The 54,948-nt window shown below is 71.9% G+C and carries 54 protein-coding genes (1 of these 54 cut by a window edge); 46 read left to right on the top strand and 8 right to left on the bottom strand.

Annotated elements, in window-relative coordinates:
* The 16 genes from JAV76_RS11155 to whiG form a co-directional block, all read left to right on the top strand.
* Positions 1 to 1,756 (top strand): [protein-PII] uridylyltransferase (locus JAV76_RS11155; protein ID WP_198734125.1); only part of this gene is annotated, 1,756 nt, incomplete at its 5' end.
* Positions 1,757 to 1,795: 39 nt separating this feature from the next.
* A complete protein-coding gene (gene ffh, locus JAV76_RS11150) occupies positions 1,796 to 3,358 on the top strand; it encodes a signal recognition particle protein (RefSeq protein ID WP_198734124.1) in 1,563 nt (520 codons plus the stop codon).
* Between the two features lie 16 nt (positions 3,359 to 3,374).
* The gene (locus JAV76_RS11145; protein ID WP_307844167.1) at positions 3,375 to 4,481 is read left to right on the top strand and encodes an amidohydrolase family protein; all 1,107 of its coding nucleotides are present in this window, start codon (positions 3,375 to 3,377) and stop codon (positions 4,479 to 4,481) included.
* Between the two features lie 190 nt (positions 4,482 to 4,671).
* Positions 4,672 to 5,106: a 30S ribosomal protein S16 gene (gene rpsP / locus JAV76_RS11140; RefSeq protein ID WP_198734123.1), complete on the top strand. Its 435-nt coding sequence runs from the start codon at positions 4,672 to 4,674 to the stop codon at positions 5,104 to 5,106.
* A complete protein-coding gene (locus JAV76_RS11135) occupies positions 5,106 to 5,345 on the top strand; it encodes an RNA-binding protein (protein WP_198734122.1) in 240 nt (79 codons plus the stop codon). The genes rpsP and JAV76_RS11135 overlap by 1 nt, the downstream gene beginning before the upstream one ends.
* A gap of 91 nt (positions 5,346 to 5,436) precedes the next feature.
* Entirely contained in the window at positions 5,437 to 6,000 is a 564-nt protein-coding gene (rimM, locus tag JAV76_RS11130) for a ribosome maturation factor RimM (RefSeq protein WP_198734139.1), read from the top strand.
* Position 6,001: 1 nt separating this feature from the next.
* Positions 6,002 to 6,775, top strand: a complete 774-nt coding sequence (trmD, locus tag JAV76_RS11125) for a tRNA (guanosine(37)-N1)-methyltransferase TrmD (protein ID WP_198734121.1) — start codon at positions 6,002 to 6,004, stop codon at positions 6,773 to 6,775.
* Between the two features lie 184 nt (positions 6,776 to 6,959).
* Positions 6,960 to 7,319 carry a 50S ribosomal protein L19 gene (gene rplS, locus JAV76_RS11120; protein ID WP_198734120.1) on the top strand — a complete coding sequence of 120 codons (360 nt, stop codon included), beginning with the start codon at positions 6,960 to 6,962 and terminating at the stop codon, positions 7,317 to 7,319.
* Between the two features lie 181 nt (positions 7,320 to 7,500).
* Complete coding sequence (lepB, locus tag JAV76_RS11115) at positions 7,501 to 8,220, top strand: signal peptidase I (protein ID WP_198734119.1); 720 nt, start codon at positions 7,501 to 7,503, stop codon at positions 8,218 to 8,220.
* Positions 8,221 to 8,228: 8 nt separating this feature from the next.
* On the top strand, positions 8,229 to 8,966 hold the full coding sequence (gene rnhB / locus JAV76_RS11110; protein WP_307844166.1) for a ribonuclease HII: 738 nt from the start codon (positions 8,229 to 8,231) through the stop codon (positions 8,964 to 8,966).
* A gap of 7 nt (positions 8,967 to 8,973) precedes the next feature.
* Positions 8,974 to 9,273 carry a DUF2469 domain-containing protein gene (locus JAV76_RS11105; protein WP_198734117.1) on the top strand — a complete coding sequence of 100 codons (300 nt, stop codon included), beginning with the start codon at positions 8,974 to 8,976 and terminating at the stop codon, positions 9,271 to 9,273.
* 130 nt (positions 9,274 to 9,403) lie between these two features.
* The gene (locus JAV76_RS11100) at positions 9,404 to 9,766 is read left to right on the top strand and encodes a YraN family protein (protein WP_198734116.1); all 363 of its coding nucleotides are present in this window, start codon (positions 9,404 to 9,406) and stop codon (positions 9,764 to 9,766) included.
* Positions 9,766 to 11,304, top strand: coding sequence for a YifB family Mg chelatase-like AAA ATPase (locus JAV76_RS11095; protein ID WP_198734115.1), 1,539 nt, complete (start codon positions 9,766 to 9,768; stop codon positions 11,302 to 11,304). The genes JAV76_RS11100 and JAV76_RS11095 overlap by 1 nt, the downstream gene beginning before the upstream one ends.
* Positions 11,301 to 12,512 carry a DNA-processing protein DprA gene (gene dprA, locus JAV76_RS11090; protein WP_198734114.1) on the top strand — a complete coding sequence of 404 codons (1,212 nt, stop codon included), beginning with the start codon at positions 11,301 to 11,303 and terminating at the stop codon, positions 12,510 to 12,512. The genes JAV76_RS11095 and dprA overlap by 4 nt, the downstream gene beginning before the upstream one ends.
* Before the next feature lie 160 nt (positions 12,513 to 12,672).
* Positions 12,673 to 13,605: a tyrosine recombinase XerC gene (locus tag JAV76_RS11085; RefSeq protein WP_198734113.1), complete on the top strand. Its 933-nt coding sequence runs from the start codon at positions 12,673 to 12,675 to the stop codon at positions 13,603 to 13,605.
* The gene (gene whiG, locus JAV76_RS11080) at positions 13,602 to 14,540 is read left to right on the top strand and encodes an RNA polymerase sigma factor WhiG (protein ID WP_198734112.1); all 939 of its coding nucleotides are present in this window, start codon (positions 13,602 to 13,604) and stop codon (positions 14,538 to 14,540) included. Before JAV76_RS11085 ends, whiG begins: the two co-directional genes overlap by 4 nt.
* A gap of 3 nt (positions 14,541 to 14,543) precedes the next feature.
* On the opposite strand, the gene JAV76_RS11075 is transcribed toward whiG, so the two are convergent.
* Positions 14,544 to 15,146 carry a M23 family metallopeptidase gene (locus JAV76_RS11075; protein ID WP_230402170.1) on the bottom strand — a complete coding sequence of 201 codons (603 nt, stop codon included), beginning with the start codon at positions 15,144 to 15,146 and terminating at the stop codon, positions 14,544 to 14,546.
* Positions 15,147 to 15,543: 397 nt separating this feature from the next.
* On the opposite strand from JAV76_RS11075, the gene rpsB reads away from it, so the two are divergent.
* From rpsB to JAV76_RS11015, 12 genes are all read left to right on the top strand, one after another.
* Positions 15,544 to 16,497, top strand: coding sequence for a 30S ribosomal protein S2 (gene rpsB / locus JAV76_RS11070; RefSeq protein ID WP_198734111.1), 954 nt, complete (start codon positions 15,544 to 15,546; stop codon positions 16,495 to 16,497).
* Positions 16,498 to 16,640: 143 nt separating this feature from the next.
* Entirely contained in the window at positions 16,641 to 17,480 is an 840-nt protein-coding gene (gene tsf, locus JAV76_RS11065) for a translation elongation factor Ts (RefSeq protein WP_198734110.1), read from the top strand.
* Between the two features lie 133 nt (positions 17,481 to 17,613).
* Positions 17,614 to 18,345 (top strand): UMP kinase, encoded by a 732-nt coding sequence (gene pyrH, locus JAV76_RS11060; RefSeq protein ID WP_307844165.1) that lies wholly within the window; start codon positions 17,614 to 17,616, stop codon positions 18,343 to 18,345.
* A 78-nt stretch (positions 18,346 to 18,423) separates the two neighbouring features.
* Positions 18,424 to 18,981 (top strand): ribosome recycling factor, encoded by a 558-nt coding sequence (frr, locus tag JAV76_RS11055; RefSeq protein ID WP_198734109.1) that lies wholly within the window; start codon positions 18,424 to 18,426, stop codon positions 18,979 to 18,981.
* Positions 18,981 to 19,835 carry a phosphatidate cytidylyltransferase gene (locus tag JAV76_RS11050; RefSeq protein ID WP_198734108.1) on the top strand — a complete coding sequence of 285 codons (855 nt, stop codon included), beginning with the start codon at positions 18,981 to 18,983 and terminating at the stop codon, positions 19,833 to 19,835. The genes frr and JAV76_RS11050 overlap by 1 nt, the downstream gene beginning before the upstream one ends.
* Positions 19,836 to 19,868: 33 nt before the next feature.
* Positions 19,869 to 20,993, top strand: a complete 1,125-nt coding sequence (gene rlmN / locus JAV76_RS11045) for a dual-specificity RNA methyltransferase RlmN (protein WP_198734107.1) — start codon at positions 19,869 to 19,871, stop codon at positions 20,991 to 20,993.
* Positions 20,990 to 21,541, top strand: coding sequence for a DivIVA domain-containing protein (locus JAV76_RS11040; protein ID WP_198734106.1), 552 nt, complete (start codon positions 20,990 to 20,992; stop codon positions 21,539 to 21,541). The genes rlmN and JAV76_RS11040 overlap by 4 nt, the downstream gene beginning before the upstream one ends.
* The gene (dxr, locus tag JAV76_RS11035; RefSeq protein ID WP_198734105.1) at positions 21,531 to 22,724 is read left to right on the top strand and encodes a 1-deoxy-D-xylulose-5-phosphate reductoisomerase; all 1,194 of its coding nucleotides are present in this window, start codon (positions 21,531 to 21,533) and stop codon (positions 22,722 to 22,724) included. The genes JAV76_RS11040 and dxr overlap by 11 nt, the downstream gene beginning before the upstream one ends.
* Before the next feature lie 33 nt (positions 22,725 to 22,757).
* Positions 22,758 to 24,074 (top strand): M50 family metallopeptidase, encoded by a 1,317-nt coding sequence (locus JAV76_RS11030; protein WP_198734104.1) that lies wholly within the window; start codon positions 22,758 to 22,760, stop codon positions 24,072 to 24,074.
* Positions 24,075 to 24,176: 102 nt separating this feature from the next.
* Positions 24,177 to 25,313: a flavodoxin-dependent (E)-4-hydroxy-3-methylbut-2-enyl-diphosphate synthase gene (gene ispG / locus JAV76_RS11025; RefSeq protein WP_198734136.1), complete on the top strand. Its 1,137-nt coding sequence runs from the start codon at positions 24,177 to 24,179 to the stop codon at positions 25,311 to 25,313.
* A gap of 47 nt (positions 25,314 to 25,360) precedes the next feature.
* On the top strand, positions 25,361 to 26,248 hold the full coding sequence (locus JAV76_RS11020; RefSeq protein ID WP_198734103.1) for a GNAT family N-acetyltransferase: 888 nt from the start codon (positions 25,361 to 25,363) through the stop codon (positions 26,246 to 26,248).
* A 62-nt stretch (positions 26,249 to 26,310) separates the two neighbouring features.
* Positions 26,311 to 28,086 (top strand): proline--tRNA ligase, encoded by a 1,776-nt coding sequence (locus tag JAV76_RS11015; protein WP_198734102.1) that lies wholly within the window; start codon positions 26,311 to 26,313, stop codon positions 28,084 to 28,086.
* 68 nt (positions 28,087 to 28,154) lie between these two features.
* Here JAV76_RS11015 and JAV76_RS11010 read toward each other — a convergent pair whose 3' ends face one another.
* Complete coding sequence (locus JAV76_RS11010; protein ID WP_198734101.1) at positions 28,155 to 29,276, bottom strand: DUF4439 domain-containing protein; 1,122 nt, start codon at positions 29,274 to 29,276, stop codon at positions 28,155 to 28,157.
* A gap of 163 nt (positions 29,277 to 29,439) precedes the next feature.
* On the opposite strand from JAV76_RS11010, the gene rimP reads away from it, so the two are divergent.
* The 16 genes from rimP (at position 29,440) to JAV76_RS10930 (ending at position 47,983) form a co-directional block, all read left to right on the top strand.
* Positions 29,440 to 29,973, top strand: coding sequence for a ribosome maturation factor RimP (rimP, locus tag JAV76_RS11005; protein ID WP_198734100.1), 534 nt, complete (start codon positions 29,440 to 29,442; stop codon positions 29,971 to 29,973).
* Between the two features lies 1 nt (position 29,974).
* The gene (gene nusA, locus JAV76_RS11000; protein ID WP_198734099.1) at positions 29,975 to 31,039 is read left to right on the top strand and encodes a transcription termination factor NusA; all 1,065 of its coding nucleotides are present in this window, start codon (positions 29,975 to 29,977) and stop codon (positions 31,037 to 31,039) included.
* 8 nt (positions 31,040 to 31,047) lie between these two features.
* Positions 31,048 to 31,503 carry a YlxR family protein gene (locus JAV76_RS15135; protein WP_198734098.1) on the top strand — a complete coding sequence of 152 codons (456 nt, stop codon included), beginning with the start codon at positions 31,048 to 31,050 and terminating at the stop codon, positions 31,501 to 31,503.
* A 56-nt stretch (positions 31,504 to 31,559) separates the two neighbouring features.
* The gene (gene infB / locus JAV76_RS10990) at positions 31,560 to 34,406 is read left to right on the top strand and encodes a translation initiation factor IF-2 (protein ID WP_198734097.1); all 2,847 of its coding nucleotides are present in this window, start codon (positions 31,560 to 31,562) and stop codon (positions 34,404 to 34,406) included.
* 42 nt (positions 34,407 to 34,448) lie between these two features.
* Positions 34,449 to 34,898, top strand: a complete 450-nt coding sequence (rbfA, locus tag JAV76_RS10985) for a 30S ribosome-binding factor RbfA (RefSeq protein ID WP_198734096.1) — start codon at positions 34,449 to 34,451, stop codon at positions 34,896 to 34,898.
* Positions 34,895 to 35,842: a tRNA pseudouridine(55) synthase TruB gene (gene truB, locus JAV76_RS10980; protein WP_198734095.1), complete on the top strand. Its 948-nt coding sequence runs from the start codon at positions 34,895 to 34,897 to the stop codon at positions 35,840 to 35,842. The genes rbfA and truB overlap by 4 nt, the downstream gene beginning before the upstream one ends.
* Before the next feature lie 76 nt (positions 35,843 to 35,918).
* Positions 35,919 to 36,884, top strand: coding sequence for a bifunctional riboflavin kinase/FAD synthetase (locus JAV76_RS10975; RefSeq protein WP_198734094.1), 966 nt, complete (start codon positions 35,919 to 35,921; stop codon positions 36,882 to 36,884).
* Between the two features lie 3 nt (positions 36,885 to 36,887).
* Positions 36,888 to 37,565: an ABC transporter ATP-binding protein gene (locus JAV76_RS10970; protein WP_198734093.1), complete on the top strand. Its 678-nt coding sequence runs from the start codon at positions 36,888 to 36,890 to the stop codon at positions 37,563 to 37,565.
* A complete protein-coding gene (locus tag JAV76_RS10965) occupies positions 37,562 to 39,073 on the top strand; it encodes a DUF6297 family protein (protein WP_198734092.1) in 1,512 nt (503 codons plus the stop codon). Before JAV76_RS10970 ends, JAV76_RS10965 begins: the two co-directional genes overlap by 4 nt.
* Positions 39,074 to 39,145: 72 nt before the next feature.
* A complete protein-coding gene (locus JAV76_RS10960) occupies positions 39,146 to 41,989 on the top strand; it encodes a putative bifunctional diguanylate cyclase/phosphodiesterase (RefSeq protein WP_198734091.1) in 2,844 nt (947 codons plus the stop codon).
* Between the two features lie 109 nt (positions 41,990 to 42,098).
* Positions 42,099 to 42,368 carry a 30S ribosomal protein S15 gene (gene rpsO, locus JAV76_RS10955; RefSeq protein ID WP_198734090.1) on the top strand — a complete coding sequence of 90 codons (270 nt, stop codon included), beginning with the start codon at positions 42,099 to 42,101 and terminating at the stop codon, positions 42,366 to 42,368.
* A 227-nt stretch (positions 42,369 to 42,595) separates the two neighbouring features.
* Positions 42,596 to 44,815 carry a polyribonucleotide nucleotidyltransferase gene (locus JAV76_RS10950; protein WP_198734089.1) on the top strand — a complete coding sequence of 740 codons (2,220 nt, stop codon included), beginning with the start codon at positions 42,596 to 42,598 and terminating at the stop codon, positions 44,813 to 44,815.
* Position 44,816: 1 nt separating this feature from the next.
* Entirely contained in the window at positions 44,817 to 46,142 is a 1,326-nt protein-coding gene (locus tag JAV76_RS10945) for a M16 family metallopeptidase (protein WP_198734088.1), read from the top strand.
* 7 nt (positions 46,143 to 46,149) lie between these two features.
* Entirely contained in the window at positions 46,150 to 46,758 is a 609-nt protein-coding gene (locus JAV76_RS10940; RefSeq protein WP_198734087.1) for a DUF4126 domain-containing protein, read from the top strand.
* On the top strand, positions 46,755 to 47,522 hold the full coding sequence (gene dapB / locus JAV76_RS10935; protein ID WP_307844164.1) for a 4-hydroxy-tetrahydrodipicolinate reductase: 768 nt from the start codon (positions 46,755 to 46,757) through the stop codon (positions 47,520 to 47,522). The genes JAV76_RS10940 and dapB overlap by 4 nt, the downstream gene beginning before the upstream one ends.
* Before the next feature lie 2 nt (positions 47,523 to 47,524).
* Positions 47,525 to 47,983 carry a hypothetical protein gene (locus JAV76_RS10930; RefSeq protein ID WP_372403501.1) on the top strand — a complete coding sequence of 153 codons (459 nt, stop codon included), beginning with the start codon at positions 47,525 to 47,527 and terminating at the stop codon, positions 47,981 to 47,983.
* On the opposite strand, the gene JAV76_RS10925 is transcribed toward JAV76_RS10930, so the two are convergent.
* Positions 47,980 to 48,489, bottom strand: coding sequence for a GNAT family N-acetyltransferase (locus JAV76_RS10925; RefSeq protein WP_198734086.1), 510 nt, complete (start codon positions 48,487 to 48,489; stop codon positions 47,980 to 47,982). The two genes, JAV76_RS10930 and JAV76_RS10925, sit on opposite strands and share 4 nt — an antisense overlap.
* Positions 48,490 to 48,536: 47 nt before the next feature.
* The gene (locus tag JAV76_RS10920; protein ID WP_198734085.1) at positions 48,537 to 50,012 is read right to left on the bottom strand and encodes an NAD-dependent succinate-semialdehyde dehydrogenase; all 1,476 of its coding nucleotides are present in this window, start codon (positions 50,010 to 50,012) and stop codon (positions 48,537 to 48,539) included.
* Positions 50,013 to 50,078: 66 nt separating this feature from the next.
* On the opposite strand from JAV76_RS10920, the gene JAV76_RS10915 reads away from it, so the two are divergent.
* Positions 50,079 to 50,915 carry a thymidylate synthase gene (locus tag JAV76_RS10915; protein ID WP_198734084.1) on the top strand — a complete coding sequence of 279 codons (837 nt, stop codon included), beginning with the start codon at positions 50,079 to 50,081 and terminating at the stop codon, positions 50,913 to 50,915.
* Positions 50,912 to 51,484 (top strand): dihydrofolate reductase, encoded by a 573-nt coding sequence (locus tag JAV76_RS10910; RefSeq protein WP_198734083.1) that lies wholly within the window; start codon positions 50,912 to 50,914, stop codon positions 51,482 to 51,484. Before JAV76_RS10915 ends, JAV76_RS10910 begins: the two co-directional genes overlap by 4 nt.
* Here JAV76_RS10910 and JAV76_RS10905 read toward each other — a convergent pair.
* From JAV76_RS10905 to JAV76_RS10890, 4 genes are all read right to left on the bottom strand, one after another.
* Entirely contained in the window at positions 51,451 to 52,842 is a 1,392-nt protein-coding gene (locus JAV76_RS10905) for an ABC transporter substrate-binding protein (RefSeq protein ID WP_198734082.1), read from the bottom strand. The two genes, JAV76_RS10910 and JAV76_RS10905, sit on opposite strands and share 34 nt — an antisense overlap.
* 76 nt (positions 52,843 to 52,918) lie before the next feature.
* Entirely contained in the window at positions 52,919 to 53,767 is an 849-nt protein-coding gene (locus JAV76_RS10900; RefSeq protein ID WP_198734081.1) for a carbohydrate ABC transporter permease, read from the bottom strand.
* Positions 53,764 to 54,759, bottom strand: a complete 996-nt coding sequence (locus JAV76_RS10895) for a carbohydrate ABC transporter permease (RefSeq protein ID WP_198734080.1) — start codon at positions 54,757 to 54,759, stop codon at positions 53,764 to 53,766. Before JAV76_RS10895 ends, JAV76_RS10900 begins: the two co-directional genes overlap by 4 nt.
* A protein-coding gene (locus tag JAV76_RS10890) for a glycerophosphodiester phosphodiesterase (RefSeq protein ID WP_198734079.1) crosses the window boundary here: on the bottom strand, positions 54,756 to 54,948 show its final stretch. The gene runs 521 nt beyond the window's last position; only the last 193 of its 714 coding nucleotides appear in the window; its start codon lies beyond the right edge, outside the window — the gene reads right to left on this strand; its stop codon occupies positions 54,756 to 54,758. The genes JAV76_RS10895 and JAV76_RS10890 overlap by 4 nt, the downstream gene beginning before the upstream one ends.

The following is a 54,948-nucleotide window of genomic DNA, read 5'->3' as shown; positions in this document are numbered from 1 at the left end:
CGCGGCGATGCTCGACACCGCGGCACGGCTCAGCGGGCCCGACCCGCAAGGCCACGTCGCCCGCGGCCTCGGCACGACGCGTCGCGCCGCGCTCGTCGACCTCGTCGTCGCGAGGCTGCAGGACCTCTGGGCCACCGCCACCGCCGACGTCGACCCCGCAGGGATAGCCCTCGCCGCCGTCGGCAGCCTCGGGCGAGGGGACATCGGTCCCACGAGCGACCTCGACCTCCTCGTCGTCCACGACGGACGGTCCCACACCGCCGCCGAGCTCGCCGGCGTCGCCGAGCGCCTCTGGTACCCCATCTGGGACTCCGGCCTCGACCTCGACCACGCCGTCCGGTCGCTCGCCCAGTGCCGCCAGGTCGCGTCGAAGGACCTCCCGGCCGCCGTGGGCATGCTCGACGTCCGACCCGTCGCCGGGGACACCGTCGTCGTCCACCGGGCCACCTCCGCCGTCCTCACGGACTGGCGCTCCGCCGCCCGCCGCAGGCTCCCCGAGCTGCTCGCCTCCACCAGGGCGCGCGCCGAGCGCCACGGCGAGCTCGCGTACCTCATCGAGCCAGACCTCAAGGAGGCCCGTGGCGGCATCCGCGACGCCGTCGTGCTCACGGCGCTCGCGGCCACGTGGCTCACGGACCGTCCCCACGGCGCCGTGGACCGCGCGTACGACCACCTGCTCGACGCGCGCGACGCCGTGCAGCTGATCACCCGCCGGCACACGAACAGGCTCGTGCTCGCCGACCACGACGAGGTGGCCGAGCTGTGCGGCTATCCGGACGCCGACGACTTCCTCGCGAGCCTCGCCGAGGCGGGCCGCGAGATCTCCTACGGGCTCGACACGACGGTGCGGCGCGCCCGTCAGGCGCTCCAGCGACCGCTCGACGTCGCACGACCCTTCATGATCCGCGGTCGACGCGCCGCGCCACGGCTGAGGTCCGTGGGCGACGGGCTCGTCGAGCACGACGGTGAGCTCGTCCTCGCGGTCGCGGCCAACCCCGCCACGGACCCGATGCTCGCGCTCCGGGCGGCGGCGACCGCAGCGAGGACGGGGCTGACCATCTCGCCGGTGTCCGTCGCCAGCCTCGCCCAGTGCGCCCCCCTTCCCGAACCGTGGCCCAGGGCCGCGCGCAGCGCCCTGCTCACGCTCCTCGGGTCCGGGTCCGCGCAGATCCCGGTGTGGGAGGCGCTGGACCTCGCCGGCGTCGTCACGACGTGGATCCCCGAGTGGGCGGGAGTCCGGAACCGCCCGCAGCGTGCCGCGGTGCACCGTCACACGGTCGACCGGCACCTCGTCGAGACGGTTGCACGCGCACGGACCTGGCGCCGCAGCGTCCGGAACCTCGACGTCCTGCTCCTGTCCGCGCTGCTCCACGACATCGGCAAGCGGGCCGGGGCCGAGGACCACTCCACCGCGGGGGCGGCGCTCGTCCCTGCCATCCTCGGACGCATGGGCTTCCCCGCGGACGTCGTCGACGACGTGCGGAGGATGGTCGCCCACCACCTCACGCTGTCGCGTCTCGCGGTGAGCCACGACCCGGAGGACCCGGCGACCGTCGCCGAGCTCGCGGAGGCCGTCGACCACAGACCGGACCTCCTCGAGGTGCTCCGCGCGCTCACGGAGGCCGACGCCTCCTCGCTCGGTCCCACGGCCTGGACGTCCTGGCGAGCGAGGCTGGTGGACGACCTCGTGGCACGCACCACGGAGGCGCTCCCGACCGGGCGGGAGACGGCCGGCACCGGCGACCCGGTAGGCTGACCCCTCAGCCACTTCCAGCGAACGGTGAGGATTGCAACGGTGTTCGCCACCCTGTCGGATCGTCTGACATCCACCTTCAAGAACCTGCGGACCAAGGGCCGTCTCTCCGAGGCGGACATCGACGCGACCGTCCGCGAGATCCGCCGTGCCCTGCTGGACGCCGACGTCGCCGTGCCCGTGGTGCGGGAGTTCACCGGGACGGTCCGTGAGCGGGCCCTGTCCGCCGAGGTCTCCGGGGCGCTCAACCCTGCCCAGCAGGTCGTGAAGATCGTCAACGAGGAGCTCGTCTCGATCCTCGGTGGTGAGAGCCGGCCGCTGACCTTCGCGAAGACGGCGCCCACGGTGATCATGCTCGCGGGTCTCCAGGGGGCGGGGAAGACGACCCTCGCCGGCAAGCTCGCGCTCAGCCTCAAGGAGCAGGGCCACACGCCGCTCCTCGTGGCCGCCGACCTCCAGCGGCCCAACGCCGTGACCCAGCTCAAGGTCGTGGGCGAGCGCGCCGGCGCGCCGGTCTACGCGCCGCACCCCGGCGTCGCGGGCGAGGACGAGGTCCCCACGGGCGACCCGGTCGCCGTCGCGCGGGCCGGCGTCGAGACCGCGCGGTCCCGTCAGCACGACGTCGTCATCATCGACACCGCCGGTCGCCTCGGTGTCGACGCGGAGCTCATGCAGCAGGCCGCCGACATCCGCGACGCGACCTCGCCCGACGAGATCCTCTTCGTCATCGACGCGATGATCGGGCAGGACGCCGTCGCCACGGCCCAGGCCTTCGCCGACGGCGTCGCCTTCACCGGCGTCGTCCTCTCCAAGCTCGACGGTGACGCCCGCGGTGGTGCCGCGCTGTCGGTGGCCCGGGTCACCGGCCGCCCCATCCTCTTCGCGTCGACCGGTGAGAAGCTCACGGACTTCGAGCCGTTCCACCCGGACCGCATGGCGTCCCGCATCCTCGACATGGGTGACGTCCTCACGCTCATCGAGCAGGCCGAGAAGGCGTTCGACGCCGATCAGACCGAGGCCATGGCCGCCAAGATGGCGTCCGGCACCGACTTCACGCTGAGCGACTTCCTCGTCCAGATGCAGCAGATGCGCAGCATGGGCTCCATGAAGAAGATGCTCGGCATGCTCCCGGGCATGGGGCAGATGCGCGAGGCGCTCGAGAACTTCGACGAGCGCGAGGTGGACCGCGTCGAGGCGATCATCCGGTCGATGACCCCGGCCGAGCGCGACAACCCCAAGATCATCAACGGGTCGCGTCGCGCGCGGATCGCCCGTGGGTCCGGGGTGACGACCACGGACGTCAACCAGCTCCTCGAGCGGTTCGCCGGGGCGCAGAAGATGATGCGGCAGATGGCGCGCGGTGGCGGCATGGCCGTCCCGGGCATGGGGAACCTGCCCGGCATGGGCGGCAAGAAGGCTCGCGGGCGTCAGCAGGCCCCGGTGCGGCGCAAGAAGGGTCGTTCCGGGAACCCGGCCAAGCGCGCGGCCGAGCAGAAGGGGGTCGACGGGTCACCGGCGGGCTCGGCGTTCGGCGTCGCCCCGACCGGCGAGAAGGACGGCCCGCTCGAGATCCCCGCAGGCCTGGAGAAGTTCCTCGGCCGCTGAGTCAGGAGGCGCACGCGTGGCACAGGCTCCGGTGATCCACGTCCACGGGACGGTCGTCCTCGGCGACGGCCGGGAGGTCGGCGACGTCTGGGTCGAGGACGGTCGGCTCAGCCTCACCCGCCCGTCGGGGCTCACCGCGGACATGCTGCGCATCGACGGGGTCGCGCTCCCCGGTCTCGTCGACGTCCACTGTCACGTCGGTCTCGGCGCCGACGGGGCAGTCCCGCCGGAGGTGGCCGAGGCGCAGGCGATCGCGGACAGGGACAGCGGGGTGCTGCTCGTCCGGGACGCGGGCTCGCCCGCGGACACCCGGTGGGTGGACGACCGCCCCGACCTGCCACGCCTGCTGCGTGCGGGACGGCACCTGGCACGTCCCAAGCGGTACATCCGCGGCTACGGCGACGAGCTCTCGTCGCCCGCGGACCTGCCGGACGCCGTGGCGCGCGAGGCCGCGCGGGGAGACGGGTGGGTCAAGCTCGTCGGGGACTGGATCGACCGTGAGGCCGGGGATCTCGCCCCGCTGTGGCCGGGGGACGTCCTGGCGGCGGCCGTCGCCCGCGCGCACGACGAGGCCGCGCGCGTGACGGTCCACACGTTCTCCACCGAGGCGGTCGACGACCTCCTCGCGGCGGGGGTCGACTGCATCGAGCACGGGACGGGCCTCACGGCGGACCAGGTCCGGGTCGTCGCCGAGCGAGGGATCCCGGTGACACCCACCCTGCTGCAGGTCGGGCAGTTCGAGGCCATCGCGGCACAGGCGGACGCCCGGTACCCGAGGTTCGCCGCACGGATGCGGTTCCTGCACGCACGCCGGTACGCGCAGGTCGCCGCGTTCCACGAGGCCGGTGTGCGGATCCTCGTCGGCACGGACGCCGGCGGAACCATCGCGCACGGGAGGATCGCGGACGAGTGCGCCGAGCTCGTCGCGGCGGGGGTGCCTGCGCCCGCGGTGGTCGCGGCGGCCTCGTGGGACGCGCGGTCGTACCTGGGGCACGGTGAGCTCGTCGAGGGGGCGTCGGCCGACCTGGTCGTGTACGACGCGGACCCGCGATCCGACATCGACGTCCTCCGGAGCCCTCGGGCCGTCCTCCTCCGGGGAGTGCTCCGCGAGCCCGGACGGTGAGCGCGGTCCCGCTCGCGATGCCTCGTCCGCCCTGTTGGAGGACGTCGCGGCGTCTGGCATAATGGCGTGCTGTACTCGGCGTGCCCGGCCCCTCTCTCCGTGCGCAGTCGTGTCCCGAACCACCCACCCCCCGCGCCCCGCCGGGACGGTGCACGGTTCACCACCTTGAGAACCAGGAGAGACCACCACTGTGGCCACCAAGATTCGTCTGAAGCGTCTCGGCAAGATCCGGGCGCCGTACTACCGTGTCGTCGTCGCCGACTCCCGCACCAAGCGCGACGGTCGCGTGATCGAGGAGATCGGCAAGTACCACCCCACCGAGGAGCCCTCGCTCATCGAGATCACCTCGGAGCGTGCGCAGTACTGGCTCAGCGTCGGCGCGCAGCCGACCGAGCAGGTCCTCGCCCTCCTCAAGGTCACGGGTGACTGGCAGAAGTTCAAGGGCCTCCCCGGTGCTGAGGGAACCCTCCGCACCAAGGAGAACCCCACGGCCGAGTCCGTCGCAGCCGCGGTCGCCGCTGCTGCCGCTGACGCCGAGAAGGTCAAGGCGAAGGCCGCCGAGGCGAAGGCCTCCGCTCCCGCCGAGGCGTCTGAGGCCGAGGCCGCTCCGGAGGAGCAGGCCTGATGTTGGCCGACGCTCTCGAGCACCTGGTGCGCGGCATCGTGGACAACCCCGATGACGTGCAGGTGAACGCCAAGGCCGTGCGCCGTGGCGAGCTCCTCGAGGTCCGGGTGCATCCCGAGGACCTCGGACGGGTGATCGGCCGAGGCGGCCGCACCGCTCGCGCGTTGCGGACCGTCGTCGGCGCGCTCGCCGGGAACGACTCGGTGCGCGTGGACGTGGTCGACGTCGACCGTCGGTGATCCGACGAGCACGACTTGCGAGACCGGGGCCCGGCCGCCGACAGGCGGACCGGGCCCCGGCCCGTTCCGGCACACACCAGGAGGGATGAGCATGGAGCTCGTCGTCGCACGCATCGGACGCGCCCACGGTCTGCGAGGTGAGGTCGGCCTCGAGGTGCGGACCGACGACCCGGAGACCCGGTTCGCACCAGGGGCCACCCTGCGCACCAGGCCGGAGGAGCGCGGCCCGCTCACCGTGAGCCGGGTCCGCGTGCAGAACGGACGATGGGTCGTCGCGTTCGAGGAGATCGAGGACCGCACCGGGGCAGAGGCGGCCCGTGGTCTGGAGCTCGTCGTCGACGCCGACGCCTCGGACGAGGACGACGCCTGGTACCCGCACGAGCTCGAGGGCCTCCGGGCGGAGCTCGAGGACGGGACGACCGTCGGCGAGGTGATCGGCCTCGAGCACCTGCCGGCTCACGACGTGCTCGTCGTCCGGGAGACGGACGGGACGCGGACCCTGGTGCCGTTCGTCCGGGCCATCGTCCCCGTGGTGGACGTCCCGGGCGGCCGCGTCGTCCTCGACCCGCCGGGTGGACTCCTCGCCCGCGACGCGGAGAACATCGAGGTCGTCCTCCCGGAACCGGTCGACGGGACACCGGGCGAGGAGGCCTGACGTGCGCATCGACGTCGTCTCGATCTTCCCCGACTACCTCGGCCCCCTCCAGCTCTCGCTCGTGGGCAAGGCCGTGGCTTCCGGGCAGCTCGACCTCAGGGTCCACGACCTCCGAGGGTGGGCGCACGACAAGCACCGGACCGTCGACGACACGCCGTTCGGTGGTGGCGCGGGCATGGTCATGCGTCCCGACGTCTGGGGTGCCGCTCTCGACGACGTCCTCGTGCCCGGAGGCACGCTCGTCGTCCCCACCCCGTCCGGGGAGAGCTTCACCCAGCGGGTCGCGGAGTCGCTCACCGACTCCACCCAGCTCGTCTTCGCCTGCGGCCGGTACGAGGGCATCGACGCCCGGGTCGCAGAGGTGTACCGCGAGCGCGGAACGGTGGTCCGAGAGCTGTCCATCGGCGACTACGTCCTCAACGGGGGAGAGGTCGCCGCTCTCGTCATGGTGGAGGCCGTCGCCCGGCTCCTGCCGGGCGTCATCGGGAACCCGGAGTCCCTCGTCGAGGAGTCCCACGGCGCCGCGGGTCTCCTCGAGTACCCCGTGTACACGAAGCCCGCCAGCTGGGCGGGTGCCGACGTCCCCGAGATCCTGCTCAGCGGTCACCACGCGCGGATCGCGAGATGGCGCCGTGACCGTGCGCTCGAGCGGACCCTCGATCGGCGACCCGACCTCCTCGCAGCCCTCGAGGACGGGCGGCTCGACCGCGAGGACCGTGCCGTCCTCGACGCGCACCGGATCGTGACGGCGGACGAGACCGTGGGGCAGGCCTAGCGCGCTCTGTGGCACAATGGTCGACTGGTGTGTGCTGGACCGGACGCTGCCACAGGGGTGTCCAACACGGCATCCCCGCCCGTCGGGCGGGACACCGATCATCTGACACTGGAACTGGTGGAGGGCGCTCGCGCGCTTCCCGCCACGAGACGAGCCTGACCTGTGGCAGGCCGGGGAGAAAGACATGCACACGCTCGACAGCGTCGACGCAGCCTCGCTGCGGACCGACATCCCGGAGTTCCGCCCGGGCGACACCATCAAGGTCAACGTCAAGGTCGTCGAGGGCACGCGCTCGCGTGTCCAGGCGTTCCAGGGTGTCGTCATCGCCCGCGTCGGCGGCGGGATCCGCGAGACGTTCACGGTCCGCAAGATCAGCTTCGGTGTCGGTGTGGAGCGCACCTTCCCGCTCCACGTCCCGTCCATCGAGTCCGTCGAGGTCCTGACGCGTGGTGACGTGCGCCGCGCGAAGCTCTACTACCTGCGCAAGCTGCGCGGCAAGAAGGCGAAGATCAAGGAGAAGCGCGAGGCTGTCCCCGCCAAGTGATCTTTCCCCGGCCCGGGTTCTCCTGGTGCCGGGGGTCGATCGCTGCTCCACGAAGGGGGCGACCACCACGGGTGGTCGCCCCCTTCGTCGTCCTCCGCACCGACCTGGTGCGCGCCCGGCGCGACGAGCAGCGCACCCACGCGCGGACACGTTCGATTCGTGGGCCCGGAGGTGGCACAGTATGCGGGTGACCCGTGACGAACCGCCCCAGGCTGCCGCGCCGTCGCGACAGCCGCGCAAGAGCTCCTTCCTCAAGGAGGCGGTGATCATCCTCGTGAGCGCCCTCGTGCTCTCCTGGGTCATCAAGTCGTTCTTCGTGCAGGCGTTCTTCATCCCCAGCGCCTCCATGGAGGACACCCTGGTCGAGGGCGACCGGGTGCTCGTCTCGAAGATGGTCCCCGGGCTGTTCGACGTCCACCGTGGTGACGTCGTGGTCTTCAAGGACCCCGGCACCTGGCTCCGGGGGACGCAGCAGCCCGAGCGCACCGCCCTCCAGCAGGGTGTGTCCGACGTCATGACGTTCGTCGGGCTGCTTCCTCAGGACTCCGGCGAGCACCTCATCAAGCGGGTCGTCGCCGTGGGCGGTGACGAGGTCGCGTGCTGCGACGCCGAGGGTCGTGTCACCGTGAACGGGCAGTCCGTCGACGAGCCGTACCTCAAGCCCGGCGTCGAGCCGTCCGTCCTCGAGTTCGAGCAGATCGTGCCCGACGGTTCGCTGTGGGTGATGGGGGACAACCGGTCGAACTCGACGGACTCGCGGTACAACGCCGCGAGCCCTGGTGGTGGCTTCGTCCCCCTCGACAACGTCGTCGGGACGGCCTTCGTCAAGGTCTGGCCGCTGGACAGGGCCGGATGGCTCAGGAACCCGGGGGAGACGTTCGAGGACGTCCCGGCACCGTGAGCAGGAGGGTGAGCGTCCCTCCCGTGTTCCCCGACCTCACGGAGGAGCGTGTGCTCCTCCAGGGAGGGGCCCGGTTCGTCGCAGGCGTGGACGAGGTCGGGCGTGGTGCCCTGGCCGGTCCGGTGAGCGTCGGCGTGTGCGTGGTCGACGCGTCGACAGGACCGCCACCGGTGGGGCTCACGGACTCCAAGGTGCTCACAGCGCGCGCACGGACGGACCTCGTCCCGCTCGTCCACGGGTGGGCGGTCGCGGTCGCTGTCGGTTCGGCGTCGTCCGAGGAGATCGACGCCTTCGGGATCGTCCGTGCGCTGAGGCTTGCCGGGCAGCGCGCGCTCGTCCGCGTGGCCCACGAGGTCGGACCGGTCGGGACGGTGCTGCTCGACGGGTCGCACGACTGGTTGACGGAGCCGCAGCCCGACCTCCTCGACCTCCTCGACGCAGGGCCGGCCGCCCCGGCCCCCGTCCCCGAGGGCTACTCCGCACCGGCGGTCCGCACCCGGGTCAAGGCGGACCTGTCCTGCGCGTCGGTGGCCGCCGCGAGCGTCGTCGCGAAGTGCACGCGCGACGCGGAGATGACGGACCTCGCGCGTCGTCACCCCGAGTACGGGTGGGTGGGCAACAAGGGGTACGGGTCCCCGCAGCACGTCGCGGCGCTGCGCCAGCACGGACCGAGCCGCCTGCACAGGCTCTCCTGGAACCTGCCGGGATCGGACCGTGCGGCCGTCTCCGTCCCGGATGGTCCATGATGGTGCAGTGAGTGCTGAGGACCTGGAGAACTACGAGACCGACATGGAGCTCGCGCTCTACCGCGAGTACCGGGACGTGGTCGGGCTGTTCGCCTACGTCGTGGAGACCGAGAGGCGCTTCTACCTGGCGAACAAGGTCGACCTGCAGGTGCGCTCCGCCGCCGGCGAGGTCTACTTCGAGGTGAGCCTCGCGGACGCATGGGTGTGGGACGTCTACCGGTCGAAGAGATTCGTGAAGTCCGTCCGGGTGGTGACCTTCAAGGACGTGAACGTCGAGGAGCTCGTCCAGCCAGAGCTGGCGATCTGACACCTGCTCGGCCCTGCCCGGCCCTCGGAGGTCGCCCACAGGTCGAGCTCCGGGGCCCTTGGTCCCCAGTTGCTTCGCGCTCCCGGTCCGGCACCCCGCCCCCGCCCCATGGTTGCGGAGGAGGTGGGACATGTCGAACGACGCCCGGGCCCAGGTGGGCCGGTACGGAGAGAAGATCGCAGCGAGGTTCCTCGCCGACGCGGGATACCTCGTGGTCGACCGCAACTGGCGGGGCACGCGGGGGGAGATCGACCTCGTCGCGCTCGACGGGGACGAGGTCGTCGTCGTCGAGGTCAAGACGCGCAGGGGGCTCGGCTACGGCCATCCCGCGGAAGCGGTGACGCCCGCGAAGCTCGCGAGGCTCCGCCGGCTCGCGGGACAGTGGCTCAGCGAGAGCCGGACGACCGCCGCGTCCGTCCGCATCGACGTCGTCGCCGTGGTGCTCCCGCGGGCCGGTGCCGCGACGGTCGAGCACCTGCGAGGAGTGAGCTGATGGCGCTCGGACGCACGCTGTCCGTGTGCCTCGTCGGGCTGCGGGGCCACGTCGTCGAGGTCGAGGCCCACCTCGCGGCCTCCGTGCCCGGCTTCACCCTCGTCGGTCTTCCGGACGCCTCGCTCGCCGAAGCGCGCGACCGGGTCCGGGCGGCGATCTCGTCGTCGGGCCTCGTGCTCCCGCAGCGCAAGGTCACCGTGAACCTCTCGCCCGCGTCCCTGCCCAAGGCGGGCTCCGGGTTCGATCTCGCGATCGCCGTCGCGATGCTCGCCGGTGCGGGCCTCGTGGACGGCTCCGCACCAGGACGGACGGTGCACCTCGGCGAGCTCGGGCTCGACGGACGCGTGCACCCCGTCAGGGGTGTGCTCCCCGCCGTCGTCGCGGCCGTCCGGGCCGGCGTCGAGACCGTGGTCGTCCCCGAGGCGGACGTCGCGGAAGCGCGTCTGGTGCCCGGTGTCAGCGTCCGCGGGGTGGCGTCGCTCGCGGCGCTCGCCGCGGACTACGGGGCGGACCTCCGCGTCCCGGACCTCCCGAGGGTCGACGTCCGGCGCGTCGACCCGGTGCGCGACCGCGGGGCCGACCCGGACCTGCGTGACGTCGTGGGCCAGATGGCCGCTCGTGCCGCGCTCGAGGTCGCCGCGGCCGGCGGGCACCACCTGCTCATGGTCGGGCCGCCTGGGACGGGGAAGACGATGCTCGCGTCCCGCCTCCCCGGTCTCCTGCCCGACCTCACAAACGAGGAGGCCGTCGAGGTGACCTCGGTCCACTCGGTCGCCGGCACCTTCGACCCGTCGGCAGGCCTCCTCGTGCGCCCGCCCTTCGAGGACCCGCACCACACGTCGACGCCCGCCGCCGTCGTCGGAGGCGGGTCCGGGAGCCCACGCCCTGGTGCGGCCTCCCGCGCCCACCGAGGGGTCCTCTTCATGGACGAGGCCCCGGAGTTCTCGCCCCGGGTCCTGCAGACGCTGCGGCAGCCGCTGGAGCACGGGGAGCTCGTCATCCAGCGTGCAGCCGGGAGCGCGCGGTACCCGGCGCGCTTCCAGCTCGTCATGGCGGCCAACCCGTGTCCGTGCGGTCTCGCCATCGGCAAGGGGCTCGAGTGCACCTGTTCCGCGCTCGCCCGGAGACGGTACTTCGCGCGCCTGTCCGGTCCTCTGCTCGACCGGGTGGACCTCCAGGTCGAGGTGCACCCGGTGACGAGGCTCGACGTGGCGAGCGACGACCGGGGGGAGGGGACGGCGACCGTCGCCCGCCGGGTGGGGGTCGCGCGAGCCGCGGCACGGGAACGGCTCGCAGGGACTCCCTGGTCCACGAACAGCGAGGTCCCCGGAACCTGGCTGCGCGAGCGCCTGGGACCGGACCGGTCCCTCCTCGGGGACGTCGACCGTGCCCTCGACCGCGGAGCTCTCACGCTGCGCGGAGCCGACCGCGTCCTGCGTGTGGCATGGACGCTCGCCGACCTGGAGGGACGAGCCGCGCCCGCCCCCGAGGACGTCGGGCGCGCGCTCCTCCTGCGGACGCGCGGGGCCGGCGCATGAGCGGGCGCGCACGAGCCGCGGGGTCCGAGGTGCTCGCGCGTGCTGCGTGGAGCCGTCTCGCAGAGCCCGCTGATGTGACGGCCGGCGCGCTCGTCGCCATCCTGGGGGCCGTCGAGGCCCTGGCGTGGCTCACGACGGCTGCGGACGGTGATCTCGACCACCACGTCGCCGCCCTCGCCGCCGAGCGCTCGCTCGACGCGACCACCGCCCGTCGTGTGCGGCGGGGCGTGGACCGGTGGCGTCCGCGTCTCGACGGGCTGGAACCGGCTCGGGACCTCGACGCCCTCGACCGCATGGGAGGTGTCCTCGTCGTCCCCGGGGACGATGGCTGGCCGACGTCCCTCGACGTCCTCGGGGCGGGTGCACCGTTCTGCCTGTGGGTGCGAGGCGCACCGTCTCCCGCGGACGTCCTCGCGCGCTCGGTGTCGCTCGTCGGGGCCCGGGCGAGCACGGGGTACGGCGACCGGGTGGCCGGGGAGCTCGCCGCCGGTCTCGCCGCGCACGGCTTCACCACCGTCTCGGGCGGTGCGTACGGGATCGATGCCGCAGCCCACCGTGGGGCGGTCACGGTCGGCGGGGCCACGGTGGCCTTCCTGGCGGGCGGCGTGGACCGGCTCTACCCCGCGGGCAACAGCGATCTCCTCCTTGCGATGGTGGAGAGAGGCGGGCTGGTCCTCAGCGAGGTCCCTCCGGGGTCCGTCCCGAGCCGTGTCCGGTTCCTGCGGCGCAACCGGCTCATCGCTGCCGCGGGGGCTGCGACCGTCGTCGTCGAGGCCGCGTGGCGCTCGGGGTCGTTGTCGACGGCTGCTGTCGCCGTGGATCTGCTCCGGCCCGTCGGTGCGGTGCCTGGTCCCGTGACGTCGATGGCCTCGGCAGGCTGTCATCGCCTACTCCGGGAGGGGAGGGCCGTGTGCGTGACGGACGCGGAGGAGGTGCGTGAGCTCGCCGGAGGGCTGGCCGACGATGGAGCGGGGGTGCGCGCGGCGGAGGACGCCCGGGACGCCGTCCACCGTGGGCCGCTCGACAGCCTCGACGGGCCCGCCAGGCAGGTCTTCGACGCACTCCCGCTCTCCGGGGGCAGCCGGCCCGAGGACCTCGTCCGCGGTGCCGGCGTCGACGAAGGGCTCGTCCTGTCCGCGCTCGGGAGGCTCGAGCTGCTCGGGCTCGCCGCCCGGACGCCGGGCGGGTGGGTGAAGCGCCGGGCATGAAATCGATTATCATGGCGTGCGGCGCGGGGTGAAGTTTGTTCGGGCGCCTTTCTATTCCCTAGGGCAATGCGTGTCAACGATGCAGTTAACAGACATTCCGACCGACTGCCGGTATGTGAACCGTCTTGAATCCTCCGACGGGAAGCGCCACCGTATTGGCATGCACCCGTACGCGCAGACCCCGGCACGAGGGGACCAGCCCGAGGTCCTCGCGGACTTCACGACGCACCTCAGTGCGCAACGAGGGCTGTCGGCGCACACGGTGCGCGCCTACAGGTCGGACCTCGAGCAGCTCCTGACGTTCGCCCGGGAGCGTGGTGTGGACTCGTACGCCGACATCGATCTCGAGCTGCTCCGTGGCTGGCTCGCCCAGATGGCAGCACGTCAGCTGTCCCGGTCGACCGTCGCGCGCAGAGGCGCAGCCGTGCGGACGTTCTTCGACTGGGCGTCCCGGACCGGCCGGATGACCGAGGACCCCTCCGCGCGTCTCGCCAGCCCCCGGATGCACCGCACCCTGCCGACCGTCCTGGCCGTCAACAGCGCTGCAGCCCTCATGGACGCGGCACGTGACATCGCCGAGGCAGGCGCCCCGGGCGACCTGCGGACCTGGGCGTGCGTGGAGCTGCTCTACGCCACGGGAGCACGTGTCGGCGAGATCGTCGAGCTCGACATCGCGGACGTCGATCTCGACGAGCGCACCGTCCGTGTCATCGGGAAGGGCGACAAAGAACGCGTCGTACCGTTCGGTGTGCCTGCGGCGCGCGCGGTCGAGCGCTGGCTCGCCGACGGGCGCCCCGCGCTCGCGGGCCAGAGCCGGACCGAGGCGCTCCTCGTGGGCCAGCGCGGGCAGCGCTGGGGTCAGCGGCAGGTCCGGGACGCGGTGCACCGCCTCTCGGCGATCGCCGGGGTCGACGACGTCGCTCCGCACGACCTCAGGCACAGCGCCGCCACCCACCTCCTCCAGGGCGGCTCGGACCTGCGCACCGTCCAGGAGGTCCTGGGCCACGCCACGCTCGCCACGACCCAGCGGTACACCCACGTGTCCGCCGAACGCCTGCGGTCGTCCTACCAGCTCGCCCACCCACGCGCATGAGGGACCCCGAGGCCATCCTGCCGATGGAACGCTCCCCGGTGCCCGTCGGTACCGCGCACGGGCCTACGAGCGCGCGGCCTGCTGCACGGTCGGGTCTCCTCCACGCACGGCTGGACTCCGTCGCCCGTCCGGCGTCGCCGCCGCCCGGGAGCCCGTCCGGCCGTGTCGAGCCAGAGGTCTGCATCGCGGACGTCTGGGAGCATTACAAGCGCACCGGCGCACCGGCGCTGCGGGAGCAGCTGATCCTCCACTACGCGCCGCTCGTCGCGATGGTGGCCTCTCGTGTCGGGATGCGCCTGCCGAGCTCGGTCGAGCACGCGGACCTCGTCTCGTACGGCATGTTCGGTCTCATCGACGCCATCGAGAAGTTCGAGACGGGGCGCGACGTCAAGTTCGAGACGTACGCGGGATCGCGGGTGCGGGGCGCGATCCTCGACGAGCTCCGTGCGGTCGACTGGATCCCCCGGTCCGTCCGGAGCAAGGCCCGGTCGGTCGACCGCGCCTACGCAGAGCTCGAGGCGGAGCTCCACCGCGCTCCGAGCGACGACGAGCTCGCCTCTCGCATGGAGATCTCGGTCGCCGAGCTCCGGGGGATCCAGAACCAGGTGTCGAACGTCAACCTCGTCGCGCTCGACGAGGTGATCGGCGAGGGCGACCGGGTCGACCAGGTGAGCGCCCAGGAGAGCGTCCAGCGGGAGAAGGGACACGACCCGGCGCGGACCTTCGAGGCGAAGGAGACGAAGTTCCTCCTCTCGCAGGCGATGGACCAGCTCGGGGAGCGGGAGAAGGTCATGCTCGTCCTCTACTACTACGAGGGGATGACACTGGCCGAGATCGGCCGGGTCCTCGGGGTGACGGAGTCGCGGATCTCCCAGATGCACACCGCTGCGATGGGTCGCCTGCGGGCGCGGCTCACGTCGAGCGAGCACGCCTGAGCCTCATCGGTCGGGGAGCAGCACGACAGGCTCGACGAGGCCGAGGAGAGTCAGCGGGTCGACGTACTCGTCCCCGCGCCGCACCCCCCAGTGGACGCAGGTCCTCGGGGGGCAGTGGGCGATCCCGGGGGACGTCGTCCCCACGACGTCGCCCTGGACGACGGTGCTGCCCGGTGTCAGCCGGGTCTCCACCGGCTCGAGCGTCGAGCGCAGCCCGTCCGGGTGCGTGATGACCAGCAGCGGTCTGTCGACGACGAAGCCCACATAGGACACCACCCCGTCCTGCGGGGCCAGGACGTCCGCCCCGGAGGGGTGGGCCAGGTCGACGCCTCGATGGCCCGGTGACCACCGTTCGGCCGGAGCCTCGAACGGTGCGACGAGGAGGCCGGACGCGCGGAGGTCCGACATGGAGCGGATGCCTGCACCGGTGGGCAGGGGGAGCGAGTACCCGGAGGACGGACCGGCGGACCGGCCCGCGGGCGGTTCCGCGCGTGCCGTCACCTGTGACACGAGGAGGGCCGTGGCGAGCAGGAGGGTCGCGAGCAGCGAGCTGCGCCGCACGCCGTGACCTGCGTCGCGTGTGGGCGACGTGCCGTGAGGTGTCATGGTGGGACCCTGGCCTCCCGAACTGGAGCGAGCTCGGGGACACGTGGCGAGCTGTGGACGAGCGACGAGGTCCACAGGCCGTGGCGCGCGTCCTGGTGAGGCCGAGGGTGGACGTCGGGTAGACTGATGGACGCGATCGACGTCTTTGTGCTGCCCGCCCGCTCTCGTCGCGGAGGGGAAATGCTGCACAGGGGTGTCGACCGACTTCACGCACCAGGAGACCGGCTCGCCGGTCCGGTGCCTCGACAACGGTCCGGGTTCGCCCGGCGTCGAGGCCCGTGGTGCTAGGGACGCGCTCCGCCCGGCGCGCGTCGGCAAAACCGGAATGCGGTCGACAGGCCGCCGAACGAGCGTGCGTGCACCGACGAGCGTCGGGTGCGCACCGGAAGGATGTGCCATGGCCGTCGTGACCATGCGCCAGCTCCTCGAGAGCGGTGTCCACTTCGGACACCAGACCCGTCGTTGGAACCCGAAGATGAAGCGGTTCATCTTCACGGAGCGCAACGGCATCTACATCGTCGACCTCCAGCAGTCGCTGTCCTACATCGACCGCGCCTACGAGTTCGTCCGCGAGACCGTGGCCCACGGTGGGTCGATCCTCTTCGTCGGCACCAAGAAGCAGGCGCAGGAGCCCGTGGCGGAGCAGGCGGCCCGCGTCGGCATGCCGTACGTCAACCACCGCTGGCTCGGTGGCATGCTCACCAACTTCCAGACGGTGAACAAGCGGCTCCAGCGCCTCAAGGAGCTCGAGCAGGTCGACTTCGACGACGTCGCAGGCAGCGCCTTCACCAAGAAGGAGCTCCTCATCATGCGTCGCGAGCGCGACAAGCTCGCCCGCACGCTCGGCGGTATCCGCGACATGTCGAAGGTCCCCTCGGCCGTGTGGATCGTCGACACGAACAAGGAGCACCTCGCGGTCGACGAGGCGCGCAAGCTGCGGATCCCGATCGTCGCGATCCTCGACACCAACTGCGACCCCGACGTCGTGGACTACAAGATCCCGGGCAACGACGACGCCATCCGCGCCGTCGCGCTCCTCACGCGTGTGATCGCCGACGCGGTCGCCGAGGGCCTCATCCAGCGTCACGCGGGCAAGTCCGGCTCGGAGGCTCCTGCCGACGCCGAGCCCCTCGCCGAGTGGGAGCGCGAGCTGCTCGCCGGGTCCGAGACGCCCGCCACCGACGCGGCCGCACCCGCGACGACCCAGGCCGCCCCGGCCGACGCGACGCCCGCGGCCGAGGAGGCCGTGCCCGCGGACGCTGCCCCCGCCGACGCTGCTCCCGTCGAGGACGGCACGCCCGTGGCCGAGGCCGCGACCGAGACGCCTGCCCCCGAGGCCGAGTCCAAGTAATCGACGAGCCGGGGGGGCGGCCCGCGGGCCCCCCGCGCCCCCCGCCCCCCCCCGCGGCCCTTCCCCACTCAGGCGGGGGGGGGGGGGCCCCCCCCGCCCCCCCCCGGCTCCTCGTCCCGCCACCTCACCCAAAGGACACACACATGGCGAACTACACAGCTGCGGACATCAAGGCTCTGCGTGAGCGCACCGGCGCGGGCATGCTCGACGTCAAGAAGGCTCTCGACGAGGCGGACGGCGACGCCGAGAAGGCGCTCGAGATCATCCGCGTCAAGGGCCTCAAGGGCGTCAGCAAGCGCGAGGGGCGCTCCACCTCCGAGGGCCTCGTCGCCCTCGCCGTCACCGACGGTGACGCGGGCGAGGTCGGCACGCTCATCGAGCTCAACTCCGAGACCGACTTCGTGGCCAAGAGCGAGAACTTCGTCTCCCTCGCGGAGCGCGTGCTCGCCGCCGTCGTCGCCAGCGGGCTCACGGACGTCGACGAGGCGCTCGCCGCCGAGGTCGACGGGGAGTCGCTCAAGACGCTCATCGACAACACGGCGGCCACGCTCGGCGAGAAGATCGTCCTGCGTCGTGTCGCCCGCGTCACCGGTGCCAAGGTCACGAGCTACCTCCACCGCACCAGCAAGGACCTGCCGCCGTCGATCGGTGTGCTCGTGGCGACCGACGAGGCCGGCGCAGCCGTCGCCAAGGACGTCGCGCAGCACATCGCCGCGCTGTCGCCGTCCTACCTCACCCGGGATGACGTCCCGGCAGAGACGGTCGCCAGCGAGCGTCGTATCGCCGAGGAGACCTCGCGGAACGAGGGCAAGCCCGAGGCTGCGCTCCCGAAGATCATCGAGGGACGCCTCAACGGCTTCTTCAAGGACGTCGTGCTCCTCGACCAGCCGCTGGCCAAGGACCCGAAGAAGACGGTCTCGCAGGTCGTCACGGAGGCCGGTGGCTCCATCGCGGAGTTCGTGCGCTTCCGCGTCGGCGCCTGACCGGAGCCGACTACGCCCGGTCCGCAGCTCGCTGCGGACCGGGCTCTGCGTACACGGAGGCGGCACCACAGAGGGCTGCCCAGGCGGGGATGGTGGACTGGTGAGTGACTTCAGGACTGTGGAGGACGGGCGCGTGAGACCCGTGGGCCAGGGGGGCGACGCCCGACGTGTGCTTCTCAAGCTCTCGGGCGAGGCCTTCGGCGGCGGGCAGATCGGGCTCGCGTCGGACGTGGTCCGACGGGTCGCGGCCGAGATCGCCGACGCCGTGGCAGCAGGGGTCCAGGTCGCGATCGTCGTCGGCGGGGGCAACTTCTTCCGCGGCGCCGAGCTGTCCCAGCAGGGGCTGGACCGTGCGCGTGCCGACTACATGGGCATGCTCGGAACGGTGATGAACTGCCTCGCGCTGCAGGACTTCCTCGAGCAGGCCGGGGTGAGCACGAGGGTCCAGACCGCGATCGCCATGGGCCAGGTCGCCGAGCCCTACATCCCGCTGCGCGCCATCCGGCACCTCGAGAAGGGGCGAGTCGTGATCTTCGGTGCCGGTGCGGGGCTGCCGTACTTCTCCACCGACACGGTCGCCGCCCAGCGGGCGCTCGAGACGCACTGCGACGAGGTGCTCATGGGCAAGAACGGCGTCGACGGTGTCTACACGGCCGATCCACGGACCGATCCCGGAGCCGTCCGGCTCGACTCGCTCACCTACACCGACGCCCTCGTCAAGGACCTCGCCGTCATGGACGCCACCGCGCTGAGCCTCTGCCGGGACAACGACGTGCACATGCGCGTCTTCGGCATGGACGTGCCGGGGAATGTCACGCGGGTGCTCCTGGGTGAGAAGATCGGCACGCTGGTCACCGCAGGCTGAGTGACCGCAGGGCGCAGCCCGCCAGAGCCACCGCCCCGCGCTGATCGTGCGGCGGCCAACCGTACGAAGGAGAACACGGTGATCGACGAGACGCTCCTCGAGGCCGAGGACAAGATGGACAAGGCGATCGAGGTCGCCAAGGACGACTTCGCGACGATCCGGACCGGGCGGGCGAACCCCGCCATGTTCTCCAAGATCGTCGTGGAGTACTACGGGGCGCCCACGCCGCTCCAGCAGCTCGCGTCCTTCAACACCCCCGAGGCGCGGACCATCCTCGTCTCGCCGTTCGACAAGAGCGCCCTCCCCGCCATCGAGCGTGCCCTGCGGGACTCGGACCTCGGGGTGAACCCGTCCAACGACGGCAACGTCATCCGGATCGTGCTGCCCGTGCTCACCGAGGACCGTCGCAAGGAGTACGTCAAGCTCGCCCGCACCAAGGCCGAGGACGCCCGCGTCTCCATCCGTGGGGTGCGTCGTAAGGCGAAGGAGGCCCTCGACCGGCTCGTCAAGGACGGCGAGTCCGGCGAGGACGAGGGGGCACGTGCGGAGAAGGAGCTCGAGGCGATCACCAAGCGCCACGTCGACGCCGTCGACGTGCTCCTGTCGCACAAGGAAGCAGAGCTGCTCGAGGTCTGATGACGGACTCAGCCCTGGCCGGGCAGGCCCCAGGCGAGCCGCGTGCTGGTCGCAACCTTCCGGTCGCGATCCTCGTCGGTCTCGCTCTCCTCGCGGCGGTCGGCGGATCGTTGTACTTCCGCAAGGAGGTCTTCATCGGCTTCGCCGTGCTCGCCATCGGCGCGGCGCTCTGGGAGCTGTCGAGGGCGCTGCGCCGGCGCGACGTGCACCTCCCGCTCCTCCCGTTGTGGGTCGGCACCGCCGGGATGCTCATCTCGACCTACACGGCCGGCGCCGAGGCGCTCATGGTGTCGTTCGTGCTCACCGTCGCAGGGATGGTGGTCTGGCGCGTCGTCGACGGCGGCGGGATCGCAGCCGTCCGGGACGCGTCGGCGGGAGTGTTCGCCGCCTCGTACCTGCCGCTCATGGCCGGTTTCGTGATGCTCATGCTCCGTGAGGACAACGGCCGGGAGCAGGTGCTCATCTTCATCCTCCTCGCGGTCGCGAGCGACGTCGGCGGGTACTTCGCGGGCGTCCTCTTCGGAAGGCATCCGCTCGCCCCGTCGGTGAGTCCCAAGAAGAGCTGGGAGGGCCTCGGCGGGTCCTTCGTGCTCGCTCTGGCCGTCGGCGTCGTCGTCTCGGTCCTCGTGCTGGAGATCAACCCGGTCATCGGGATCACCCTGGGTTTCCTCTCGCCCCTGACCGCGACCCTCGGGGACCTCGCGGAGTCGCTGGTGAAGCGGGACCTAGAATTGAAGGACATGGGCTCCCTGCTCCCCGGCCACGGGGGTGTGCTCGACCGGCTGGACTCGATGCTCCTCACGGCACCGTTCGTCTACCTCCTCCTGTCGGTCGCCCCCGACATCCCGGCATGACGCCCTGACACCGCAACTGACTGGACTGTGACCATGGCTGGACGATCGACGCCGTTGACCCTCACGATGACGGCCCCCCGACGGGGCAAGCCGCCCCGTCACTTCGCCGACATGGCACCCGACGAACGGCTCCAGGCGGTCGCCGACCTCGGAGAGAAGCCCTTCCGGGCGAAGCAGCTGGCGACGCACTACTACACGCACCTCACGAGCGACGCCGACGCGATGACGGACCTTCCCCGGGCGACGCGTGAGGGTCTCGTCGCAGAGCTGTTCCCCGAGCTCCTCGTGCCCGCCCGTGTCATGCAGGCCGACGGCGGCACGACGGTCAAGACCCTGTGGAAGCTCTTCGACGGCGCCAAGGTCGAGTCCGTCCTCATGCGGTACCCCAACAGGTCGACGCTGTGCGTCTCCAGCCAGGCGGGCTGCGGCATGGCCTGCCCGTTCTGCGCCACCGGGCAGCTCGGGCTCACACGGAACCTGTCCACCGCCGAGATCGTGGAGCAGGTCCGCTCGGCCGCACGGTCGCTCGCCGACGGGGACGTGCCCGGGGGACCGACCCGTCTCAACAACCTCGTGTTCATGGGCATGGGGGAGCCGCTCGCCAACTACAAGGCCGTCATGGCGACGGTCCGGCAGGTCGTCGCCGCGACGCCGGACGGCCTCGGCATGTCCGCGCGCAACGTCACGGTCTCCACGGTGGGGCTGGTGCCTGCGATGGACAAGCTCGCCAAGGAGGACCTCCCTCTCACCCTCGCGCTGTCGCTCCACGCCCCCGACGACGAGCTCCGCAGCGAGCTCGTCCCCGTGAACACCCGGTGGTCGGTCGACGAGGTCCTCGACTCCGCCCGGCGCTACTTCGAGGTCACCGGGCGGCGCGTGAGCATCGAGTACGCGCTGATCCGTGACATGAACGACCACGCGTGGCGCGCCGACCTCCTCGGGGAGAAGCTCACGGCGCGCGGCCAGGGCTGGGTGCACGTGAACCCCATCCCCCTGAACCCCACCCCGGGGTCCATCTGGACGGCGAGCGACCCGGCCGTCGAGGACGAGTTCGTGGCCCGCCTGCGCGGGCACGGCATCCCGACCACGATCCGGGACACGAGGGGCAGCGACATCGACGGCGCGTGCGGACAGCTCGCCGCCGAGGAGGAGGAGTGACGAAGGTGTTCGAGTCGGTCTCCCGTTTCCGGCTGGGTTACGACAAGGACGAGGTGGACGACTTCTTCCACCATGCCCGCGAGGTGTACGAGGGGACGACGACCGAGCCCTTGACGAGCCGCGACATCCAGGCGTGCTCGTTCGACCTGCGGCGCGGCGGGTACGTCACCCACGAGGTGGACGCTGCCCTCGACCGGCTCGAGGGAGCGTTCGTGGCACGCCAGCGCCACGAGTGCGTGCTCACACGTGGTCAGGCGGCGTGGATGGAGGAGCTCGCCGAGAAGGCCCGTTCCCTCTACGGGCGCCTCGGGCGGCCGGACGGAGAGCGTTTCGACAGCGCAGCGCGCGGGCAGCAGGGTTACGACAAGGACGACGTCGACGACCTGTGCGACCGCCTCGTGGCGTACTTCGACCGGACCGAGGCGCTGTCCGCCGCCGAGGTCCGCGGCGCGGTGTTCCGGGCCCGCAAGGGGCGCGACGGGTACGCGGAGGCGCCGGTCGACGCGTTCTTCGCCCGCGCCGTGGAGGTCCTCCTCGGTGTCGAGTGAACGACGTGACCTCGTCCTCCTCGGCTCGACCGGGTCCATCGGCACGCAGGCGATCGACGTCGTGCGTCGCCATCCTGACCGGTTCCGGGTCCGTGCCCTGAGCGCGGGCGGATCGGACGTGGGTCTCCTCGCCGCGCAGGCCGTGGAGCTCGGCGTCGAGGTCGTGGCCGTCGCGGACGAGGCGCGAGCGGAGGAGCTCCGGGCGCGCCTGGACGACGCCCCTGCGGGCTCGCGGTCGACATCGAGACACATCGAGGTCCTCACCGGTCCCGAGGCCGCGACCGAGGTCGCGGGACTCGGCGCGGACGTCGTCCTCAACGGGATCACCGGGTCCGTCGGGCTCGGCCCGACGCTCGCCGCTCTCGCTGCCGGGTCCACCCTCGCCCTCGCGAACAAGGAGTCCCTCGTCGTCGGCGGGCCTGTCGTGAAGGCCGCCGTCCGCCGTCCGGACCAGATCGTCCCGGTGGACTCGGAGCACTCGGCGATGGCCCAGTGCTTGCGGTCCGGGGCGCGCCCCGAGGTGCGGCGATTGATCCTCACCGCGTCGGGCGGGCCGTTCCGAGGCTGGGCCAGGGATGACGTGAAGACGGTCGGTCCGGAGCAGGCCCTGGCGCACCCGACATGGTCGATGGGCCCGGTGGTGACCATCAACTCGGCGTCCCTCATGAACAAGGGGCTCGAGCTCATCGAGGCACACCTGCTGTTCGACGTCCCCGTCGACGACATCACGGTGGTGGTGCATCCGCAGTCGGTCGTCCACTCCATGGTGGAGTTCGTCGACGGGTCGACGATCGCGCAGGCCTCGCCCCCCGACATGCGCCTGCCGATCGCGCTGGGCCTGGGGTGGCCGGACCGCCTCGAGGGTGTCGCTGCACCGTGCGCGTGGGACGGCCCGACGGCCTGGACGTTCGAGCCCCTCGACGAGGAGCTCTTCGGTGCCGTGCGGCTCGCGAGGCAGGTCGCACGGTCGGGTGCGACCTACCCGGCGGTCCTCAACGCCGCGAACGAGGAGTGCGTCGAGGCCTTCCTCGCCGGCCGGATCGGTTTCCTCGACATCGTCGAGACGGTCGAGCGCGTCCTCGGCGAGCACTCGGCGACGACGGGTACGCTGACGCTCCCGGCCGTGATCTCCGCGGAGGAGTGGGCGCGCGCGCGTACCCGCGACATCCTCGCCCGTCGTTGACCGGGTCCGTCCCGCACAGCCAGGAGAACTCTCATGTCGTACCTCGTCGGCGTCCTCGTCATGGTCGTCGGTGTGCTCGTGTCCATCGGCCTGCACGAGCTGGGGCACATGGTCCCCGCGAAGCGGTTCGGGGTCCGGGTCAGCCAGTACATGGTCGGGTTCGGCCCGACGCTGTGGTCCCGGACCCGCGGTGAGACGGAGTACGGGATCAAGGCGATCCCGCTCGGCGGGTACGTCAGGCTCGTGGGGATGTACCCACCCGGCGACCCTCGGAAGGAGCGCAGGGCCGGTCGCGTCGCCGAGCTCGTGCAGTCCGCGCGGGACGCGAGCGCGGAGGAGATCCACCCGGGGGAGGAGCACCGTGCCTTCTACAACCTCTCCGCACCCAAGAAGCTCGTCGTCATGCTCGGCGGACCGCTGGTCAACCTCGTCATCGCGGTGGTCCTCGTGTCCGTCGTCGTCGTCGGCTTCGGGACGCTCGGGCCCACGACGACGCTCGGGACCGTCGCGCAGTGCGTGCTCCCGCTCGACGCGCCCGAGGGTGCCACCTGCACCGACTCGGACGAGGCGGCACCCGCCGCTGCCGCCGGGCTGCTGCCCGGTGACACGATCGTCGAGTTCGACGGTGAGCGTGTCGGCTCGTGGGACGAGCTCGCGACGCTCATCAGCCTGTCGGGTGGTCGACCGACGGATGTCGTCGTGGACCGCGGTGGCGATGCTGTCGAGAGCGTCGTGACCCCTGTCGTCACCGACCGTCCGGTGCTCGACGGCACCGGCGTCGTGGTCGTCGGGCCCGACGGCGAGCCCCGGACCCGACAGATCGGCTACCTCGGGATCGGACCGACCCAGGAGCTCCAGCCGCAGTCGATCACGGTGGTCCCCGGCATGATCGGGGAACGTCTCGAGGCGACCGCCGTGGCGATCGCGACCCTCCCGCAGCGGATGGCCGACGTCGCCGAGGCGGCCTTCGGTGACGCAGAGCGCGACGAGACGTCGATCGTCGGCGTCGTCGGTGTCGGCAGGTTCGCGGGGGAGATCACCTCCGCGGAGATCGACGGGTACGGCACGGACCTCATGGCGGCCGACCTCCTCATGCTGCTGGCCGGCCTCAACGTGGCGCTCTTCGGGTTCAACATGATCCCGCTCCTCCCGCTCGACGGCGGTCACGTCGTCGGTGCCCTCTACGAAGGTTCGCGCCGGTCCATCGCGCGGGCGCGCGGTCTCCCACGCCCGTCGCCGGCCGACACGGCTCGCATGATGCCGTTGGCCTACGGGGTCTTCGTGGTGCTCGCAGCGATGGGGGCGCTCCTCATCTACGCGGACATCGTCAAGCCGGTGCGGCTGATGTGAGCCGTGAAGGTGTGAAGACCTCGCGCGGGTGCCGTCACGGGGGATGAGGACGAGTCCCGGAGGGGGGATACTTGGACGGTGAGCGCTCCTATCAGTCTCGGTATGCCCGAAGCCCCCGCGCCCGTGCTGGCGCCCCGTCGCAAGACCCGCAAGATCAAGGTCGGCAAGGTCGACGTCGGCGGTGACGCGCCCGTGAGCGTCCAGTCGATGACGACGACGCCCACCACCGACATCAACGCGACGCTGCAGCAGATCGCGGAGCTGACCGCGTCAGGGTGCGACATCGTGCGTGTCGCGGTGCCCAGCCAGGACGACGCCCTCGCCCTGCCGGCGATCGCCCAGAAGTCCCAGATCCCTGTGATCGCCGACATCCACTTCCAGCCCAAGTACGTCTTCGCGGCCATCGACGCGGGCTGTGCGGCCGTCCGGGTGAACCCCGGCAACATCCGCAAGTTCGACGACCAGGTCAAGGAGATCGCCCGGGCGGCGAGCGACGCCGGGGTGTCCATCCGGATCGGCGTCAACGCAGGCTCGCTCGATCCCCGGCTGCTGGCCAAGTACGGCAAGGCGACCCCCGAGGCTCTCGTGGAGTCCGCCGTCTGGGAGGCGTCCCTCTTCGAGGAGCACGGATTCCACGACTTCAAGATCTCGGTCAAGCACAACGACCCCGTGGTCATGGTGCGCGCGTACGAGATGCTCTCGGAACGGGGCGACTGGCCGCTGCACCTCGGGGTGACCGAGGCCGGACCGGCGTTCCAGGGAACCATCAAGTCGGCGACGGCGTTCGGTGCGCTGCTCTCCAAGGGCATCGGTGACACGATCCGCGTCTCGCTCTCGGCGCCGCCCGTCGAGGAGGTCAAGGTCGGGATCCAGATCCTCCAGTCGCTCAACCTCCGCCCGCGCAAGCTCGAGATCGTCTCGTGCCCGTCGTGCGGCCGGGCCCAGGTGGACGTGTACACGCTCGCCGAGCGCGTCACCGCGGGCCTCGAGGGTATGGAGGTGCCGCTGCGCGTCGCTGTCATGGGGTGCGTCGTCAACGGACCGGGGGAGGCCCGTGAGGCCGACCTCGGCGTCGCCTCGGGCAACGGCAAGGGGCAGATCTTCGTCAAGGGTGAGGTCGTGAAGACCGTTCCGGAGGCGCTCATCGTGGAGACCCTCATCGAGGAGGCCATGCGGATCGCGGAGACGATGGAGCGGCCGGCCGACGGCGAGGGCTCGCCGGTGGTCACGGTGAGCTGACCTCCCGTGGCGTCAGTCGTGGGACCGCGTGCTGCCGGAGTCCTGTCATGACCTTCGGAGCATCCCGTCTGCCGGCACCCGCACCTGACCGGGTGCGGGTCCTCGGCGACGCCGACCTCCCGGAGGCCCTCGCCGTCTGCGGGCGCGACCCCGTCGGATCGGTCCTCGCGACCGCGCGCCTCGAGGACGCGGTGGTCCAGGGCCTGGCCCGCAGCGGCGGGTCTGCGTGGGGCTTCCCCGGGCATGGGCCGCTCGAGGCGGTGTGCTGGTCCGGGGCCAACCTCGTGCCGGTGGTGGCCGACGGAGACCCCGAGGCCGTGGCTGCCTTCGCGGCGATGGCACGGTCCAACGGTCGACGCTGCTCGTCGATCGTCGGCCCCGCGTCCGCGGTGCTGGGGCTGTGGCGGTCTCTGGAGGACGAGTGGTCGCCCGCCCGGGAGGTGCGCGCCGAGCAGCCGTCGATGACGATCGACGGGCCGCCCTCCGTCGAACCGGACCCCGAGGTCCGGTACTCCACGCAGGACGACTTCCCCTCGCTGCTGCCCGCGTGCGTGAAGATGTTCGTCGAGGAGGTCGGGTACTCGCCCATCACGTTGTCGGCCGCCGCGTACTCCGAGCGCATCAGGACCCTCATCACGGAGCGTCGCTCCTTCGTCCGGACCGCACCGCCCGCCGGCCCCGGGGAGATCGTCTTCAAGGCCGAGCTCGGTGCTGTCTCGGGCGCGGTCGCGCAGGTCCAGGGGGTCTGGGTCGATCCTGCCAGCCGCGGTCGCGGGTACTCCGAGGCCGGGATGGCCGCGGTCGTCGCGGCGACCCGGTCGGACGTGGCGCCCGTCGTCTCGCTCTACGTGAACAGCTACAACCTGCCCGCTCTGGCGACCTACCGCCGGGTGGGCTTCCAGCAGGTCGGGACCTTCGCGACGGTCCTCTTCTGACGCACCCGGCGCGCGCGTGCTCCGGGACCTAGGAACGGGCCGGTAACGACTACGCTCAGTCCATGCTGCTTCGTCTTTCCACGCTCTTCGTGCGCACCCTCCGGGAGAACCCGGCCGACGCCGAGGTCGCCAGCCATCGTCTTCTCCTGCGCGCCGGGTACATCCGCCGCGCCGCCCCCGGGATCTACACGTGGCTCCCGCTGGGGCTCCGGGTGCTGGCCAAGGTCGAGGCCGTCGTCCGCGAGGAGATGCAGTCCGCGGGCGCCCAGGAGGTGCACTTCCCGGCGCTCCTGCCCCGCGAGCCGTACGAGGCGACCCACCGGTGGACGGAGTACGGGCCCAACCTCTTCCGCCTCAAGGACCGCAAGGACGCGGACTACCTCCTCGCCCCCACCCACGAGGAGATGTTCACGCTCCTCGTCAAGGACCTCTACGGGTCGTACAAGGACCTGCCGGTGACGCTGTTCCAGGTCCAGACCAAGTACCGCGACGAGGCCCGGCCCCGGGCGGGACTGATCCGAGGGCGCGAGTTCGTCATGAAGGACGCCTACTCGTTCGACGTCGACGAGGACGGTCTCGAGCTGTCCTACCAGCGGCAGAGGGACGCCTACGAGCGGATCTTCCAGCGGCTCGGCCTCGACTACGTCATCGTGGCCGCCACGTCCGGGGCTATGGGTGGGTCGCGGAGCGAGGAGTTCCTCAGCCCGGCCTCGATCGGCGAGGACACGTTCGTCCGGTCCCCGGGCGGCTACGCCGCGAACGTCGAGGCCGTCGTGACACCCGTCCCGGACGTCGTCGACCACGCCGACGCGCCTGCCGCGCACGTCGAGGACACGCCCGACACGCCGACCATCGACACGCTCGTCGCCTTCGCCAACGAGACGCACCCGCGCGCGGACGGCGTCCCGTGGACCGCGGCCGACACGCTGAAGAACGTCGTCCTCGCGGTGACGCACCCGGACGGGGAGCGGGAGATCGTCGCGGTAGGGCTGCCGGGGGACCGGGAGGTCGACCTCAAGCGGCTCGAGGCGGCGCTGACGCCCTCCGTGGCGGAGCCGGCGACCGAGGCGGACCTCAGGACGCGGCCGGAGCTCGTCAAGGGGTACATCGGTCCCGGTGTCCTGGGGCGTGCCAACACGGGTGACGAGAAGGCGGTCCGCTACCTGCTCGACCCCAGGGTGGTCGAGGGAACCCGGTGGATCACCGGAGCGGACGTCGCCGGTCGGCACGTGTTCGACCTCGTCGCCGGCCGCGACTTCGTCGGCGACGGGACCATCGAGGCCGCCGAGGTGCGCGCCGGGGACCCCGCGCCCGACGGTTCCGGTCCTCTCGAGCTCGCACGCGGCATCGAGATCGGGCACATCTTCCAGCTGGGGCGCAAGTACGCGGAGGCCCTCGGCCTGAAGGTCCTCGACGTCAACGGCAAGCAGGTGACCGTGACCATGGGGTCCTACGGCATCGGTGTCACCCGCGCCCTCGCGGCCATCGCCGAGGCGAACCACGACGACAAGGGTCTCGCCTGGCCGGTGCAGGTCGCCCCGGCGCACGTGCACGTGGTCGCGACGGGCAAGGACCCGGCCGTCTTCGAGGCCGCCGAGTCGCTGGCCTCCGCCCTGTCGCTGCGTGGCATGGAGGTGCTCTTCGACGACCGACCCAAGGTCGCCCCCGGAGCGAAGTTCGCCGACGCCGAGCTCCTCGGTGTCCCGCTCGTCGTGGTCGTCGGTCGCGGTGTGGTCGACGGTCTCGTCGAGGTACGTCCGCGGGCCGGGGGCGAGACGGCCGAGGTCGCGATCGTCGACGCGGTCGACCACATCAGCGAGCTCGTCGAGCAGCTCTGACGCTCTCAGCACCCGCCGGGGCGCCGCCGTCCGCGATGCCCCGGCGGGTGCGCAGTGCTCTCGCGACGTCAGAGCTGCTCGGGCATCCCCGGGAAGGCCACGAGGGGGGCGCCCCACGCGCGCGCGCTGCGGTGGGCGTCCGCGAGCAGGTCCAGCATCGGAGCCCGGCTCTCGGGTTCGACGGTCCCGGTGAACGTCGCGTACGTCACCGCGAGCGTGGCCTCGAGGTCGGACGCTCCGGTGATCATGGCAGCGGAGTCCGAGAGGGGCGGGTCGCCGCCGAGGGAGCCGAGGTCGTAGGCGACGGCCCGCGGGTCGGTCGGCGTCCCGTCGAACCCCGCGAGCTCGGCCCAGGCCTGGGCGTGCTCGCGGTGGACGGCTGCCCGTTCGGCCGTCCCTGCCCGGGCCTCGGCGGGCAGCTTCGCGGTGATGACCTCCAAGGCGTACCCGGCGGCGTCCTCGCTGCGGACGGTGGTGGTGAGGTCCGCCGTCGAGAGGTTCCCCGGCAGGGAGGCCGGCGCCGAGGTCGTGAAGCTCTCCGGCACGGAGAACTCCGTGCCGGAGGCACCTGCCAGGTCGCGTGCGCTCTCGAGCTGTGACACCGCGATCGACGCGTAGAGCCGGGCGAGACGCCCGTCGACGGGCGTCGACAACGACCCGCGTGCTCGAGCCGACGACTGCGCGAGCAGGTCGACGACGGTCGCGGCCGTCGCCGGTTCGTCGGGCTCCTCCTCCGCCTCGGGGCCCTCCGTCGGGCTCGCGTCGAGCTCGAGGGCGTCGTTCGCCGCGTCCGGGTCGAGGGGCGTGCCGCTGTCCGGGGCGAGGGTCGCGGTCGTCGTCCCGTCGACGCTCTCCTCGAGACCCGAGACGTACACGCCTCCGAGCGCCTCGATGTGCAGCTCCGCGAACTGGACGACCTGGTCGAGCGAAACGGCGGACGCGGAACCCGCCTCGACCCCCTCGAGGGCCTCCTCGGCCGCCTCCTGCACGGCGACGACGTCGGCGACCGTGGCCTGGCGCGAGATCTCGTCGGCGTCGGGGACGAGCGCGAGCGGCGCCGGGCTGTCCAGACGGATCCCGCAGCCGGTGACGACCATGGCGGTGAGCGCCAGGGCGAGGGTCCGGCGGAGGCGGTCGCGGGGGCCGGGTCGCGGAGCGGTCGTGGGGCTCTGTGCGCGGGCGGTGTTCATCGCCCCTGATGATGCCACGCGCCTGCGACGCCGTGGCGCCGTGGCCGCCGTGACGTGCCCCGGTACTGCAGCACCTGATCCACTCGGTACGCTTGGGCGAGAACAACAGAACACCGGCCTGATCCATGCCCGGTGGGCTGTGGACCGGGACGGGAGCGTAAGGATGGCGGCAACGACCGCGGAGCAGGTGGCGGACGCGGTCCGCCCGTGCGTCGAGCGAGCAGGGCTTGTTCTCGACGACGTGAAGGTGGCCCGAGCGGGCGCCAGGTCGGTGGTCCGCGTCGTCGTGGACCTCAACGAGGACGCGACGGGTGCGGTGGGTCTGGAGCAGGTCGCGGAGGTCTCGCGGCTCGTGTCGGACACCCTGGACGAGCAGGGGACCGTCGCTGGGGCGTACACCCTGGAGGTGTCGTCGCCCGGGACCGGTCGACCGTTGACGGAGCTGCGGCACTTCAAGCGAGCTCGCACCAGGATGGTGGTCGTCGAGCTCCGCGAAGGCGGGACGTACACCGGACGGCTCACCGGGGTCGTGGGCGACGACCTCGTCTTCGACGAGGGCGGCCGGACGCTCGCTCTCGGTGACGTGGTCCGCGGGACCGTCGAGGTCGAGCTCAAGCGTGCGGCGTCCCTCGACGACGACGCCTTCGTGGACGTGGACGAGCCGGGCACGTCCGGCCGGACGGATGGTGAGGGCTGAGATGGACATCGACATGAGCGCGCTGAGGCTTCTCGAGCGGGAGAAGGACATCAGCCTCGACGTCCTCGTCTCCGCGATCGAGCAGGCGCTGGCGCTGGCATACCAGCGGACCCCGGACGCGCACAGGACGGCCCGCGTCGAGGTGGACCGCAAGTCTGGTCACGTGACGGTCTGGGCGAGGGAGGACATCGACGACGAGATGGTGGTGCCGGCCGAGGACGGTGCGGACGACGATACCCCCACGGTCACCCGGACCCGGACGCTCGGGCCGGAGTTCGACGACACCCCCAGCAACTTCGGGCGGATCGCGACGTCCACCGCGCGGCAGGTGATCCTCCAGCGGCTGCGTGACGCGGAGGACGACCAGGTCCTCGGGCAGTTCCGCGACAAGGAGGGCGAGGTGATCGCGGGAGTCATCCAGCAGGGCCACGACCCGCGGGTCGTCCTCGTCGACGTCGGTGGCACGGAGGCCGTCCTGGGGGCGCACGAGCAGGTCCCCACGGAGCGGTACGTGCACGGCGAGAGGCTCCGCGCGTACGTCCTGGACGTGTCGCGGGGGATGAAGGGCCCGTCGATCTCGCTCAGCCGCACCCACCCCAACCTCGTGCGGAAGCTCTTCGAGCTCGAGGTCCCCGAGGTCGCGGACGGGTCCGTGGAGATCATGGCCATCGCCCGTGAGGCCGGTCACCGGAGCAAGATGGCGGTGCGCGCGCGGGTCTCGGGACTCAACGCCAAGGGAGCGTGCATCGGTCCCATGGGGCAGCGTGTGAGGGCTGTCATGGCCGAGCTCCACGGCGAGAAGATCGACATCGTCGACTACAGCGACGACCCGGCCCGTCTCGTGGCCAGCGCGCTCTCCCCGGCGAACGTCACCTCGGTGACCGTGGTCGACGAGGAGGCGCGTGCGGCGCGTGTGGTGGTGCCGGACTTCCAGCTCTCGTTGGCGATCGGCAAGGAGGGGCAGAACGCCCGTCTCGCCGCGAAGCTCACGGGCTGGCGGATCGACATCCGGTCGGACGGCGGGGGCGAGCCGGACGGTTCGCAGGGCGGGTCCACCGAGGATTGAGGTCACGGATGGGCGAGGAGCGCGCTAGACTGGCTGAGCCTGGGTCCCGAACCCGTGAATCTTCTGTGCCGCCGCGCTCATCCGCGACGGACGGCGAGCCCCTCGACACCGGTCGAGGGGGCGCGGGTCCGACGCGGACCTGCGTAGGGTGCAGAGCTCGGGACGCACAGGCGAAGATGATCCGGTTCGTCCTCTCGGGGGACGGCGTGGTCGACGGGGTTCCCGTCGTCGTCGCCGATCCTCGTCGGACGTCCCCGGGCCGTGGAGCGTGGCTGCACCCCAACGTGCGGTGCGGTGAGATCGCTCTCCGGCGCAAGGCCTTCGCGAGAGCGCTCCGCGTCCAGGGGAGCGTGGCGACCGGGGGGATCATCGACATGCTGGGGTCCGAGCCCCGCATGGGCACGACACGTCGACAAGGAAGCGGGTCAGACGCCGATGGGCACCCGATGAGTACTCACCGATGAGTTCCCGGTACTAACGACGGTCCTCCCTGCCTTGGGTGGACCAAGACAGGAGAGTTGTGGCAAAGGTCCGCGTCTACGAGCTGGCAAAAGAGCTCGGGGTGGAGAGCAAGACCATCATGACGAAGCTCACCGAGCTCGGTGAGTTCGTCCGTTCAGCATCATCGACCATCGAACCCCCGGTGGTCCGCAAGCTCCGGGACACCTTCCCGGCCCAGCAGCCCGAGGCGGCGGCGCCCGCGCCCGCTCCCCGGAAGCCCGCAGCACCTCGCCCCGCGCAGCCTGCTGCTCCTGCCGAGCAGGCCCCGGCCGACACGACGCCGGCACCGGCTCCTGCGAAGCCCGCTGCGGCACCCGCCGCGCCGGCTCCGGCCGCGCCGGCTGCTACGCCCGAGGCGCCCAGCACGGAGAAGGCTGCCGAGAAGCCTGCTGCTCCGGCGACGCCCGGCCCCAAGCCCGCTGCGGAACGTCCTGCTGCGGAGTCGGCACGGCCCGGCCGCAGCCAGGGAGGCCCAGCGCCCCGTCCTGGCAACAACCCCTTCGCGACGAGCCAGGGGATGCCCCGCCCGGGCGCCCCTCGCCCGGGCAACAACCCGTTCGCGACGAGCCAGGGCATGCCCCGTCCGGGGCAGCGGCCCGAGCGCGCGGAGCGGACGGAGCGCGACAACGCGAACCCGGCCGCCTCTGCCGCGACCAGCGGCGAGCGCACCGGTGGCCCTCGTCCAGGAGCCCCTCGTCCAGGAGCCCCGCGCCCCAACCCCGGCATGATGCCCGGGAAGTCGTCGGTGGGCCGACCGGGCGAGCGCCCGGCACCCGGGGGAGGCCGACCTGGTGGTGGTGCTGCCGGCGGTCGTGGTGGCTACCAGGGTCGCCCTGGTGGTGGCCCCGGCGGTCCCGGTGGCGCCCCTGCAGGAGGCGGCTTCGCCGGGCGTCCCGGCGGTGGCGGCCGTGGAGGCGCCGGTCGCGGCAGCACCCAGGGTGCGTTCGGTCGCGCCGGTGGCCGACCCGTCCGTGGGCGGAAGTCGAAGCGCGCGAAGCGCCAGGAGTTCGAGCAGATGCAGGCTCCCTCGCTGGGTGGCGTGCAGGTGCCCCGCGGGAACGGCAAGACCGTCGTGCGCCTGCGTCACGGCTCGTCCCTCAACGACTTCGCCGACAAGATCGACGCGAACCCCGCGAGCCTCGTCACGGTCCTCTTCCACCTCGGTGAGATGGCGACCGCGACGCAGTCGCTCGACGAGGACACCTTCGGGACCCTCGCCGTCGAGCTGGGCTACGTCATCGAGATGGTCTCGGCCGAGGAGGAGGACCGCGAGCTGCTCGGGGGCTTCGACATCGACCTCGAGGCCGAGCTCGCCGACGAGGGCGACGAGGAGCTCGCTGCTCGTCCTCCCGTCGTCACCGTCATGGGTCACGTCGACCACGGAAAGACCAAGCTCCTCGACGCCATCCGCTCGGCGGACGTCGTCGCGGGCGAGGCCGGCGGGATCACGCAGCACATCGGTGCCTACCAGGTGCACCACGAGCACGAGGGCGTCGACCGTGCGCTGACGTTCATCGACACCCCCGGTCACGAGGCGTTCACCGCCATGCGTGCCCGTGGTGCGCAGGTCACCGACATCGCGATCCTCGTGGTGGCGGCGGACGACGGCGTGATGCCCCAGACGATCGAGGCGCTCAACCACGCCCAGGCGGCCAACGTGCCGATCGTGGTCGCGGTGAACAAGGTCGACAAGGAAGGCGCCAACCCGGACAAGATCAAGCAGCAGCTCACCGAGTACAACCTCGTCGCCGAGGAGTACGGGGGCGAGACGATGTTCGTGAACATCTCCGCGCTCCGCCGTACCGGCATCGACGACCTCATCGAGGCCGTGCTCCTCACAGCGGACGCTGCTCTGGACCTCCGGGCGAACCCCGACAAGGACGCCCGTGGTGTCGCCATCGAGGCGAACCTCGACAAGGGCCGCGGCGCCGTCGCGACCATCCTCGTCCAGTCGGGAACCCTCCAGGTCGGCGACTCGATCGTCGCCGGAACGGCCTACGGGCGAGTCCGTGCGATGTTCGACGAGCACGGCGAGCCCGTCGAGGAGGCCACCCCGGCGCGGCCCGTCATGGTCCTCGGTCTCACCTCCGTCCCGCGGGCAGGCGACACGTTCCTCGTCGCTCCCGACGACCGGACCGCACGGCAGATCGCCGAGAAGCGCGAGGCGGCGGAGCGTGCAGCGCTCCTCGCGAAGCGTCGCAAGCGCATCAGCCTCGAGGACTTCACCCAGGCTCTCCAGCAGGGCAAGGTCGAGACCCTCAACCTCGTCCTCAAGGGCGACGTCTCCGGTGCGGTCGAGGCCCTCGAGGACGCGCTGCTCAAGATCGACGTGGGCGACGAGGTCGACCTGCGCGTCATCCACCGCGGTGTGGGTGCGATCACCCAGAACGACGTCAACCTCGCCACGGTCGACAACGCCGTGATCATCGGGTTCAACGTCAAGACGGGGGAGCGTGTCGCGGAGCTCGCGGACCGCGAGGGCGTCGACATCAAGTTCTACTCGGTCATCTACCAGGCGATCGACGACGTCGAGGCTGCTCTCAAGGGCATGCTCAAGCCCGAGTACGAGGAAGCCCAGCTCGGCACCGCGGAGGTCCGCGAGGTCTTCCGTTCCTCGAAGTTCGGGAACATCGCCGGTTGCCTCGTGCGCTCCGGCACGATCCGCCGCAACACGAAGGCCCGCGTCCTGCGCAACGGGACCGTCATCGAGGACAACCTCTCGGTCGAGTCCCTCAAGCGGTTCAAGGACGACGCCACCGAGGTCCGCGAGGGCTACGAGTGCGGCATCGGCCTGGGGTCGTTCAACGATCTCCGCGTCGACGACGTCATCGAGACGTTCGAGATGCGCGAGAAGCCGCGCAGCTGAGGTAGTACCGCGGCACGGCCCACCAGACAGAGAGGCACCGCCATGGTCGACCACCCGAGGGCGCGCAAGCTCGCCGAGCGCATCCAGGTCATCGTCGCGTCGATGATCGACACCCGTATCAAGGACCCGCGTCTCGGCTTCGTCACCGTCACCGACGTCCGGGTCACCGGTGACCTCCAGAACGCCTCCGTGTTCTACACGGTCCTCGGCGACGAGGAGGCGCGGGCCGGCTCCGCCGCAGCGCTCGAGAGCGCCAAGGGGCTCATCCGTTCCGAGGTGGGCAAGCAGACGGGGATCCGTCTCACCCCGACCCTCGAGTTCCACCTCGACTCCGTCCCCGAGAACGCCGCGCAGTTCGACGCAGCGCTCCTCGAGGCGGCACGCCGCGACAAGGAGCTCGCCGAGCTCCGCGCCACCGCGCGGTACGCGGGCGACGAGGACCCGTACAGGAAGCCCGGCGCACAGGACGAGGCCGGCGCCTCCGACGCATGACAGGCCCCACCACCGACGCGCCGAGACGCCCGGCGGCCCCGGACGGGCTCGTGATCGTCGACAAGCCCGAGGGGTGGACCAGCCACGACGTCGTCGGCAGGATGCGTCGGCTCGCCGCCACCCGCAAGGTCGGTCACGCGGGCACGCTCGACCCGATGGCGACGGGCGTGCTGGTGGTGGGCGTCGGGCGTGCCACCAAGCTGCTCACCTACCTGGTGGGCGTCGACAAGGAGTACGTCACCACGATCCGCCTGGGTCTCTCGACGACCACGGACGACGCCCAGGGCGACGTCCTCGAGAGCCTCGGCGCGGATCGCGTCACGGACGTCCTGCTCGACGAGGGCGTTCGGCGGCTCACCGGCGACATCCTTCAGGTCCCGAGCTCCGTGAGCGCCATCAAGGTGGACGGCAAGCGGTCGTACGCACGGGTCCGGGCCGGCGAGGACGTCGCGCTCGAGGCGCGACCCGTGCGCGTCCCGCGATTCGACGTGACGTCGGTGCGGCGGACCGTCGTCGACGGGCTCGCGGTGATCGACGTCGACGCCACCGTCGTGTGCTCCTCCGGGACCTACGTCCGCGCGCTCGCGAGAGACCTCGGTGCGGGGCTCGGGTGCGGAGGCCACCTGACCATGCTGCGACGGACCCGGGTCGGCAACCACACGCTCGGGAGGGCGTCGACCCTCGAGGAGCTCGCAGCGCAGGTGGACAGCGACGGCAGCATCACCGTCCTCCCGCTCGCGGACGCGGCCCGCGCGACCTTCGACACCCGGGACCTCACGGACGACGAGGTGCGTGACCTCGGCCACGGCAGACGACTCACGGGGGCGCGCGAGCCAGGCTCGGGGACCGTCGCCGGAATCTCTCCCGACGGCAGGCTCATCGCCCTCCTCGAGGACGACGGACGGCACGCCCGACCGGTGCTCGTGTTCGCACCCGCGGGCTGAGCGTCCCCCGGTGCCCTTCCGTGGCACCCTAGGACCCGAGGCGGTGTCACCGCCCCATTCAACGGCAGGAGCAGGTGTGCAGCGCTGGAGACGCCTCGACGAGGTCCCGGACGGTTACGGCCCGACGGTCGTCACGATCGGCAGCTTCGACGGCGTGCACCGCGGTCACGCGGAGGTCCTCGCGCGCATCGTCGGCCGTGCCCGCGGCACGGGCGCCCGAGCGGTCGCGGTGACGTTCGACCCGCACCCGGCGCAGGTGCACAGGCCCGACGAGGCCCCACCGCTGATCTGCGGCACCGAGCAGCGCCTCGATCTCCTGGCCCGGCACGGCGTCGACGCCGTGCTCCTCCTCGAGTACACGCTCGGCTTCGCCCGGCAGACACCCGAGGAGTTCGTCGTCTCCTGCCTCGTCGAGGGTCTCCACGCCACCACGGTCGTCGTGGGACGGGACGTCCGCTTCGGGCGGGACAACGCAGGGGACCTCGACGCGATGGTCGCGCTGGGCGAGGTGCACGGGTTCGACGTCGACGTCGTCGACGACGTCGGCGAGACCCAGGGGGCCCGCTGGTCGTCGACGGTCGTCCGTGAGCTCCTCCTCGAGGGGGACGTGGCCGGGGCTGCCGCGGTCCTGGGCCGTTCCCACACGCTGCGGGGGGAGGTCGTGCACGGCGATGCGCGCGGCCGGGAGCTCGGTTTCCCCACGGCCAACCTCTCCCAGGACGCCGAGGGTCTCGTCCCTGCCGACGGCGTGTACGCAGGCTGGTTGCGTCGCCCCGACCTCCTCACGACCCGTCCGGACACCCCGGACGGCGTCCTGCCCGCCGCGATCTCCATCGGGACCAACCCGACGTTCGACGGGGTCCAGCGTCGTGTCGAGGCCTACGTCCTCGACCGCACCGACCTCGACCTCTACGGGGAGACCGTCGTCCTCGAGCTCGTCGAGCACCTCCGACCCACGGTGCGCTTCGACGGGCTCGACCCCCTGATTGTGCAGATGGACGCCGACGTCGCCCGGGCCAGGGCCATCCTCCTCGGACGCTGACGGATGGTCCTGCGGACGCATGGCCTCGTCGTCGGTCACGACCGTTCTCCGGCGTGCGGCCCGGTCGACGTCGCGCTCGAGCGGGGTGACGTCCTGAGCGTCGTCGGCGACAACGGTGCGGGCAAGTCGACGCTCCTGCGGACCGTCCTCGGTCTCCTCGAACCGGTGGGAGGTCGCGTCGAGGTGCTGGGTCGCGCCGTCGACGAGCGTGAGGCGTGGTTCCGTGCCGCCGTCGCCTCCGTCCTGGACACCGAGGCGTTCATCCCCGGGGTGACGGCGCGCGAACATCTCCTCCTCGTCGCCCGCGGCCACGCGACGCCCGGCCCCGAGGGCGTCGTCGACGACCTCCTCGACCGGTTCGGGATCCTCGACGCCGGGTCGAGGTACCCGGCGTCGCTGTCGTCCGGGCAGCGACGCAGGCTCCTGCTCGCCGCGGCGTTCGCGCGTCCCCGCGAGCTCATGGTGCTCGACGAGCCGGAGCAGCGCCTCGACGGCGACATGCGCCGCGCGCTCGCGACGATGATCCGCGACGAGCAGGCCCGAGGGACGGCCGTGCTCCTCGCCACGCACGACCCCGTCCTCCTGCGCGAGGTCGGGGCGCCGGTGCTCGTCGTCGGCGACCGGTGCGTCGTCGTCCACGCGCAGGACGCCGCCGACCGGCTCGCAGGGGACCGAGGGTGACCGGCGCCGTGGACGTCCGGTCGCTCCGCCGGGAGCTGCGCGCCGGAGCAGCCGGGCCCCGACGTACGGTCGGCGAGATCCTCACGGACGTGACCTACGCCGCGGTCTGCGTCGCCCTCGCGGCGGTGCTCCTGCTCGGTGTCGCGGGTGCGGTGCGCGACGCTCTCCTCACCGCCGCGACCGAGGGGCAGCCTTTCGCCTCCGGGCTCGTGCGCACCGTCCTGGTCGCGTCCCTCGCCACGCTCACCGGGTGGGCCGCTCTCCGGCTCGGTCCCGTGAGCGTCCCGCCGCACGTCGCGCAGTGGTGGCTGCCCCTGCCGGTCCGTCGTCGCGGTGTCCTCGTGCCGGCGTGCCTGCGTGCGGCTCTCGTCGCGACGGTGGTCTGCGCTGTGGCGACGGTGGTGGTCGTGGCCACGACGCTCGACGTGGTGACCACAACGAGCGTCCTGGTCGCGCTGGTGACCGGTGCCGAGGTCGGGTCGGTCACCGTGTCCCTCGCGGGGCTCCTCCAGGTCGGGGGCCGCGTCCCCGGGGGCCTGCTCACCGCCACCGAGGTCCTCGTCGGTGCGGTGCCCGCCGTCGGCGCGGTCCTCCTGCTCCTGGCTCCCCGGACGATGATGGGGGTGGACGACGCCGCGTGGTGGACCGACGCGGCCTGGCCCGCGCTCACGGTGGGCGCGGTGGTCTGTGCCGGGCTCCTCGCGCTCTGGGCGAGCAGGCTGGGCAGGGTGGGCGCGGCGACCCTCACGTCCGCCTCTGCGTCCGTCGGTCATGCCTCGGGCGCGACGCTGTCGCTCGACACCCGAGAGCTCGGACGGGCGATGTCCCGCGAGCGCTCGGGGTCGCGGCGGTCCGCGACGTCCTTCAGCGCGGTGCGGGGACCGCGGACGGCGGTCGTCGCCTCCGAGGGGGTCGACCTGCTGCGCGATCCCGGAGCGCTTGCACGGACGGTCGCCGCGGGGTGCGCCGGGCTGGTCGCGCAGCAGGTCCCCGTCCTCGGGGGTGGGCCCGGGCTCGCCGTCGTGCTCGTGACCGTCGGGCTCTGTGCCGCAGCGGTCGGGGCGCGGGGGGCGCGGACCGCCGTCGTCGTCCCCGCCCTCGACGCGGTCCTCCCGCTCGGGTCGCGGGCCACCCGACGAGCCCGGTGCGTCGTACCGGGGCTGACCGCCACGCTCGCCGTCTCGATCATGCTGTCCGCGCACGTCGTCGGCGACGCCGCATGGGTCCTCCTGACCGGTTCCGCATCCGTCGCGTTCGGGGCCGCCGCGGTCCGCGGCGCCTACCGGCCGCTGCCGGACTGGTCGTCCCCGTTGCTCGCGACGCCCTTCGGCGCTGTGTCGAGCAGCGCGGTCTCCACGCTCCTGCGCGGCCCCGATCTCGCTGTCCTGTGCAGCCTCCCGTCCGCGGTGGCGCTCGTCACAGGTGCCCCGACGTGGGGTCTCGTCGTCGTACAGGTGCTCCTCGCCGGCGGCGCCGTCGTGGTGGCCGGGCGCAGCGCAGCCCGCTGACCCGAGAGTGCCGTCCCGACCTGCGACGGGAGTCCTCACGATCACCAGGTCGCTGCCGATAGGGGTGGCACGATGGCCTTCAACGACCCCCGCGAGACGTCCGGAATCACGACCAAGCTGTTGCTGCAGTACGTGCGTGAGCGCACGGGCGACGCCGGCGTCGCGGACCTCCTCGAGCGCGCCCGGGTGCCGTGGACGGTGCCCCAGCTCGAGGACCCCACGCACTGGGTCGGGTACGACACCCGCATCAGGCTCTTCGAGGCCGCGACGGCAGTCGTCGGTCACGACCGGGTGATGTTCGAGGTCGGGGCGGAGTCGTTCAAGAACGCGGTCGCGCTCCCGCTCCTGCCGATCCTCCGTGGGTTCGGGACGCCGCGCGAGGTCTACAAGCGCCTGCCGTCGGTCACCAAGCACTTCTCGACGACGTCGACGCTGTCCCTCCTCGAGGTCACCCGGACGTCGGCCGTCTTCAGCTTCCAGCTCCACGAGGGGTACACCCCCTCGCACCTCGACTGCGAGTACGCCCAGGGGCTCTTCTCGGCGATCCCGCTCCTCTGGGGCCTGCCGCCCGCGCACGTGGACCACTCCGGGTGCGGGACGGCGGCACGAGGACTGTGCCGCTACGAGGTCGCGTGGCAGGAGCGGCGCACGCCCCTGTGGGGTCGCAGGGTCCGAGATCTCGAGTCCCGGCTCGTGGCGCTGCGCCTGCAGATGCAGGAGCTCCAGCTCGCGGCCTCCGACCTCGTGGCGAGCCCCGACGTCGAGTCCGTGCTCGACGGGATCGTCGAGCACGCCGGGACGGTCGCGGGCGACCTCGGCTACGTGCTCGCCCTCGACCCGACGGACGGCACCGACGCGGTGGTCCGCAGCCGCGGCGTGCCCCAGGATCGCGCGGAGGCGCTCGCTCTCGCCCTCCTCGAGGGGGCCGACCCCGGGCCGGGGGCCGTCGTCGTCGACGTCTCGTCCCCGCGCAGGACCTACGGGCGACTCGTCGCTCTCGAGTCGGCCGGACGGCGCCTGACGGACGACACGCGCGCGCTGCTCGAGGCCTACGCCCGGCACGGCGCAGCGGCCCTCGACCTGCTCACGGCGCTCGAGGGCAGCCGGCGCGAGCAGGAGCGCACCGAGGACCTCCTCTCCCTCGCCCACGACCTCTCGACGGTGTCCGAGCCGACCGCCGTCGCAGACGTCCTCGCCACGAGCATCCCCAAGATCGTCGGGTGCCGTGCCGCCACCGTCATGCTCTGGGACCCGTCGGACGGCGCGCTGCGACCCGTCGCGTCCGCGGGGCACACCCAGGAGCAGCGGGACCTGCTCTCGACCGCGACCTTCCGTTCCGAGGAGGTCCCCGAGCTCCTCGCGATCCTCCGGCGGCGCGACCCGGTGCTCGTCGACGCGCTCACGGCGAGCCCGGTCCTCGCGCGCGTCCTCGCGTCGACCGGCTCGAGGAGCGTCATCGTCGTGCCGCTCCTCGCCGGCGACGAGCTCCTCGGCGTCGCCACCGCGGGATTCACGACGTCCGTCGGCGGGACCCCCCGTCATGCAGAGGCGCTCGCCCGCATCGCAGGTGTGAGCGACCAGGGTGCCACCGCGCTGCAGAACGCACGCCTGCTCGCCACCGTCCGCCACCAGTCCCAGCACGACGCGCTCACCGGCCTCCCCAACAGGGTGCTGTTCGCGCGCCGGCTCGACGAGGTGCTGCGCGCTTCCGAGAGCGGCCGCAGCACGGCGGTCCTCTTCTGCGACCTCGACCGCTTCAAGCACATCAACGACGGCCTCGGGCACGCGGCGGGCGACGAGCTGCTGCGCCAGGTGAGCGCACGACTCCGGGGCGAGCTGAGGCCCGGCGACCTCGTGGGCAGGCTCGGAGGGGACGAGTTCGCGGTCCTCCTCGACGGCGTCGAGGACGAGCGCCAGCCCTACGCCGTCGCCACACGGCTCGTCGACGCCCTCGACGAACCGTTCAGGCTCGACGGGCGCGAGGTCCGCATCACCGCGAGCATGGGCGTCGCGATCCACACAGGTCCCGACGGACGGGGGGACCGGCTCCTGAAGTCCGCCGACTCGGCGATGTACGTCGCCAAGCAGTCCGGGCGCAACCAGGTCGCCGTCGCGGGGGAGTCGCTGGCCCGGCGCGTCGCACCGTCGTTCGAGTCCGAGCTCGGGCGGGCAGCGGGGGCCGGCGAGCTGCGCCTGTTCTTCCAGCCGGTCGTCGACGTCTCTGCCGACGGTCCGCCCGTCGTCGTGGGGGCAGAGGCTCTCCTGCGCTGGGAGCACCCGCGCCTGGGACTCCTCGCGCCCGGTGCGTTCCTGCCCCTGGCGGAGGAGGCGGGGCTCGTGACGGAGCTGGACCTCTGGGCGCTCGCGGCCGCGTGCGACGAGCTCGCCCGGTGGCACCGCCCCCCGGGCGAGCCGATGCGCGTCGCGGTGAACCTGGCCAGCGCGACGCTCGTCGACCCGCGGCTCGTGCCCGCCGTGCGGTCCGACCTCGCGCGCAACGCGCTCGACCCCGGCCAGCTGCACCTCGAGGTCGTCGAGAGCAGGTCCCTCGTGGACCTCCCCGGGGTGATCGAGCGGATGGCGGAGCTCCGCAAGCTCGGGGTGCGCATCGCGCTCGACGACTTCGGCACGGGCTACTCGACGCTCGCATGGCTGCAGACGCTGCCCGTGGACCAGGTGAAGATCGACCGGAGCTTCATCATGCGGCTGCCGCAGCACGAGGCGTCCCTCGCGGTCGTCCGCGCCGTCCTGTCCCTCGCACAGGAGCTCGGCATCGAGGTCATCGCCGAGGGGGTGGAGGAGGAGGGGCAGCTCGCCGCGCTCCGCGACGTGGGCTGCGTGCTGGTCCAGGGATACCTGCTCGGGCGCCCCGCGCCGGCACCCGGGACGCCGGTGGGCGACGGTCCGGTCCGCTGAGCCGCCGGCGTACGCTGCTACACTGGTCTCGCCGTCAGAACGGCCGCGGACAGATAGAGCTCGGGTGGAAATGCCCCGGAGCGCCGCGCAACGACACACTAGGAGAGCCGTGCCCCTCGACACTGCCACGAAGCAGCGCATCATGACCGAGTTCGCGACCAGCGAGGGTGACACCGGTTCGCCCGAGGTCCAGATCGCGATGCTCACCCAGCGCATCAAGGACCTCACCGAGCACCTCAAGGAGCACAAGCACGACCACCACAGCCGTCGTGGTCTGCTCCTCCTCGTCGGCCAGCGCCGCCGTCTCCTCGGCTACCTGCAGAAGGTTGACATCAACCGCTACCGCAGCCTGATCGAGCGCCTCGGCCTGCGTCGCTGATAGCGTGCGAACCAGCCCGGACCCGTCATGGGTCCGGGCTGGTCCGGTATCACCGGAACGACTGAGCACCAGTCCCACACCGGTCCGGTCCGACCCACCTCGTCCGGTCCTCGGTAGTGGCTCACGGAACGGCCGCGCGTCGAGCGCAGGCCCCCTCGTCCGTGGACCTCGATCGAAGACCGACCGGTGTCGTGCGGAGCGGACCCTTCGAGAAATGGAGGGCACCCATGGAGGGTCCCGAGATCGAGTTCACCGAAGCGATCATCGACAACGGGCGCTTCGGCACCCGTACCGTCCGCTTCGAGACCGGACGCCTGGCACGCCAGGCCGCCGGCTCCGCCGCCGCCTACCTGGACGGCGAGACCATGCTCCTGTCGGCCACGACCGCGGGCAAGCACCCCAAGGAACAGTTCGACTTCTTCCCCCTCACGGTCGACGTCGAGGAGCGCATGTACGCCGCCGGGCGCATCCCCGGCTCGTTCTTCCGTCGTGAGGGTCGTCCCAGCACCGAGGCCATCCTCGCGTGCCGGCTCATCGACCGCCCGCTGCGCCCGACGTTCGTCAAGGGGCTCCGCAACGAGGTCCAGGTCGTCGTCACCGTCCTCGCGATCCACCCGGACGACGCGTACGACACGCTGGCCATCAACGCGGCGAGCCTCTCGACGCAGCTCTCCGGCCTGCCCTTCTCCGGTCCCATCGCCGGCGTGCGCATCGCGCTCATCGACGGCCAGTGGGTCGCGTTCCCGAAGTACTCCGACAAGGAGCGCGCCGTCTTCGACATGGTCGTCTCCGGCCGCGTGGTGGGCGACGACGTGGCGATCATGATGGTCGAGGCCGAGGCGACGGACAACGCCTGGACCCTCATCAAGGACGAGGGCGTCGCGCCCCCCACCGAGGAGGTCGTCGCCGAGGGCCTCGAGGCCGCCAAGCCGTTCCTCCGTGCGCTCTGCGAGGCACAGGCCGAGCTCGCGGCGAAGGCCGCCAAGCCCGTCCAGGACTTCCCGGTCTTCCTCGACTACCAGGACGATGCCTACGCGGCCGTCGAGACGAAGGTCTCCGCGGACCTCGGGCAGGCCCTGACGATCGCCGAGAAGCAGGCTCGTGAGTCGCGCCTCGACGAGATCAAGGCCGCCGCCGTCGACGCCCTCAAGGACGACTTCGAGGGACGTGAGAAGGAGCTGTCCGCAGCCTTCCGTGCGGTCTCGAAGAAGCTCATGCGTCAGCGCGTGCTCACCGACGGCGTGCGCATGGACGGACGCGGCCTCGCCGACATCCGGACGCTCTCCGCCGAGGTCGAGGTCGTGCCCCGCGTCCACGGTTCCGCGATCTTCGAGCGTGGCGAGACCCAGATCATGGGGATCACCACCCTGAACATGCTCCGCATGGAGCAGCAGATCGACTCGCTCGGCCCGGAGACGCGCAAGCGCTACATGCACAACTACAACTTCCCGCCCTACTCGACCGGCGAGACCGGCCGGGTGGGAAGCCCCAAGCGTCGTGAGATCGGCCACGGAGCGCTCGCCGAGCGTGCCCTCGTGCCCGTGCTCCCGACCCGCGAGGAGTTCCCCTACGCGATCCGTCAGGTCTCCGAGGCGCTCGGCTCCAACGGGTCCACCTCGATGGGTTCCGTCTGCGCCTCGACCCTGTCGCTCCTCAACGCAGGCGTCCCGCTGCGCGCGCCGGTCGCCGGCATCGCGATGGGGCTGATCTCCGACCTCAGCGGTGGCGAGGCGCGCTACGCCGCGCTCACCGACATCCTCGGTGCGGAGGACGCGCTCGGCGACATGGACTTCAAGGTCGCAGGGACTCGGGAGTTCATCACGGCCATCCAGCTCGACACCAAGCTCGACGGCATCCCCGCCTCCGTGCTCGGCGGCGCCCTGGCCCAGGCCCGTGACGCCCGGTTCGCCATCCTCGACGTCCTCAACGAGGCCATCGACGTGCCCGACGAGATGAGCCCCAACGCTCCTCGCGTCATCGCCGTGAAGGTCCCCGTGGACAAGATCGGCGAGGTCATCGGCCCGAAGGGCAAGATGATCAACCAGATCCAGGAGGAGACCGGCGCGGACATCTCCATCGAGGACGACGGGACCGTCTACATCGGCGCGACCGACGGACCGTCCGCGGAGGCCGCGCGCGCGGCGATCAACGCGATCGCCAATCCGCACGTCCCCGAGGTGGGGGAGCGCTTCGTGGGGACCGTCGTCAAGACGACCTCGTTCGGCGCCTTCATCTCGCTGTCCCCGGGCAAGGACGGGCTGCTCCACATCAGCCAGATCCGCAAGCTCGTCGGCGGCAAGCGCGTCGAGAACGTGGAGGACGTCCTCGGTATCGGCCAGAAGGTCCAGGTCGAGATCGGTGAGGTCGACCCCCGCGGGAAGCTCTCCCTGCACGCCGTGGTCGACGAGTCCGCCGACGACGCGGGCGCAGAGCAGGCTGACGCCTGACGTGCCCTGGGACCTTCCGCTCGCTCCGGCCGGTTCGCCGGAGAACGAGCTCACCGCCGGGCAGGACGGGGCGACCATCCGTCGCTCCGTCCTGCCCGGCGGGGTACGGGTGCTCACCGAGCACATGCCAGGACAGCGGTCCGCGACGGTCGGCGCCTGGGTGGGTGTCGGGTCACGTGACGAGACCAGCGGTCACTACGGGTCGACGCACTTCCTCGAGCACCTCCTGTTCAAGGGGACGGCTCGACGCAGCGCCATGGACATCGCCGAGGCCTTCGACGCCGTCGGGGGAGAGGCCAACGCCGGGACCGGGAAGGAGCACACCTGCTACTACGCACGGGTGCTCGACACGGACCTGACGATGGCCGTCGACGTCATCACTGACATGGTGACGTCGGCACGCATCGACGCCGAAGAGCTCGAGACCGAGCGCGGCGTCATCCTCGAAGAGCTCGCCATGAACGACGACGACCCGTCCGACGTCGCGCACGAGCAGTTCGCCGCCGCTGTGCTCGCCGGTCACCCCCTGGGGCGGCCCATCGGTGGGACGCCCGACACCATCCGGGCCGTGCCGCGCGACGCCGTGTGGGAGCACTACCAGTGGCACTACCGGCCGGAGACGCTCGTCATCTCGGCCGCCGGGGGAGTCGACCACGACGCCCTCTGCGCGCAGGTCGAGCAGGCGCTCACCGACGGTGGGTGGTCGCTCGGGGCCCGTGCCACACCGCGCCAGCGCCGGGACGTGAGCGACGCCGTCGGTGTCGGCGAGACCGGCACGGAGCTCACGGTGCGCCGGAGCGTCGAGCAGGCCAACGTCATCATCGGTTCGACGGGGCTCGCCGCGACGGACGACCGACGCTTCGTCATGTCCGTCCTCAGCGCAGCGCTGGGCGGCGGGATGTCGTCGAGGCTCTTCCAGGAGATCCGTGAACGCCGCGGGCTCGCCTACTCGACGTACTCCTTCGCCTCCAGCCACGGCGGTACCGGGACTTTCGGTCTCTACGCCGGGTGCACGCCCGCGCGCATCGACGAGGTGACCGACCTCCTCGGTGCCGAGCTCGACCGGCTGGCCGACGGCGGGATCACCGAGACCGAGCTGGTCCGCAGCGTCGGGCAGCTCTCCGGCGGGCTCGTCCTCGGTCTCGAGGACACCGGTTCACGCATGAGCCGGCTCGGGAAGGCCGACCTCGTGAACGGGGAGCTCCTCAGCCTTGCCGAGTCCCTCGAGCGTATCCGGGCCGTCACGCGGGACGACGTGCAGACCCTCGCCAAGGACCTCGCGGCCCGCCCGCGGTCGGTCGTGCGCGTCGGGCCTCTCGGGGACTGAGGATCCTGTGCTGGGTGCCCTCACCGGCATCGGGCTCGCGGGAGCGGCGGGGCTCAACGCCTTCGTGCCCATGCTCCTCGTGGGTCTGCTCGCGCGGTACACCACCCTCGTGGTGCTCCCGGGCGGGTGGGAGTGGCTCACCGACGGCTGGTTGCTCACCGGCCTCGGTGCGCTCCTCCTCGTCGAGGTGGTCGCCGACAAGATCCCTGCCGTCGACTCGGTGAACGACGTCCTGCAGACGCTCGTCCGCCCGGGCGCCGGGGGCGTCGTCTTCGGAGCCGGGTCGTCGTCGACGACGTTCGCTGTCGACGAGACGAGCGACCTCCTCACCACCCAGCAGTGGATCCCCGTGCTGTCCGGGGTGGTGGTCGCGCTGGTCGTGCACCTCCTCAAGTCATCGGTCCGACCGGTCGTCACCTTCGTGACCCTCGGCGTGGGAGGACCGGTCGTCAGCGCGATCGAGGACGGGACGTCCGTCGCCCTCGCGTCGCTCGCCGTCCTGGCGCCGGTCGTCGCGGTGCTCCTCCTCGCGGCCGTGGCCGTCGTCCTCGTCCGTCTCGTCGTGCGTCGCTCCGAGCCGCGGCGGACGAGCGACGGGCTAGGCTCGGTGCCGTGAACGGAACGGCAGCACACCACATCAGGGTCGCGGTGCTCGGCGCGCACGGACGCATGGGCCGCACGGTCTGCGAGGCGGTGGACGCCGCCCCGGACCTCGAGCTCGTCGCCCGACTCGACGCCGGTGACGACGTCGCCTCGTTGACGTCGGACGCCGTCGACGTCGCGGTCGACTTCACCGTGCCGGGCGCCACCGAGGCCAACGTCCATGCTCTCGTCGACGCCGGGATCCACGCCGTCGTCGGGACGACCGGCTGGACGGACGAGAGCCGCACGAGTGTGCGCGAGCACCTCGGCCGGGCCGGAGGGGACGTCGGGGTGCTCCTCGCGCCGAACTTCGGGCTGAGCGCCGTCCTCGCCATGCGCTTCGCGGCGCAGGCCGCACGCTACTTCGAGTCCGTCGAGGTCATCGAGCTCCACCACCCGGAGAAGGTCGACGCACCCAGCGGCACCGCGCGGCACACGGCGGCCGCCATCGCGGCCGCCCGCGCCGAGGCAGGTCTGGGGGCCGCGCCCGACGCGACCGAGGCGGGCTGGGACGCGCGAGGCGCGGACGTGGACGGTGTGCGCGTCCACGCGGTCCGTCTGCGCGGGCTCGTCGCCCACGAGGAGATCCTGCTCGGCAACCCGGGCGAGCAGCTCGTCATCCGCCAGGACTCCTTCGACCGCGCCTCGTTCATGCCGGGGGTCCTCCTGGGGATCCGTGAGGTCGTCCGGCGGCCGGGCCTCACTGTGGGGCTCGAGAACGTCCTCGAGCTCGGCTGACCGTGCGCAAGGGACTGGTCGGGGCCGTCGCGCTCACCGCGCTCCTCGCCCTCTACGTCTGGCAGATCGGCACCCGGTCGTTCGCTCTCGTGGGGACGGGCGAGCCGGTGGCCGTCCTCATCGGCCTGGCCGTCCTCCTGGTGCCGGCCCTCGCGGTCGGCCTCATCGCCCGCGAGTGGCAGCTGGGCCTGACGGTGCAACGGATGGCTGACGACCTCGCGGGGCGGGGCGAGCTCCCGGTCGACGACCTGCCACGGTCTCCAGGGGGGCGGATCGACCGCGAGGCCGCCGACTCCGCGTTCGTCTCCGCGAGGACCGCTGTCGAGGATGCCCCGGACAGCTGGGCGGCGCGTTACCACCTGGCGTTCGCGTACGACGCGGCACGCGACAGGCGGCGTGCCCGAGCCGCGCTGCGCGACGCGGCTCGTCTCTACCGGGCGGCCGGTCGCACAGAGGGCTAGAGGCTCGCCGACCAGCGGCTCTCGACGACGTCACGCACGCCGGTCGCGAGCGTCCGCGTCCGGCCGTCCGGTCCCATGCCCGATCCCGCCAGGAACCTCTCGCGAGCCGCGTCGCCGTCGAGGACCCAGGCGGCGACCTCGTCGGCACCGTCCGAGCGCAACCGGTCGACCGCGGCCGAGAGCAGCCGCGAGCCGTGCCCGGAGCGCTGCGCGGACGGGCGGACCTCGAGCGCCACGAGCTGCCCCGGGGAGACTGCGGCGAAGCCCACGACGTCGGCGCGCTCGCACGCGACGAGCACCGCGAACCCCGGTCCGGGCGGCGAGGTGATGGCAGACGCCCACTGGTCGCGGATCCTGTCGACGTCGAGGGCGGCGAGGACGTCGTCGCCGAGCACGTCGCGGTGCGCGGTGCCCCACGCGGCGAGCTGGACGTCGGTCATCGCCTGCTCGTCCCCGGGGGTCGCCGGACGGACGGACACGTCTGCGGACTCGGTGAAGAGGGCCATGCGCCCGACCCTACCGGCCGGTCGCGGGCTCAGGGCGGACAAGCGCCTCAGAGCGCCACGTACACGGTCTCCAGGTACTCCTCGAGGCCCGCCTCCCCGCCCTCGCGGCCGATCCCTGAGTGCTTCACCCCGCCGAAGGGTGCGCTGGCGTCCGACACGATCCCTCGGTTGATCCCGATCATCCCCGCCTCGATCTCCCGGGAGAGGACGAGCGCACGGCCGACGTCGCGTGTGTACGCGTAGGCGACCAGGCCGTGCTCCGTCCCGTTGGCGAGGGCGAGCGCGTCCTCGTCGTCGTCGAACGTCACCACGGGGGCGACAGGGCCGAACGTCTCGTCGGTGACGGCCAGGGCGTCGCGAGGGACGCCGGCGAGCACGGTCGGTGGGTAGAAGTGGCCTCGACCGCGTGGCCAGGAACCGCCGGTCCGCACCTGGGCGCCGCGGTCCACGGCGTCCGCGACGACGCCCTCGACGGAATCCACCGCCCCGGCGTCGATGAGAGGTCCCACGGTGACGCCGGCCTCCGCGCCGTCACCGACGACCTGCTGCTCGAACGCGACCACGAGGCGGTCGGTGAAGTCGTCCGCGACGGAGGAATGGACGAGGAACCGGTTGGCGGCGACGCACGTCTGGCCGGCGTTGCGCATCTTCGCGGCCATCGCGCCCTGCACGGCGTCGTCGAGGTCCGCGTCCTCGAACACGAGGAACGGCGCGTTCCCCCCGAGCTCCATGGAGGTGCGCAGGACGCCCGCCGCGGCGTCGCGCAGCAGGCTCTGTCCCACGCCGGTCGAGCCCGTGAACGAGAGCTTGCGCAGCCGAGGATCCGCGAGGAGCGGGGCGGTCAGCCGCGCGGACGCGCTGGTCGGCACGACGTTCACGGTGCCCGCGGGCAGCCCCCGGGCCTCGAGCTCGGCGCGGAACATCTCGGCGACGTACAGCGTCGTCAGTGGTGCGAGGCTCGAGGGCTTGACGACGACGGTGCACCCGGCCGCGAGAGCCGGCGCGATCTTGCGTGTCGCCATCGCCAGGGGGAAGTTCCAGGGCGTGATGAGCAGCGACGGCCCCACGGGGCGACGCTGGACGATCTGCGTGCCGCCACCGGCTGGCGCGGCCCGGACCGACCCGTCGTGGCGGACCGCCTGCTCGGCGTACCAGCGCACGAACTCGGCCCCGTACGCGACCTCGGCCCGCGCCTCGGCCAGAGGTTTGCCGCCCTCGGCGGTGATGAGGGCGGCGAGGTCGTCGGTGTGCGTGACGATGCGGCGGAACACGGCGTGCAGGACGTCCGCCCGGGTGCGCGGGGGAGTGCGACGCCAGGGCGCAGCGGCGGCGGCCGCGGCGTCGAGGGCCCGCGCCCCGTCTTCGGGCGACCCGTCCGCGACGTCGAGGAGCACGTCCTCGGTGGCGGGGTTCGTGACCTCGAAGGTCGACGAGCCCGCGGCCGGTGACCACCGTCCGTCGACGAGGACCCCCGTGGGCGCATGGGCTGCGAGCGTGGGGCTGATGACCGACGAGAAGTCCATCCGTCCAGTGTGCCGAGCGGGCCGGGTGCGCGCAGCACGACGGCCGGTCGTCGTACGATCGCGGGTATGACCTCCACGCCTCCAGACGTCCCCGGGGCGTCCGTCAGCCCGTCGACCGCGTACGAGGACCTCCTGCGCCACGTCCTCGCGCACGGCACCCCGAAGTCGGACCGGACCGGGACGGGGACGCGGAGCGTCTTCGGCCACCAGATGCGCTTCGACCTCACCGAGGGTTTCCCGCTGGTGACCACCAAGCGCGTGCACCTGCGGTCGGTCGTCGGGGAGCTCCTGTGGTTCCTGCGCGGCGAGTCCAACGTCCGGTGGTTGCAGGACCACGGGGTGCGGATCTGGAACGAGTGGGCCGACGAGGACGGCGAGCTCGGCCCGGTCTACGGGGTCCAGTGGCGCTCGTGGCCCACCCCGGACGGACGCCACGTGGACCAGCTCGAGCAGGTCCTGTCAACCCTCCGCTCGGACCCGGACTCGCGGCGCATGCTCGTCTCCGCCTGGAACGTCGCCGAGCTGGACGCGATGGCCCTCATGCCGTGCCACGCGTTCTTCCAGCTGTACGTCGCCGACGGTCGCCTCTCGCTGCAGGTCTACCAGCGGTCGGCCGACCTCTTCCTCGGCGTGCCGTTCAACATCGCCAGCTACGCCCTGCTCACGCACATGCTCGCCCAGCAGGCCGGCCTCGAGGTGGGTGACCTCGTGTGGACGGGCGGCGACTGCCACATCTACGACAACCACCGTGAGCAGGTCCTCCTGCAGCTGGAGCGCGAGCCGTTCCCCTTCCCGAGCCTGGAGCTGCGTCCTGCCGCGTCGCTCGGGGACTACGACTTCGACGACGTCCAGGTGGTCGGGTACGAGCACCACCCGGCCATCGCGGCGCCGGTGGCCGTATGACGTTCCCCGAGGGCCTCCTCGGTCCCGGGGAGACCGGCCTCGTGTGGGCGCAGGACCGCCACGGGGGCATCGGGCTCGACGGGGGGCTGCCGTGGCACCTCCCGGAGGACCTCGCACACTTCCGTCGCACCACCGGCGCGGCACCCGTGGTCATGGGCAGGTCGACGTGGGAGTCGCTCCCCGAGCGGTTCCGTCCGCTCCCGGGCCGCCCGAACACCGTCCTCTCGCGCGACCACGGGTACGACGCGCCCGGCGCACGGGTCGTCGGCTCGCTCGCGGACGCGCTCCCGGGCCCCGACGACCCGGGGACCTGGGTCATCGGGGGCGCCCAGGTGTACGCCGCCGCGCTCGCGGTGGCGGACGTCCTCGTGGTGACGACCGTCGACCTGGACGCGGGGGCGGACACCTTCGCTCCTCGGATCGGGGAGGCGTGGTCGCAGGTCGCGGTCGAGCCGTCCTCCGGGTGGCACGGCTCCACCACGGGGCTGAGATACCGGTTCGCCGCCTACCGGGCGACGAACCGGTACACGCCGGGTCAGGCGAGCAGCGGCTCCACGTCCGAGGCGTAGATGTCCTCGAGGCGCTTGCGGACGTCGGTGAGGACGGCCTGGGGGTCCTCGTCCTGGGTGAGGACGCGGCCCACGCCGTCGGCGACGGCCTTGTCCCCGCCCGGGAGGAAGGCGCGTGCGTAGTCCTGGACGCGAACGACCTCGACCTGGTCGATCGCCGTCTGGATCTGCGGCGCGGCCGTGACGAGCTCGGAGACGTCCGCCGACTGGCGCGTGGGGATGTACCCGGTCGCGGCGGAGAACGCCACGGCATTCTCGGGCGAGGTGAGGAACTTGAGGAAGGTCGCCGCGGCGACCTGCTCCTCCGGGGTGATGTCCTTGGGGATGCCGAGACCGGCGCCACCCGACGGGCAGACCGGCGAGGACGCGGCGGGGCCGCCGGGGAGGAACCCGACACCCACGTCGAACGATGCCGACTCGAGGATCCCGACGAGGGACCCGGTGGAGCTCACGGTGGCGCTGATGGCGCCCGAGGAGAGGTCCGTCGCCTGGTCGTTGCTCGTGACGCCGGCCCAGCCGTCGACGTTCACTCCCTTGCGCATCCACTCGAGCGCGTCGACGACGGGCTTCTCGTCGATGGTGATGACCCACCCGTCGGAGTAGGAGCCACCGTGGCCCCAGGCGTTGTTCTGGAAGGTCCAGCCGGCGTAGCCGGCCATGTCGGGGTAGTGGAAGACCTTCTGGGTGCCGGTGCCCGCGGCGGCGAGGTCGGGCGCCCACTCGCCGAACTCCTCCCACGTCTCGGGTGCGCGGTCGGGGAGGCCCGCGGCGGCCCAGTGCTCCTTGTTGTAGTAGAAGACGGGCGTCGACCGGGCGTAGGGGACGGCCCACTGGGCGTCGTCGTACTGGTAGTCGGCGAAGAAGCTCGGACGGAAGTCGTCGGTGTCCATCTCGACGGTCTCGAGGATCGAGTCGAGCGGGATGATCGAGTCGTTGATGAAGTACCGGAACCACCACACGTCGGAGAGGATGACGAGCCCGGGAAGCCCGCCGCCCGCGAGGGCGGTCTGGAAGCGCTGCGCGACCTCCTCGTAGTTGGCTCCAGCGGTGACCAGCGACACCTCGATGTCGGACTGGCTCGCGTTGAACGCCTCGACCATCGACTTCTCGACGTCCTGCGAGCCACCGGGGTGGTTGGACCACATGGTGATCTTCCCGGCGGGCTTCACGCCGGAGAAGTCGAGCGCCGACGCGCTGCTGGGCCCGGTGCCCTGGGCGGTGGACGGCCCGGAGCACGCGCTGAGGGCGAGCGCACCGAGGCCTGCCGCGGAGAGACCGAGGAAGGAACGTCGGTCGAGGGCCGGGACGTGGAGGCCGCTCGAGGTGCGTGCCGTCCGGGGGTGGCGAGGTGTGGACATGGTCGGTCCTGTCTGTCGTGGCGCGCGGTGCGCCGGTGAAGAGGTACGGGAGGGGAAGGTCGGGAGTGGCGAGCCGTCAACCGGTGACGGCGCCCTGGGTGAGCCCAGCGACGATGTAGCGCTGGAGGGCGGCGAAGACCACGAGGACGGGCAGGATGACGAACGCGGCGCCCGCCATGAGCACACCCCACGACGTGGCGCCCGGCTCGATGTTCTGGAGCAGCGTCAGGCCCACGGGGAGGGTCATCAGGCGAGGGTCGTCGGTGATGATGAGCGGCCAGAGATACTCGTTCCACTCGTTGACGATCGAGATGAGCGCGACAGTCGCGATGGTGGGCGCGCTCACCGGGGCGACGACGGACACGAGACGTCGCCAGTGGCTGGCCCCGTCGATCTCCGCCGCCTCGACGATCGACGCGGGGAGGGTGAGGAACTGCTGGCGCAGGAGGAAGGTCCCGAACGCCGTCCCGAGGCCCGGCAGGACGATCCCCCAGAGGGTGTTGCGCCCGCCCATGCCCGCGACGAGCGTGTAGTTGGGCACGAGGCTCATGTGGGGCGGCACCATGAGGGCCACGAGCACCAGGGCGAAGATGGCCTTCTTCGCGGGGAACCGCACGAACACCAGCGCGTAGGCGGTGAGGACGGCGAGCACGAGCTTGATGCTCGCCCCGACGGCGGTCACGACCACGGAGTTGACGAAGAACCGGCCGAACGGTGCCTTCTCGGACGCGGTGACGTAGTTGTCGGGGGACAGGCTCGTGGGGAGCCACTGGATGGGCAGGGAGACGATCTCGCCCGAGTTCTTGAAGGTGGCGAGGAGCATCCAGGCGAGGGGCAGGACGATCACGGCGGTGGCGCCGAGCATCGGGAGGTAGCCGCCGAGGACCGTCGTGACGGGGCGGGACGACGTGCGCTGGCCGGTCATGCGTAGTGGACCTTCTTCTCGAGGAACCGCAGCTGGCCGAGTGTCATGACGAGCAGCACGGCGAACAGGATCATGGAGATCGCCGACGAGTACCCGGCGCGACCGGTGACGAACGCCTCGACGTACACCTGGTACATGAGCGTCGTCGTGCCGTCGAGCGGCCCGCCTGCGGTCATGACGTGGATGAGGTCGAAGGACTGCAGCGAGGACAGCACCGTCGTGACGAGGAGGAAGAACGTGGTGGGCGAGAGCAGCGGCACGGTGATCCGCCAGAAGCGCCGCAGGGGTCCGGCGCCGTCGAGGGACGCGGCGTCCAGGACGTCACGGGGGACGGACTGGAGCGCGGCGAGGTAGATCACCGCGGCGTACCCGAGGTTCTTCCACACGTAGACGACGATCACCATCACGAGGGCCCAGTCCCTGTCGAGGTACCACTGAGGGCTCGACGCGCCCCAGGTGCGCAGGAGTGCGGCGAGGGCGCCGTACGTCGGGTCGAAGATGAACAGCCACACCATGCCGACGCCGACGCCGGAGAGCACGTAGGGGGCGAAGATCACGGACCGGGCGACGGTGCGTCCGTGCAGGCGTCTGTCCAGGACTGTCGCGAGGAGGAGGCCCAGGAGGAGCGTCGCACCGACGGTGGCGACCGTGAAGACGGCCGTGACGCGGAGGACCTCCAGGCTCCGGGGGTCCGTGAACCACCGGACGTAGTTGTCGAGGCCCACCACGGTGGCGGTCCGGGACCCGAGGTTCCACTGGAGCGTCGAGTAGTAGAGGTTGAGGACCAGCGGGCGGTACGTGAAGACGGCGATGAGCGCGAGGTTGGGCAGCGCGAACGCGAGGAAGACGAGGTACTCGCGGCGGTGGCGGCGCCACGGGCGACGGGCGGCGGGGCGGGGTTTCGTCGCACCGTCCGTCGTGCCTGCAGGGGGTGCGCCATCCGGCCCCGCCCCGGTCGTCGTCGCTCGTGCCGTGACCGGTGCGAGGGTCATGACGTGCGGGCGTCGAGCTGGGCCACGAGGGTGTCGAGCCGGTCCGTCATGACGGCGTCGACGCCCATGTCCAGCACCAGGGCGAGGTCCTCGGGGTCGGACGGGGTCCAGCAGCACACCCTGATGCCGAAGGTGTGCATGGCGTCCACGGTCGCCGGCGCCAGGAACCGCCAGTACGGGTTGTAGTAC

The organism is Sanguibacter suaedae (assembly GCF_016342785.1).
GTDB lineage: Bacteria > Actinomycetota > Actinomycetes > Actinomycetales > Cellulomonadaceae > Sanguibacter > Sanguibacter suaedae.
This window is presented reverse-complemented; position numbering and strand designations above follow the sequence as displayed.

Coding starts and splice junctions, on each gene's coding strand:
- JAV76_RS10960 (WP_198734091.1), top strand. CDS start 39,146: ATGGCCTTCAACGACCCCCGCGAGACGTCCGGAATCACGACCAAGCTG.
- JAV76_RS11095 (WP_198734115.1), top strand. CDS start 9,766: ATGGCGCTCGGACGCACGCTGTCCGTGTGCCTCGTCGGGCTGCGGGGC.
- nusA (WP_198734099.1), top strand. CDS start 29,975: ATGGACATCGACATGAGCGCGCTGAGGCTTCTCGAGCGGGAGAAGGAC.
- rlmN (WP_198734107.1), top strand. CDS start 19,869: ATGGCTGGACGATCGACGCCGTTGACCCTCACGATGACGGCCCCCCGA.
- JAV76_RS11135 (WP_198734122.1), top strand. CDS start 5,106: ATGTTGGCCGACGCTCTCGAGCACCTGGTGCGCGGCATCGTGGACAAC.
- JAV76_RS10905 (WP_198734082.1), bottom strand. CDS start 52,842: ATGTCCACACCTCGCCACCCCCGGACGGCACGCACCTCGAGCGGCCTC.
- JAV76_RS10915 (WP_198734084.1), top strand. CDS start 50,079: ATGACCTCCACGCCTCCAGACGTCCCCGGGGCGTCCGTCAGCCCGTCG.
- JAV76_RS10895 (WP_198734080.1), bottom strand. CDS start 54,759: ATGACCCTCGCACCGGTCACGGCACGAGCGACGACGACCGGGGCGGGG.
- truB (WP_198734095.1), top strand. CDS start 34,895: ATGACAGGCCCCACCACCGACGCGCCGAGACGCCCGGCGGCCCCGGAC.
- tsf (WP_198734110.1), top strand. CDS start 16,641: ATGGCGAACTACACAGCTGCGGACATCAAGGCTCTGCGTGAGCGCACC.
- JAV76_RS10970 (WP_198734093.1), top strand. CDS start 36,888: ATGGTCCTGCGGACGCATGGCCTCGTCGTCGGTCACGACCGTTCTCCG.
- JAV76_RS11085 (WP_198734113.1), top strand. CDS start 12,673: ATGCACCCGTACGCGCAGACCCCGGCACGAGGGGACCAGCCCGAGGTC.
- JAV76_RS11100 (WP_198734116.1), top strand. CDS start 9,404: ATGTCGAACGACGCCCGGGCCCAGGTGGGCCGGTACGGAGAGAAGATC.
- JAV76_RS15135 (WP_198734098.1), top strand. CDS start 31,048: ATGGGCGAGGAGCGCGCTAGACTGGCTGAGCCTGGGTCCCGAACCCGT.
- JAV76_RS10925 (WP_198734086.1), bottom strand. CDS start 48,489: ATGGCCCTCTTCACCGAGTCCGCAGACGTGTCCGTCCGTCCGGCGACC.
- rimM (WP_198734139.1), top strand. CDS start 5,437: ATGGAGCTCGTCGTCGCACGCATCGGACGCGCCCACGGTCTGCGAGGT.
- rimP (WP_198734100.1), top strand. CDS start 29,440: ATGGCGGCAACGACCGCGGAGCAGGTGGCGGACGCGGTCCGCCCGTGC.
- rpsB (WP_198734111.1), top strand. CDS start 15,544: ATGGCCGTCGTGACCATGCGCCAGCTCCTCGAGAGCGGTGTCCACTTC.
- rbfA (WP_198734096.1), top strand. CDS start 34,449: ATGGTCGACCACCCGAGGGCGCGCAAGCTCGCCGAGCGCATCCAGGTC.
- JAV76_RS10900 (WP_198734081.1), bottom strand. CDS start 53,767: ATGACCGGCCAGCGCACGTCGTCCCGCCCCGTCACGACGGTCCTCGGC.
- lepB (WP_198734119.1), top strand. CDS start 7,501: ATGCGGGTGACCCGTGACGAACCGCCCCAGGCTGCCGCGCCGTCGCGA.
- JAV76_RS10950 (WP_198734089.1), top strand. CDS start 42,596: ATGGAGGGTCCCGAGATCGAGTTCACCGAAGCGATCATCGACAACGGG.
- JAV76_RS11020 (WP_198734103.1), top strand. CDS start 25,361: ATGACCTTCGGAGCATCCCGTCTGCCGGCACCCGCACCTGACCGGGTG.
- JAV76_RS11050 (WP_198734108.1), top strand. CDS start 18,981: ATGACGGACTCAGCCCTGGCCGGGCAGGCCCCAGGCGAGCCGCGTGCT.
- JAV76_RS11010 (WP_198734101.1), bottom strand. CDS start 29,276: ATGAACACCGCCCGCGCACAGAGCCCCACGACCGCTCCGCGACCCGGC.
- JAV76_RS10920 (WP_198734085.1), bottom strand. CDS start 50,012: ATGGACTTCTCGTCGGTCATCAGCCCCACGCTCGCAGCCCATGCGCCC.
- JAV76_RS11015 (WP_198734102.1), top strand. CDS start 26,311: ATGCTGCTTCGTCTTTCCACGCTCTTCGTGCGCACCCTCCGGGAGAAC.
- JAV76_RS11030 (WP_198734104.1), top strand. CDS start 22,758: ATGTCGTACCTCGTCGGCGTCCTCGTCATGGTCGTCGGTGTGCTCGTG.
- JAV76_RS10910 (WP_198734083.1), top strand. CDS start 50,912: ATGACGTTCCCCGAGGGCCTCCTCGGTCCCGGGGAGACCGGCCTCGTG.
- whiG (WP_198734112.1), top strand. CDS start 13,602: ATGAGGGACCCCGAGGCCATCCTGCCGATGGAACGCTCCCCGGTGCCC.
- rplS (WP_198734120.1), top strand. CDS start 6,960: ATGCACACGCTCGACAGCGTCGACGCAGCCTCGCTGCGGACCGACATC.
- dprA (WP_198734114.1), top strand. CDS start 11,301: ATGAGCGGGCGCGCACGAGCCGCGGGGTCCGAGGTGCTCGCGCGTGCT.
- JAV76_RS11075 (WP_230402170.1), bottom strand. CDS start 15,146: ATGACACCTCACGGCACGTCGCCCACACGCGACGCAGGTCACGGCGTG.
- ispG (WP_198734136.1), top strand. CDS start 24,177: ATGCCCGAAGCCCCCGCGCCCGTGCTGGCGCCCCGTCGCAAGACCCGC.